The following is a 57114-nucleotide window of genomic DNA, read 5'->3' as shown; positions in this document are numbered from 1 at the left end:
CCCTGGCCGGCGTCGACGAAGCCGGCCGGATTGCCCTCCACCACCAGCTTGTCCAGGGCCGGGTCGTTGGCGTCGGCCAGGCGCAATCGGGCCAGGTCGGCGTAGGCCGGCGTGTGCTCGAACACCTGGCGCACGGCGCGGCGTTTCTCCTTGGCCGTATGGCCAGCATCCAGCGGCCGGTTGACGGCCTCGGCGAGTCGGCCGATGCCGCTGGCGGCGTCGAAGCGGTGGCTGACCCGCAGCATGGCGATGGCCTGGTCCAGCGGCTTGCCTTGGTCGTCGCGGTAATCCGCCGGCAGCGGGGCGCCGGTGACCGCCTCCAGCCACTCGGCGGTCTGGGGCGTGTAGTGGCCGCCTTCGGCACGCTGGCAGAGGTCGCCGAGCACGGCGCCGGCCTCCACCGAGGCGAGCTGGTCCTTGTCGCCGAGCAGCACCAGCCGGGCGCGGGGCGGCAGGGCGGTGAGCACCGCCGCCATCATCTCGATATCCACCATCGAGGCCTCGTCGATCACCAGCAGGTCCAGGGCCAGCGGGTTGCCGGCGTGGTGGCGGAAGTGGCGGGTATCCGGCCGCGAGCCGAGCAGGCGGTGCAGGGTGGTGACGTCGGTGGGAATGCTGTCGCGCAGGGTCGAGATATCCACACCCTGTTTCCCCACGGCGCCGGCCAGCTCCACCAGCGAGAGGCCCTTGACCTGCTTGGCGATGGAGTCGTTGAGGCGTGCCGCGGCCTTGCCGGTGGGCGCGGCGAGGCGGATGCGCAGGGCGTGGCGGTCTTCCCGGCCGAGCTGCAGGGCCTGGAGCAGGGCGAGCAGCTTGACCACGGTGGTGGTCTTGCCGGTGCCGGGGCCGCCGGTGATCACCGCGAAGGGCGAGCGGGCGGCGAGGGCGCAGGCGGCCTGCTGCCAGTCGAGTTCGGCGCCGGCCGGGAAGAGGGCGTCGAGGGCGGCGGCGAGGGTGGCGGTGTTGGTGGCGTGATCCGGGCGCCTGTCGGCGCCATCGCGCGGCGGAGCCGTGCTCCTACAGGCATCGTCGCTTGTGCCCAGTCTCGTCGAGATGTGGTGGCGGATATCCTGCTCGTACTGCCAGTAGCGGCGCAGGTAGAGCCGGGGGCTTTGGTGTTGATGACCAGGCGCGGTGGCGCCGCGCACCAGCGGGGTGTGGCCGGGGGCGCCGTGGTCGCCGTCGGCGACCAGGCCGGGGTGAGCGAGGGCTTGCTGCCAGGCGTCCAGGGTCAGGCCGTCGAGCACTTGGCTGGGCAGCGGCGGCGGGTCGCTGAGGTCGTCGCCCTCCGGCGGCAGCGAGAGCGCCAGGTCCGGCGCGGCCAGGGTGGCGGCGAGGTCGAGGCACACATGGCCGCGGCCGAGCTGGTGGCTGGCCAGCGCCGCGGCGAGCAGCAGCGGGGCGGGGGCATCGGGGACCTCGCGGTGCAGGAACACCACCAGGGCGCGGTCCAGGGCGCGCAGCCAGCCGCGTGCCACCCAGCGCTCGAGCAGAGCCACCAGCGCGGCGGTATCGCTCAGTGCCGGATGGGGCCGATCCGGCCGAGACGGCGGCTCGGGGGCATCGTCGAGGTCGTCGAACAGGTCTCTCATTGTGGCGCCTCCGCCTCCGCCTGCGGGGAGTGAGGGGTCGCTGCCGGGGCCTGGCCCTGGAACAGCGCGTCCAGGGTCTCGATCAGGGCCCGCGGTGGGCGTTCGGCGTGGACGCCGCGGCCCTCAGTGGCAGTGGCGGAGCCGACCCCGCGTAGGAAGACGGTCAGCGAGCCGCCGATATGGTGGTCGTAGTCATAGTCCGGCAGGCGCGCCTTGAGCAGCCGGTGCAACGCCAGCAGGTAGAGCGCGGCCTGCAGGTCGTAGCGCTTGTCGAGCATGGCGTCACGCATGGCCGTCGGAGTGTAGGCGTCGTCGTCCGGCCCCAGGTGGTTGGATTTCCAGTCGAGCACGTAGTAGCGCCCCCGGTGTTCGAAGACCAGGTCGATGAAGCCCTTGAGCATGCCGTTGAGGGTGTCGGCGTCGAGCGCCGGGCGTGGAGCACCACCGAGAGTGTGAGTGCTTACCGGGGCGTCCAGGACGCGGGTGTCGACGCGGCTGGCGGCGAACCAGAACTCCATCTCCACCTGGTAGACGCCGAGCTCGCTGAGCCGCACCCGGCCCGCCTCGGGCAGCGGCAGCGGGGTCTCCAGCAGGGCGGCCAGCCAGCCGTCGAGGGTGGCAAGCCAGGGCGTCCAGCCGCGCAGTTGGGTGCGCCGGGCGAGCATGTCCTCGCGTTGGGCGGCGTCCCGGCTGGCCCGGGCGAAGCCGTGCTGGCCGGCCCACTCCAGCAGGCCATGGAGAAAAGTGCCGGGGCCGGGGCCGCGGGGGAAGCGGTGCAGACTGGGCGTCAGCGGCTCGGCGGCGCTGTCGCGGGGCTCGTCGAGCACCTCGAAGGCGGTGGCCTCCAGCGGTGTGGTGGGCTCGGCCAGGGTCGCAGTGGCTGCCGTCGGCTCGGGGCTCTCGGGCGCTGTGGTCGGGGCGCTGTGGAGTGGGTGAGTGCTTACCGGGGCGGCGTCGGGGGTGGCCAGCGGCGTGGCGATCAGGCCGGAGGTACGCAGCGCCGAGTAACTGGCGATCCACCACTGCTCCCGGGCCGGGCGCTGCGGCGTCAGCGCCTCGCCCAGGGCGGCCTGTCGCTCGTCCGGGCGGAACAGCGTCGCGGTGGCGGGCGGCGCCGGTTCGATGGCGATGGCCGCCTCCTCGCCCTTGAGCGCCTCCAGGGCGGGGGCAAAGGCGGCCGGCTCCAGCGGTGCGCCGTCGGCCAGCAACTGGCCGATGGCGCTGCCCTCGCCGCTCTTGAGCGGCGCCATGCCCAGCCAGGTGGCGTGGCGGGCGCGGGTCAGCGCCACGTAGAGCTTGCGCAGGTCCTCGCCGAGGCGCTCGCGGTCGGCCAGCGCCAGGGTCGCCTCGTCGGCCTCGAGGCTGATACGCAGCCGGCCCTCGGCGTCGTGCCAGCGCAGCGGCGAGTCGTCGGCCCGGGTGGCGCGGTGCCCGCAGATGAAGGGCAGGAACACCAGCGGGTACTCCAGGCCCTTGGACTTGTGGATGGTGATCACCTGCACCAGGTCGGCGTCGCTCTCCAGGCGCAGCTTGTGGGCGTCGCCCTGGTCGTCGGGGTCGGCGATGGACTCGGCGAGAAAGCGGATCAGCGCGTGTTCGCCGTCGAGCTCCTGGCTGGCGTGCTGCAACAGCTCGCCCAGGTGGAGGAGGTCGGTGAGATGGCGCTCGCCGTCGCTGGCCGGGCCGCCGCCCAGCAGCCGGCCGGGCACCTCGAAGTCGTTCATCAGCCGCCGCACCAGCGGCAGCACGCCCTGGCGCTGCCACAGCCGGTGGTAGTCGCGGAACTGCAGCACCCGGGCTTCCCAGGCCAGCTCGTCCTGGTTCAAGCGGTCGAGCTCGGCCAGGCCGAGCCCCAGGGTGGGGGTGGCCAGGGCCGCGCGCAGCCGACGCTCGTGCTCGCTCGAGGACGAGGGGGACTCGGCGCAGGCGCGCAGCCAGGCGTCGAGTTCGCCGGCCATGGGCGAGGCGAAGACCTTGTCCTTGTCCGAGAGGTAGACGCTCTTCACCCCGCGCCGGGCCAGGGCCTGGCGGATGGCGCGGGCCTCGCCCAGGCCGTTGACCAGCACCGCCATATCCGAGGGCGCCAGGGGCCTCAGCGCGTCGCCGTCGTGGAAGCCCGCCTCGCCACGGCGGCCACGCTCCAGCAGCGCGACCATCTGCGAGGCGCAGCGCTCGGCCATCTCGCCGTGGTAGGCGGTCTTGGAGAGCGGCTCGTCGGCGTCGAGGCGCCACAGGGTCAGCGCCGGCTGGGGCTGGCCGTCGATGGTCAGGGCGTCTTTCCTGCCTTTCGCCTTGACCGGCACGAAGGGCACGGGGTTGCCGCTTTCGCCCGCCTGCTTGAACAGGAAGGCGCCGGGCGGGTGCGCCTCGGCGTAGGCGAAGCAGCGGTTGACCGCGGCGACCATGGCCGCGCTGGAGCGGTAGTTGGTGCCCAGGGTGACGTGGCGGCCAGCGGTGTCGCGGCGGGCCTGCAGGTAGGTGTGGATATCCGCGCCGCGGAAGGCGTAGATCGCCTGCTTGGGGTCGCCGATTAGGAAGACGCCCGTACTGTGGGGATCGCTGTGGGAATTGCCGCGGGCGTTGTCGGCCAGGCGGTAGACGCGGTCGAAGATGCGGTACTGCACCGGGTCGGTGTCCTGGAATTCGTCGACCAGCGCCACCGGGAACTGGCGGCGGATCTGCTCGGCCAGGGCCTCGCCGCTGGGGCCGGCCAGCGCCCGATCGAGGTGGGTCAGCAGGTCGTTGGGGCCCATCTCGGCGCGGCGCTGCTGCTCGCGCTCGAGGCGCGCGCGGCACCACTGCACGGCGTGGATCAACAGGTCGGCGCGCGGGTCGGGCAGCGCCTCCAGGGCCGCGGGAAGGTCCCGGAAGGCGTCCAGGGCGGGGTGGGTCGGTGGCTCGCCCTTCCATATCTCGGCGATGCCTTCTGGCGTCAGGCGCTTCCAGGCGGCGGCCTTCTTGTCGAGCTCGGGCCACAGCTGGTCGCTGTCTGCCCAGTCGCGGATCTTCTGCAGCCAGTTACCCCGATGATCCTTGCGCATTTTGCCGGCGTTGAAGGCCTTGGCCTGTTGCCCTTCATCGAAGAGTTGCCCCAGCTCATCGACCCACTGCATCCAGGGCGGCTTGAGCTCGGCCAGGCGGGCGTCGCGTTCGGCCCGGGTGGTGGCCAGGGTCTCGGCCGGCGGCGGGGCGTCGGGCGACAGGGCGTCGCATTCGGCCAGCAGGCGGCGCACCGCGCCGTGCAGCGACGCGCGGGTGTTGGTCGGCGCGTCCCAGTACCGGGTGATCTCGGCCAGCGCCTCGGCGCCCAGCGGGTAATAGAAGCTGCGCCAGTAGTCGCGCACCACCTCCTGCTCCAGCTCGCTCTGATCGGTCTCCAGCTCCAGCGAAAAGAGGCTGCCGCTGTCGAAGGCGTGCTCGCGCAGCATGCGGTAGCACCAGCTGTGGATGGTCGAGACCGCGGCCTCGTCCATCCACTCGGCGGCCAGCTGCAGGCGCCGGGCGCAGGCGGGCCAGCCGGCCGGGTCGTAGTCGTCGCGCAGGGCGACCAGCAGCGGGTCGGCCTTGGGGTCAGACCCCTCAGTGGACTTTGGGGTCTGACCCCAATGTTGACTTTGGAAGACCTCGGCGGCTTCGACCAGCCGGGCGCGGATGCGCTCGCGCAGCTCCTGGGTGGCGGCGTTGGTGAAGGTCACCACCAGGATCTCCGGCGGGGTGAGCGGGCGCGAAAAGGCCGCGTCGTCCTGCGCGGTCCTCGCACCCAGCACCAGGCGCACGTAGAGCAGGGCGATGGTGAAGGTCTTGCCGGTGCCGGCGCTGGCCTCGATCAGGCGGCTGCCGTGCAGGGGAAAGTCGAGCGGATTCAGCTCGGTGACTTCACTCATTTGTCATCTCCCTTCACCGCGAGAAAGAGCGGGGCCAGCAGCCGCTCGGCCAATGTCGCGAAGTGGCGCTCGCTGTCCGGCTCGGCGGCGAACAGCGTCGCGAAGTCGGGCCAGCGGTGGGCGAGGTAGGGGTTGCGGTCCACCTCGCCGGCGGTGAAGTCGTCGCCCTGGTAGGCCTTGCGGGCGGCGTGCCAGGCGTCGCTGCCGGGGCCGTTGTCGTCGGCACCGCTGGCCTGCTTGTCGACCTTGCCCAGCCAGGCGAAGGCCGCCTCGCAGGCCAGCGGCAGCGGCGCCTGCATGCCGGCCTGCCAGGTGGCGATCAGCTCGCGCAGCCGGCGCCGCGCGGTCTCGGGCTCCAGCGGCGGCAGGGTGACGTGGCCCGCCTTGGAGAGCAGCCGGGTGGTCATCGGTCGCTCGAGGTTGCCGGCCAGGTGCGCCACCCAGGGCCGCACCAGCTGGGTCCAGCGGTACTGGCCGCGGCCCCGCCCCTGGCTGATCAGGCTGCTGCTGGAGAGCAGCAGCCGGCAGCGCTCGCCGGCCTCGTCGAGGCGCAGGGCGTCGAGCCAGTCCTCCAGCGGCGGGGCGTCGGCGGCGCCCGCGTCGAACAGCGCCAGGCGCACCGGCTCGGGGTCCTCCACGGCGTGGGGCCATTGGTCGAGGGCCTCTCGGTAGGCCTCGAACAGCGCCTCCATGGGCTCGGCAAGCTGCTCGCGCATGCGGCTGCCGAAGGCGCCCATGGCCAGCACGCCCTGGCCCGCCAGGCGCTCCAGGGTGGCGTGCAGGGCCTCCACGCGGGGCTCCCCGGCGTCGATGGCGCGGCGCTGGGCCTGGATCAGGATGTCCTGCAGCTGCCAGTGGGTCAGGCCGTCGAGGGTGAAGGGCTCCTGGTCGAGGCTGGTGACGTCCTCGCGCTCGAGGAACACCCGCAGCCGGCTGGTGAAGAACGCCTTGGCCGGGTCGCGCAGGAAATTCCCGAGCTGGGCCAGGGTCAGCGGCGTTTCCTGCCTGAAGGCCCCGAGCTGGGTTTCCGGCGCGGCCGGCGTCGGCTCGCCGTGGATGTCGTGCCACTCATGGGCATAGGTGAAGAGCCGCTTGCCGGCGACGCTGCGCGCATCCCGCTCCTGGGGAGCGGGGAAATAGGCGCGGCTGAACGGCTGCAGCGGGTGCTCGGTGGTCAGGGCGGCGAGCAGGCTGTCACCCGAAGCCCCGTCGCCCGCGGCGCGCCAGCCGGCGGCCAGGTGGTCGCGCAGCTGGCCGACCAGCACCGAGGGCGGCTTCTCGGCGTTGTCGACGATGCTGCGGCCGACCCAGCTGATATACAGCTGCTCGCGGGCCGAGAGCAGCGCCTCGAGGAACAGGTAGCGGTCGTCCTCGCGGCGCGAGCGGTCGCCGGGGCGGTAGTCGCCGTTCATCAGGTCGAAGTCCAGCGGCGGGTGGTGGCGCGGGTAGTCGCCGTCGTTCATGCCCAGCAGGCAGACGCGCTTGAAGGGGATGGCGCGCATCGGCATCAGGGTGGCGAAGTTGACCGCGCCGGCCAGGAAGCGCTGGGACAGGCTGTGCTCGTCGATCTGGCCCAGCCAGTGCTCGCGGACGATGGTCAGCGGCAGCGCGCGCTCCAGCCCGGCCTCGCGGGTGCTCTCCTGGAAGTCCTGCAGGGCCTGTTCGAGGCGCGCCAGCATCAGGCTGTCGCTGGCCTCCTCGGCCGTGAAGCAGGCCTCGAGCAGCTCGCGCAGGCGGGTCACCCAGCCGTCGGCGTCGGTGGGCTGGCGCAGCCGCTGCCACTGGGTCTCCAGGGTCTCCAGCAGGTGGGCCAGGGGCCCGGCCAGGGCCGCCTCCAGGCCGCCGATGTCGTCGAAGGGCTCGATGCCCTGCCAGGCGCCGGCGGCGCTGCCCACGGTGTAGCCGAGCAGCAGGCGGCGCAGGCCGAAGGCCCAGGTGTTCTGCTCCAGGCCGTCGGGCAGGTCGAGGCTGCCGCGCTGGCGGCCGTGCAGGCCCCAGCGGATGCCGGCGCCCTCGATCCAGCGCGCCAGCGTCGGCAGGTCCTCCTCTTTGAGCCCGAAGCGGGCGCGCAGCGCCGGCACCTCGAGCAGGTCGAGCAGGTCGCTGACCGAGAAGCGCAGCTCCGGCAGGCGCAGCAGCTTCTCCAGGGCAATCAGCAGCGGCAGGCGGTGGCGGCTGGCCTGGTCGGAGAGGGTGTAGGGAATGTATCTAGGGTCGTCGGGAGGGACTTGACCGAAGACGGCCTGGATATGCGGCGCATAGTGGTCGATGTCCGGGACCATGACGATGATGTCCCGCGGGCGCAGCGTCGGGTCGGCGCTGAAGGCGGCGAGCAGCTGGTCGTGGAGGATCTCCACCTCGCGCTGGGGGCCGTGGGCGACGTGGAAGACGATGGAGTCGTCCCGGGCCGGGTCCACCGCCGACCAGGTCTCGCGGGTCTCGGCCAGCGGGCGCAGCTCGCGGATATCGTCCTGCAGCTGCTGCAGCAGCCGGCCGTCGCCCTCACTCACGCAGGGCTCGAACAGATCGATGCGCAGCGCCTCGCGCGCGAACAGCCCTTCGTACTGCTGGCTGTCGTCGTGTTCGTCAAGCAGGCGCAGGTAGTCGCGGCCCTGCTTGCCCCAGGCGGCCAGTAGTGGCTGGGCGTGCAGGTGCAGGGCGGAGTCGCCGTCACCATCGCCGAGCACGTCGAGGCGCTCGGGCATGCCGGCCTTGCGCTGCTGGCGCCGACGCTCCGCGCGAAGGAGGTCCTTGTGCTCGATGATATCGGCCCAGTAGTGCTGGCAGGGGTTGTGCACGCACAGCACCACCTGGCTGACCCGGGCGATGGCGGCCAGGGCCTCGAGCGCCTGGCGGGGCAGTGAGGAGATGCCGAACACCAGCACCCGGCGCGGCAGGCCGGGGGGGCGATCGTCGGCGTCGAGGCGCTCGGCGGCGTCGAGGAAGCGCCGGTGGACCCGGGCGCGGCTGGAGTCGATGCCGGCCTGGCCGTGGGCCGCGGCGACGTCGGCGCACAGCGCCCGCCACAACTCGGGCTGCCAGCGCTGGGTGGCCTCCAGCTCGCGCCGCTGGCCGCGGGCGTCGATCCGCACGTCCTCGCCGGCGGCCCAGGCCTCGAGCCAGTCGGCGCGGTAGACCTGGTACTGGTCGAACAGGTCGGCCAGGCGCTCGGCGAGCTGGTGGTGCTTGCGCAGGTCGTCGTCGCCGGCCAGGAAGCGCGCCAGGGGGGCGAAGTCGTCGCGCTCGAGCAGGCCGGGCAGCAGGCGCAGCAGCCGCCACACCAGGCGCGACTTGTCGAACGGCGAGGTGGCGGGCACCGCCTGGTCGCCGCCGGCGTCGTGCTGTTCTTGATGAGTCAGCACCGCCCGGTAGGCCTGCCACAGGAAGCGCGCCGGCAGGGTCACGTCGAGCGCGGCGGCGATGCCGGCGCCGCCGTTGGCCGGATCCTCGGCCAGCGCCAGCTTGAGCCACTGGCCAATGCCGTTGCTCTGCACCAGGATGGTCTCGTTCTCGAGCGGCCCGAGCGGGTGGCGCTTCATCCACTCCACCGCCAGGCCGCGCAGGTCCTCCAGGCGGTTGCCGTGGATCACCATGAAGCCGGGTTGGAGGGGGACGGCGGCGAACGGCATGGCGTGTCCTTGCTGCATGGGGTGAGCCTTGCCATGTTGCCATAAATGCAGCTTTACCGTTTTGCAGATATACGGACTTGCAGGTTTATGGGCATGGCGTCGCGGTGGGGTACGATGAGGTCCTCCCACGATTGCCACAAAGGTTGAACATGAGCGACTACCTGCTGGAGGAACACGGACTGAATCCGGGCAAGATCTACCGCCTGTTCACGGGCAGCATCTGCCCCCGGCCCATCGCCTGGGTCTCCACCCTGGACGCGGACGGCAACGCCAACCTGGCGCCCTTCTCCTTCTTCAACGTGGTCAGCGTCAACCCGCCGGTGCTGGGCTTCTCGCCGCTGCTGGATGGCGACGCCAACCCCAAGGACACCATCCGCAACCTCGAGGCGGTGGCGGAGTGCGTGGTGCATATCGGTGGGGAGGGGCTGGTCGGGGCGCTCAACGCCACCAGTGCCAGCGTGGCCCACGGCGAGGACGAGTTCGCCCTGGCGGGGCTGGAGAAGGCGGCGATGCCGGGGGTGTCGGTGCCGCGGGTGGCCGAGGCACCGGTGGCCTTCGGCTGCCGGCTGCGCGAGATCATCCACTTCGGCGACCAGCCGCTGGCCGGCAACCTGGTGCTGGCCGAGGTGGTGTCGATCCATATCGACGATGCGATCTGGAACGGCCGCCATGTCGATATCGCGGGGCTGCATCCCGTGGGGCGCATGGCGGGCAGCGACTATGCCAGGACCACCGACCGCTTCGCCCTGGAGCGGCCGGCCTGAACCGACCCCTCGGCTCAGAGCTTGCCGGTCAGGGCCTTCTCGACCAGCTCGAGGCGGTCCTGGCCCCAGAAGGGCTCGCTGTCGACGACATACCAGGGCGAGCCGAAGCAGCCCGCCGCCAGGGCCTTCTCGCAGGCCACGTCGAGGCGCTGCTGTCCCTGGTCGCTTTCCGACTCGCTCAGCAGCCGCTGGCCATCCAGGCCGCAGGCGTCGGCGACCTCGCGCAGGGTGTCCGGCTCGGCGATGTCGCGCTCCTCGACCCAGCAGGCCCGCATCAGGGCCAGCGACAGGCCGGCGATGTCATGCCCTTGAGCCTTCGCCGTCAGCGCCAGGCGAGCCGCCGGGCGGTCATCCGTCGGGAAGTGCTTCGGTTCCCTGTTGAGGGGGATGCCGAGCAGCTGTGGCCAGCGCTTGAGTTCGGCCATGCGATAGGCCTGCCGCTCCGGAGCGCGCTTGGGCAGGGGCAGCCCGCCGGTCTTGGGGAAGATCGCGCTGAGCGTGATCGGCACGTAGTCGATGGTGGCGCCGTGGCGCGCGGCAAGCTCGCCGAGTCGCGAGTGCCCCAGGTAGCTCCAGGGCGAGACGTGGGTGTAGTAGTAGGTGATGACCTTCGCCATGACGATGTCTCCTGCCGGGTGGTTCAATGACGCTGCGTGCGTGACTCGATACGACGGGGGCGCCGGGCATCCGCCGCGGCGACGCCGTCGTGTCAAGCCCGGTTTGCCGTGCCGCTTGCGTCGATTCAGCGATAGGTGTCCTGGTACTGCTGGCGCAGCTGGTTCTTCTGCACCTTGCCCATGGTGTTGCGCGGCAGGCTGTCGACGAAGAAGACCCGCTTGGGCTGCTTGTACTTCGCCAGCTTGCCCTGCAGGAAGTCGAGCACATCGGCCTCGTCCAGGCGGGCCTCCCGTTCCGGTACCACCACGGCGGTGACCCCCTCGCCGAAGTCCGGGTGAGGCAGGCCGATCACCGCCGATTCCATGACGCCGTCGAGTTGGTCGATCACCTGCTCGACCTCCTTGGGATAGACATTGTAGCCCCCCGAGATCACCAGATCCTTGTCGCGACCGACAATATGTACATAGCCGCGCTCGTCGACCATCGCCAGGTCACCGGTGACGAAGAAGCCGTCGTCCAGCAGCTCCTCGCGGGTCTTCTCGGGCATGCGCCAGTAGCCGATGAAGACATTGGGGCCGCGGATCTCGAGCATGCCGATCTCGCCCTGCGGCACGGGGTCGTGGGTCTCGAGGTCGGTGATGCGGTACTCCACGCCCGGCAGCGGCATGCCCACGGTACCGGCACGGCGCTCGCCGTCGTAGGGGTTGGAAAGGTTCATGTTGGTCTCGGTCATGCCATAGCGCTCGAGGATGGCATGGCCGGTCTTCTGCTCGAACTCCCGGTGGGTCTCGGCGGTCAGCGGGGCCGACCCGGAGACGAACAGGCGCATGTTGGCGGTGACCTCGCGGTTAAGGCGCGCGTCCTGCAGCAGTCGGGTGTAGAAGGTCGGCACGCCCATCAGTACGCTGCCGCGCGGCAGCTCCTCGAGGATCACATCGGGGTCGAACTTGGGCAGGAACAGCATGCTGGCCCCGGCCATCAGGGTGACGTTGCAGGCCACGAACAGGCCGTGGGTATGGAAGATCGGCAGGGCGTGGATCAGCCGGTCATCCGCAGTGAAGCGCCAGGCCTCGGCCAGGGTAGCGGCGTTGGAGCCCAGGTTGCGGTGGGTGAGCATGGCGCCCTTGGAGCGCCCGGTGGTGCCCGAGGTATAGAGGATCGCCGCCAGGTCGTTCTCGCCACGCGCGACGATGTCGTCGCGGGGCGTGGCCTTCTCGGCCGCCTCCATCAGGCTGCCGTCGGCGGCGGTGCCCAGGGTCTCCACCGCCGGACAGCCGCACTCGGTGGCGATTGTGCGGGCCTCCTCGGCGTTGGCCGGGCGGCAGACGAACAGCGCCGGCTCGGCATCGCCGAGGAAGTAGCGGATCTCGTCGCCAGTGTAACCGGTGTTGAGCGGCAGATAGACGCCGCCGATGCGCAGGCAGGCCAGGTAGAGCAGGATGGCCTCGGGGCTCTTGTCGACCTGCACGGCGACCCTGTCGCCGGGGGTCACACCCAGCGCGGTCAGGGCGCCGGCCAAGCGGGCACTGGCAGACTCGGCGGCGGTATAGGTATAGCCGCGGCCTTCACGGGTGGTGATGAAATCGGCGTCGCCGCGCTCTTGCATGCGCTGGGCGAAGGTGGCGAAAAGGTTGTGGTTCATTTGGTCGTCTCTCCCTTGGCCAGCTTCCTGGCCTTGCGGACGAGGTCCTTGACCTCGCTCGAACGGGCCACGGTGGCGTTGGCGGTATAGTTCTCGTGATTGCGCTCGATGTCGTCGAGCACGTAGAGGTAATTGACCATCAGCCCGGCGGCCTGCTCGAGGCCCTTGGCCGAGACGTCGCCCAACCAGTTGATGCGGTGCAGCTCGGCGCCGTTGCCGAGGTGGAAACGGGCCACGGCGTTGAGCGGCAGGCCCCTGGCGTTCTTCTCCTCGACCAGGTAGCGGGCGGCCAGGGGCTTGATCACCGTCTCGAGGCGCTCGGCGAGCCTGGCATCCCGATGCCAGCCGGGGGTATCGAGCGCGGCCAGGGTGTTGCGCAGTTCGGCCGGCAGCGTCTCGTCCTCGCGGCAGCCGGCCAGCCACCTGCCGAAGCCGGGCACCGGCGAGAGCGTCACGAAGTGGCGCAGCTGGGGCAGCTCCTGCTTGAGCTCCTGGACCACCTGCTTGATCAGGAAGTTGCCGAAGGAGATCCCGCGCAGGCCGGTCTGGCAGTTGCTGATGCCGAAGAAGGCGGCGGTGTCGGCCGCCTCGGGGTCGTCGATCTCGCTTTGCTCGCCCGAAAGGATCGGCTGGATCCGCTCCGGCAGGCCCTTGTGCAGGGCCACCTCCACGAAGATCAGCGGCTCGTCGCCGATGGCCGGGTGAAAGAAGGCGAAGCAGCGGCGATCGCGGGCATCCAGGCGGCGGCGCAGGTCGTTCCAGTCCTGGATCTCGTGCACGGCCTCGTAGCGGATGATCTTCTCTAGAATCGAGGCCGGGGTGTTCCAGTCGATGCGCTTGAGCATCAGGAAGCCACGGTTGAACCAGGAGCCGAACAGGTGAGCGAAATCGGCATCGATGGCGCCCAGGTGGGGCCGGTCGCGCAGCCACCCCAGCAGATCCTCACGCATGCGGACCAGCTCGTAGGTGCCGTCACTGGCCAGGTTGAGGCGTCTGAACAGCTCCTGGCGCTGCGGCTCGCAGGCTTCGAAGAGCGCCTGCAGGGTGGCGTTGTCGCGGGCCTGGCGATAGGCCTCGTAGGCCGCGTCGATGGCCGACGGCTCGGCGGCGAACTCCGTCGCCAGGCCCTCGAAGAAGTGCTGCTTCTCCGTCTCGTCCAGCCGGCGGTACATGGCCAGCGCCCGGCTGGCCAGGGCGATGCTCGAGGCCTCGCCGTCGCTCTCCAGCAGGGCGCGGCAGGCCGCCATCAGCTGGGTATGGTCGGGCGTGGTTGCATCGCCCTGGCGGCGCCTGCGCAGGGCGTCCCGCTGGGTGATGTTGTTGAACAGTTCCTGCAGAAACGTCATGTTCACGTTCGAGAATCCTCCGTCAACCCATGAGCAGATCGGGTAGCCAGGTGGCCAGTCCCGGGAAGAAGCACAGCAGCAAAATCCCCAGCACCATGCATAGCGCATAGGGCAGGCTGCCCATCAGCACGTCGCGCAGCGAGATGTCCGGCGCAATGCTGTTGATGATGAACAGGTTGAGCCCCACCGGGGGGGTGATCAGGCCAATCTCCAGGTTGATGGTCAGGACCACCGCGAACCAGTAGGGATCGAAGTTGGCCGCCAGGATGATCGGCAGCAGGATCGGGGCGGTCATCACGATCACCGCCACCGGGGGCAGGAAGAAGCCGGCCACCAGCAGGAAGACGTTGATCACGCCCATCAGTACCCAGCGGTTGACCTCCAGATCGGCGATGGCACCGGCCACGGTCTGGGTGATGAACAGCGACGACAGGGCATAGGCGAACACCTCGGCGGCGGCGATGATCAGCATGATCATCACACTCTCGCGCAGCGCATCGCGCATGATCAGCGCGAGGGGCTTGACCTGCCACATGCGGTAGATGATAACGGCCAGCGCTATACAGAAGAAGGCACCGACGCCAGCGGCTTCGGAGGGGGTGGCCACCCCGCCGTAGAGGGCGAAGAGGATACCGAGCACCACGGCCAGGAAGGGCAGCACCCTGATCAGGGCCTTGATGTTGGCATCGACATTCTGGCGGACGGTCTGCTTGATGCTCTCGGTGGCCGTGACCATGGGAGTGCCGTAGCCGCCGGCCAGTTTGCAGGCGATCAGCGTCCAGACCATGAACAGCCCGGCGAGCATGAAGCCGGGCACGATGCCGGCGATGAACAGGCGGCCGATGGAGGTCTCGGTGGCGATGCCGTAGATGATCATGGTCACCGAAGGCGGAATCAGGATGCCCAGGGTGCCCCCGGCGGCGATGCAGCCCGCGGCCACGCCATCGGGATAGCCCCGGCTGCGCATCTCGGGAATGCCCATCTTGCCGATGGCCGCGCAGGTAGCGGGTGACGAGCCGGAGAGGGCGGCGAAGATCGAGCAGGCGCCGATATTGGAGATCGCCAGGCCACCGGGTAGCCTGCCCAACCAGAGGTCCAGCGAGCGGTAGAGGTCGCGTCCGGTGGGCGACGAGGCCACGGCGGCGCCCATCAGGATGAACATGGGGATGGCGACGAAACCAAATTCCGCAATGCGGTCGAAGAAGGTCTCGCCGAAATAGGTCAGCTCCGCCATTCCGCGGTCGGCGACCAGGGCGATCAAGGAAATGGCGCCCAGGGCGAAGGCGATGGGCGTGCCGATGGCCATCAGCACGATCAAGCCGATGGCGACGAGAATGCCGGCGGTAACGGGATCCATGTTCAGCCCTCCCCGCGCAGGATTTCGGCGACGTACTGCAACGTCAGCAGGCTGATGCCCACTGCCATGGGCAGCAAGGCCGGCCACAGGACCGGGTTCCATACGGAGCCGGTGGTCCAGCCGCCGTGCCAGGCTTCGGCGACATAGATCCAGGAGGCGTAGGCCAGGGCGAGACAGAAGCCCAGGCCGAACAGGGCCGCGATGAGCCGCATCAGCTTGCCGATCACGCCACCGATCGCATCCGGCAGCAGGGTGATGGCGACGTGGCCGCCGGTCATCAGCACATAGGGGCTACCGAGCAGCATGGCGGCGGTGACCGAGAAGACCGTAAACTCGGTCTGCCAGCTGGTGCTCTCGCCGAGGATATAGCGCACGAACACCATCTGGCAGACCACCACCACGCCGGCGATGAAGAAGGCGGCGGCGAGAAAGGCGGTAGCACGCGAGAGTTGATCCATCAGGCGGATATAGCCGCCGACGAACCTGCCGGGCGTCGTGGCGTCAGTAGTGCGGGAGTGTTCCATGAGGCCCTCCGATATGACGGGATGGCCGCCCTCGCAGGGGCGGCCGGTCGGGTCCGAGTGGATCGCAGCGTTGGCGTCATTCCACCGCGAGGGCGGCGTCGATCAGGGCCTGGCCGTTGGGAACGCGCTCGGCGAAGTTCTTGTAGGAGCTCTGCTTGGCGATCTCCAGCCAGGCGTCGTAGTCCTCCTTGCTCATGCTGACCACCTCGACGCCGTTCTCCTCGAACACCTCGACCATCTGCTGGTCGATGGCGGCGGCCTCGGCGGCGAAGAACGCCTCGGCCTCATCGGCTGCGGCCGTCAGGGCCTGTTGCTGCGCCTCGTCGAGCCCTTGCCAGACCTGCTCGGAGATCAGGATCGGCTCGTACATGAACCACAGGGCGTGCTCGCCGGGTTCGGTCAAGCAGTCCACCTGCTCGTAGAGACGGTAGGAGATGAAGGACATGGAGGAGGTGTTGGCGGCGTCCAGCACCCCGGTCTGCATGGCGGTGTAGATCTCCGAGGAAGGCATGGAGGCGATCGAGGCCCCGGCGGCCTCCAGCATCTCCTCGAAGGCGGGCCCGGCGGCGCGGAAGTTCTGTCCTTCCACGGTCTCCGGCGAGGTGATGCAGTTCTGGCTGGACGCGAAGGCCCCCGAGAGCCAGGCATCGGCCAGCACCCGGGCGCCGCCTTCCTGGATGACCGCCTTGATCATGTCCATGAACTCGGAGTCGTTGAGGCGCTGGGCGTGCTCGTGGTTGCGAACCAGGCCGGGCATCAGGGTGGCCGAGAACTCGGGATGGCGACCGCTGGCGTAGTCCAGCGGCAGGGCGGTGATGTCCAGGCGTCCGCGAACCAGAGCGCCCCACTGCTCGTCGGCCTTGAACAGCGACTGGCCGGGATAGACCTGGATCTCGAGGCCGACATCGGCCTCGGCGACCTTGTCGGCCATCATCTGCACCATCTCGTCGCGCACGTCTCCCTGTCCCCCGGGGAACTGGTGGGAGGCGCGCAGCACGGTCTGGGCGGAAGCGACGGAGCTTGCGGCGAGGGCGGCCAGGGCCAGGCCCGCCACGATGGGAGTGAGTGAGGGTTTCATGGCATCTCCAGAGACGTTGTTGTTGTGGGTTGATATGTCCATCAGCACGGCTGATGTATACTTCTATAGCTCTTTGGATATACTAATGTCAATGTTCGACGGTTAGACAAAGGTGGCGGCTGCGCTGGTGCGGATGCGCGGCGAACGCCGGGAAGAGGGAGGAGAGCGGCATGAAACGATCCAATGCCCAGCGGCTCCGGGATGCCCTGGAGGACGACATCATCAATGGCCGCCGGTCGCCCGGCGAGCGCCTCGACCCCGAGACCCTGTGCCGGGACTTCGAGGTATCGCGCACCCCGGTGCGCGAGGCCATCCAGCAGCTGGTGGCCAGCGGCCTGGTGACGGTGTCACCGAAGAAGGGCACCTTCGTGGCCCGGGTCGGTCTCGACCAGCTGGTCGAGATGTTCGAGGTGATGGCCGAGCTGGAGGGCATGTGCGGGCGCCTGGCGGCGCGGCGCATCACGGAGGAGGAGCTCGCCGCCCTGCGCGAGGCGCTGGCGCGTTGCGAGGCCGCCGCCGGGGCGGGCGATACCGACGAGTACTACTACGAGAACGAGGGCTTCCACGACTGTATCTATGCCGCCAGCCACAACACCTTCCTGGCGGAAGAGGCGCGTCAGCTCAAGCAGCGACTCAAGCCCTACCGGCGTCTGCAACTGCAGGTCCGTCAGCGCATGGGGGGCTCCCTCCACGAACACCGCGAGATCGTCGCCGCGATCGAGAAGGGGGAGGCGTCCACCGCCGAGCAGGCCCTGCGCGAGCACGTGCTGATCCAGGGGGAACGCTTCAGTGACTTCGTGGCCAGCGTCCGGCAGCTCGGCAACCCTCTCTCCGGCACCGGCTGAGCTCTGGCTGTCGCCACCCGCGGCCCGGGTCACAGGAAGACATACACCGTGACCACGAAGAAGGCCCCGTGCAGCAGCGGCCAGAACAGCAGCTTGGGGATGAGGTTGTCGCGGTAGTGGAAGAAGCGGTTGTCGTTGAGCGCCGTGAGCATGAAGGCGTTGATGGAGATGGCGACGATGGTGAAGTAGGTGATGAAGTAGAAGTACTCCAGGTACATGATCTCTTCGACGGCGTAGCGGCGGCGGACGTCGATATGCGCGAGCAGGATGATGAAGAAGATGGCCGCCGCCGTCGCCAGTACCGTGGCGGTGGTGAAGCCGTACAGGGAGGCACGGTCCTTCTCCCGGGTGTCGATCATCAGCATCGCGAACAGCATGATGGCGGCGACGAACAGCGGGATCTGGTTGGAGATGAAGGCGTCGGTGATGTTGCGCAGCAGGGTGAGGTGGTAGGTCAGCTCGGGAAACTCGCCCACCCTGGCGCTCCCGCGTATTCCGAGGTCGCTGCGGTAGTCGTGGAAGCGAAAGGCGAAGAAGCTGCGCTGCAGCTGCCAGCCCGGCAGGCGAAAGCCGGGCTCCATCCCCGGCAGTGCCGTGGGGTGGATCAGCCGGTAGGCCTCCAGTTCCGGCACCAGCACGACATGGTGCGCCACATCCGGATGCCAGAGGCGCAGCCGCAGGGTCTTGATGTCGATCGGGAAGCGGGAGTAGTCGAAGGGTTGATGCAGGGTGGTCTTGAAGTACCAGCCGACCACCTCGCTGTCGCCTTCGCGGAAGCGGAACAGCTCCTCGCGGATGTCCTCATGGGGGATGGCGTCGGGGAAGAAGATCCCGCGCTGCAGGTCATCGTGGTCCGGCACCGTATAGCGCTGCCAGACGTAGCCGGTGACGACGAAATCGTGCGCCGTCTGGAAGCGGATCGCCTGGATGAACACCCCGGTCGGCAGCTCGATCGGGTCGTCGAAGCGCTGCAGGCGGGCCTCCTCGGCGTAGCCGGCGAGGTAGCTCTGGATGCCGGCACGGTCGACCAGCATGACCGCCTCCGGCGGATCGCGGCCGGCCTCGGCAAACTCCAGGGTCCAGAGGTGGGCCACGCCGACCAGGAACAGCAGGGCCACGGTGAGACTCCCGCTCCACAGCACCGCGCTGGAGTCCAGCCGGTAGGCGACGAGCAGGACGACCAGGCCGGTCGCGCCGGTGATCAGGGCGATGGTGATCAGGATCTGCCGGCGCTTGTGGTCGCTGAGGTCGAGCGGCACCTCGGCGGTGAAGGCCACCACCGCCAGGGACCAGTCCGGTGCCGTGATGGGGCCATAGAAGATCCGGGAGTCCTGGCCGGTGAGCTCGTTGGAGTGGGCGAGCGCGCCGCTGCGCAGGTCGGTGGCCCGCTGGGCCAGGCGCCGCAGCACCGGGTCGCCCAGTCGCTCGGCGATGTCGTACAGGGTCAGGCCCTGGCGCACGTAGTCCCGCCGCGGGTGCGACACGAAGGTGCCCTGGTCGGTGATGACGAAGGCATAGCCGGTCTCGCCCAGGTCCAGGGCGCCGACCAGAGCCCAGACATCCTCGATCGAGTAGTCGATGCAGACGGTGCCGGCGGTCTCGCCAGCCTCGTCCCCGGGGAGTCGGAAGGGGGTGCAATAGAGGGCGAGCATCGCCTGGCTGGCCTGGCCGAAGAAGGGCTCGAGCCAGCCCGGGCGCGCGGTCCCCTGGTGATACCAGTCGTGCTCGGGCCGGGTGTAGTCGTAGACGTCGCCCACCCACACCATCCGATGGACACCGTTGCGCTTGACGATATAGGGCGCATACAGCCGCCGGTCCGGGGCGTAGGCATAGGGGCGAAATATCACCCCGACCCCGAACACGTAGGGATGGTGCTCCACCAGGGCCTCGAGCCGGGCCTCTACCCGGGTGAGCGGCAACTCGCCGCTTTCCAGGTCGGCGGCGATCTCGTCGGCGAGGCCGGAGAGGTGGCGCAGGTCGGCGTCCAGCGACTCGGCGGCCGCCGCGGCTTCCTGCTGGATGCGCTCCAGCCAGTTCCCGGTCGTCTGCAACCGCGCGCCGCGATCCACCCAGGCCAGGCCGGCGGCAACGGCGAAGGCGATCACCGCCACGACCAGGGCCGTGGTGAAGACGCGGCGTGCCGGACCGGCTGGGGGCAACATCCTGCACCTTGGGGACGAACAGGGGTCTCTTGTGTATGGCACCGAGTGGCGGGGATTGCAAAGTCGACGGCACCGGAATGTTGACGGGCACCTCTTGTCTCATCAGTGTGTCCTTTCCTGTCTTCCCGACACTCAGCCGCCATCCGGAGCCGCCATGTTTCCCGAGTTCACCCTTCGCTATGCCCGCCTGCCGGAGCGCTTCTACGAGCGCTTCGACCCCGTGCCGGTGGAGGCGCCGCGGCTGGTCGCCTTCAACCGGTCGCTGGCAGAGGAGTTGGGCTTCGACCTCGACGCCTTCGATGAGCGCCAGGCCACCGCGTGGTTCGCCGGCAACGCCGTGCCGCCGGGGGCCGAGCCGCTGGCCCAGGCCTATGCCGGCCACCAGTTCGGCACCTTCGTGCCGCGGCTGGGCGATGGCCGGGCGGTGCTGCTCGGCGAGCTGACCGACCGCCATGGCCGGCTGCGCGACATCCAGCTCAAGGGGGCCGGCTGTACGCCCTTCTCCCGTGGCGCCGACGGTCGTGCGCCGCTGGGGCCGGTGCTGCGCGAGTACCTGGTCAGCGAGGCGATGCATGCGCTGGGCATTCCCACCACCCGGGCGCTCGCCGCGGTGACCACCGGCGAGCGGGTCTTCCGTGGCCTTCCCGAGCCCGGTGCGGTGCTGACCCGCGTCGCCGCCAGCCACCTGCGCGTGGGCACCTTCCAGTACTTCGCCGTCCGCGGCGACGTCGAGGCGGTGCGCGAGCTGGCCGACCAGGCGATCGAGCGCCACTATCCCGAGCTGGCGGATGTGGACGAGGCCGGGCGCTATCTGGCGCTGGTCGAGGCGGTGCAGGCGCGCCAGGCGGCGCTGGTGGCGAAGTGGATGGGCGTCGGCTTCATCCACGGGGTGATGAACACCGACAACGCGGCGATCTCCGGCGAGACCATCGACTACGGCCCCTGTGCCTTCATGGAGGCCTATGATCCGCGCACCGTGTTCAGCTCCGTCGACGAGGGGGGCCGTTACGCCTACGCCAACCAGCCGTGGATCGCCCAGTGGAACCTGGCTCGACTGGCCGAGACCCTGCTGCCGCTGATCGATGCCGACCAGGAGCGTGCGGTGGAACGGGCCACTGCGCTGATCCAGGCCTACCCGGAGCAGTACGAGGCCGAGTGGCTCGCGGTGATGCGCGCCAAGCTGGGCCTGGCCACGGAGGAGGCCGGGGATCGCGAGCTGGCCGAGGACCTGCTCGAGGCGATGCAGGCCGGTCGTGCCGACTTCACCCTGACCTTCCGTCGGCTCTGCGATGCTGCCGAATCGGCCGAGGCGGACGCGGCGCTGGTCGAGCGCTTCGCGCCTTCCGAGGCCATCAAGGCGTGGCTGCCGCGCTGGCGCGAGCGGCTGGCGCGGGAGCCGGGCGACCCCGAGGCCATCGCCGTGCGGATGCGAGGCGTCAATCCCGCCTATATTCCCCGCAACCACAAGGTCGAGGAGGCCCTGGCCGCGGCGGCCGAGCACGACGACTTCGGTCCCTTCGAGGCACTGCGCGAGGTGCTGGCCAGCCCCTTCGCGGAGCAGCCCGGCCGCGAGGCCTACACGCGGCCGGCCGAGCCGAACGAGCGGGTCCTGCGCACCTTCTGCGGGACCTGAGGAGCAACACGCCACGCTCGTCCACCCAGGTAGCTGGATGAGTATCTGGTAGGCGCGGACAGGGGCGCCTGCTTGTGGGCTACTGTAGCGGGGCTTGGGTGGTTTGCTTCAGGGTCTCGGAAGGCAGCTCACCGAAGCGCGCCCGGTACTCCTGGGAGAAGCGCCCCAACTGCTGGAAGCCGCAGTCCATGGCGATGCTGGAGACGCTCTCGTGGGGAGCGGCCTGCTCCAACTGCTGGCGCACGTGGTCGAAGCGCAACTGGCGGAAGTAAGCGATGGGGGAGATCCCGTACTGGTTGTGGAAGTCGCGGTAGAGGCGCTCCCGGGAGACGCCAGCGACGCGTTCCAGGTCGGCCAGGCCCAGCGGGTGGTCCAGGGAGTCCCGGAACAGGGTCTCGAGACGGGCGAGGTAGGCCGGCCGACCCTGCTGGCGGTCCAGCAATTCGCTCGAGTAGTTGTGGGGCTGGGTGTAGAGCAGACTGGTGATCAGCGAATTCTCGAAGTTGCTCCACACCTCGGGCAGATCGCACAGCGAGCCGTCTGCGTCCAACATATCCTGGAGATTCGCGACCATCCGCCACCACTCCTGCACCGTGCCGCTCAGCGGCATGCGTGGATCGAAGATGACCGGGCGGGACAGTTCACGGCTGAGCAGCTGAGAGAGCTTGCGTTCGATGGCCTGGCGCGACAGCCGTACCAGGCGCTTCCGGCAGCTCTCGTCCATGCTCAGCTGCAGCGGCTGGCTGGGCGAGATGATGGCGGCCACACCGGTGTCGGAGCCGAAGGCGTTGCCCCGGAGCTCGAAGTTCTGGGTACCGTGCAAGGGCAGGCTGATGCTGTAGCTATGGGTCAGGTCGGCGATATCGATATGGACGGGAGTCGAGTATTCGATGATGCCAATGGAGACGTTGCCCAGGCTGGTGCCCTGGTGACGAAAGCTGAGCTCTCGGGGGCGCGGCACCTCGAGGCGATGAGGGCCGTTGATGCCACTCATCCAGCGGCAGGCCGAGTCGGGGTTCTGGAACTCGGCAGCGATCTGCTGCCGCGTCGGGGCAGGGGATACGATCATGGTTCCTCCTTGCCTCGCCGTCGGGTGTGGTTGTCATCGGGCCATCGGCGATGGCCGTGGAGAGACGGTCGAGGCCTGCGTTCGCATATCGTTCTTGGGTACGCACTGCGAACTGGTGGGCTCATTCTGCCACCCTGATCAAGCAATGACCAGTTCCATGGAAGATACCGCCAATCGGCGTTGAGACAAAGCCGCTTCCTGTCGCCGCCCTTGTCAGCTCCTCGGGGCGGGCGGCGATTCACCGTGAATCATCTGGGCAAAGACCAGGGTCCGGGAGGCGTGAGGCCGCCGGCATGGGCATCCTGCCTGGCGGAAAAAGTGAATAGCCTTCCTCCAATAACCGCATAGTGGCCCCAGGGGGGGATGCCTAAGGTAGGTCGTACCACGACAAGCAACAAGACGGTAACGACCGATGACAGCACAACGCTCTATCCCCGAGTGGCAGCAATTCGTCGAGAACTGTCTCGATTTCCGTCCCGATGAAGGCGTCTACCAGATGGCCCGGGAGATGTTCACCGACGAGGCACTGTTCGATCTGGAGATGGAACTGATCTTCGAGAAGCAGTGGATCTTCGCTTGCCACGAGAGCCAGATTCCCGCCCCCAACGACTTCATCACCATGCAGGCCGGTCGCCAGCCGATGATCATCGCCCGCGACGCCAAGGGCCAGCTGCGGGCCCTGGCCAACACCTGTCAGCATCGTGGCGCGACCCTGGTGCGCACCGAGTGCGGCAACCAGTCCACCTACACCTGCCCCTTCCACGCCTGGTGCTACAAGTCCGACGGCCGCCTGGTCAAGGTCAAGGCGCCCGGCGAGTACCCGGCGGACTTCGACAAGTCGAGCCGCGGCCTCAAGCAGGCACGCATCGAGAGCTATCGGGGCTTCGTCTTCATCAGCCTCGACGCCGAGGGCACCGAGAGCCTCGAGGACTTCCTCGGTGATACCCGGCTGTTCTTCGACATGATGGTCGAGCAGGCCGAGGACGGTGAGCTGGAGGTGCTACCGGGCAAGTCCACCTACACCTTCAACGGCAACTGGAAGCTGCAGAACGAGAACGGCCTGGACGGCTATCACGTCAGCACCGTGCACTACAACTACGTCTCCACCGTGCAGCACCGCCGCGAGCTCGAGGCGCAGAAGAGCGGCGGCGGGGACACCCTCGACTACAGCAAGCTGGGCGCCGGCGACAAGGATACCGACGACGGCTGGTTCTCCTTCGCCAACGGCCACAGCCTGTTGTTCAGCGACATGCCCAACCCCCAGGTGCGTCCCGGCTACGCCACCGTGATGCCGCGCATCCTCGAGAAGCATCCCCAGGAGCGCGCCGAGTGGACCATGCACCGCCTGCGCAACCTGAACATCTACCCGAGCCTGTTCTTCATGGACCAGATCAGCTCCCAGCTGCGCATCGTGCGTCCGGTGGCCTGGAACAAGACGGAGGTCATCAGCCTCTGCCTGGGCGTGAAGGGCGAGTCCGACGCCGACCGCGAGAACCGCATCCGCCAGTTCGAGGACTTCTTCAACGTCTCCGGCATGGGCACCCCCGACGACCTGGTGGAGTTCCGCGAGCAGCAGCGCGGCTTCCAGGCGCGCGCCTCCCGCTGGAGCGACATCTCCCGGGGTCACCAGGACTGGCAGTACGGCGAGACCCACAACAGCCAGGTGCTCGGCATCCAGCCAGTGATCACCGGCACCGAGTTCACCCACGAAGGCCTCTACGTCAACCAGCACGGGACCTGGCAGCGGCTGCTGCTCGAGGGCCTCGAAAAGAAAGCACTCAAGCTCCAGGAGGTTTGAGCCATGAATCTTCAGCAATCCATCGAGCAGTTCATGTACCGCCTGGCCGAGCTCTGCGATGACCGTGACTGGGACGGCTACCTGGACCAGTTCGCCCCGGAGTGTGAGTTCCACATCCCGCAGTGGAAGAACGAGGACGAGGTGACCTCGGATCCCAAGCGCGAGATGTCGCTGATGTACTACGCCGACCGCACCGGCCTCGAGGACCGCGTCTTCCGCCTGCGCACCGGCAAGTCCGCGGCCTCGACCCCGCTGCCGCGGACCCTGCACCTGATTGACAACGTGCGCTGCGAGGAACAGGGCGACGGCATCGTCCAGGTCAGGGTCAACTGGGTGACCCACTTCCATCGCTTCGGCGAGAGCAGCCACTTCTTCGGCACCGCCGACTACACCCTGCGTGGCGAGGGCGACGGCTGGAAGGTCCTGCGCAAGCACACCGTGCTGCTCAACGACAAGATCGATTCCGTGCTGGATTTCTACCACGTCTGAGTTTCGCTGGAGGGCGAGTCATGCATAACACAGCCGCCATCGTCTTTCGGGACGGCATCACGCGCTTCGTCAAGGTCGACAAGGACGAGCTGTTGATGGACGCCGCCCAGCGCCACGGGGTCAACCTGCCGGTGGACTGCCGGGAGGGGGTCTGCGGGACCTGCCGCTGCCTGCGCGAGGCCGGCGAGGTCGACGTCGAATACATCGACGAGGAAGCGCTGACCGAGGAGGAGATCGCCGAGGGCCACGTGCTGGCCTGCCAGACTCGCCTGCTCTCCAACCACGGCTCCTTCTACTTCGACGTGGACTCCAGCGTGTGCAGCGTGGCCACCGAGGTGCACGACGCCACCGTGAGCGACGTGAAGCAGGTCTCAGACGCCGCCGCCATCCTCGAGATCACCCTCGACGACCCCGCCCAGGCGCTGCAGTACCTGCCCGGGCAGTACGCGCGCCTCGAGGTGCCGGGCACCGACGAATGGCGGGCCTACTCCTTCGCCACCTCCGCGGTGAAGGAGGGCAAGCTGCGCTTCCTGATCCGCCTGCTGCCCAGCGGGGTGATGAGCGACTACCTGCGCGAGCGTGCCGTCGTCGGCGATGCGATCTCCCTGGAGGCCCCGCTGGGCGCCTTCTACCTGCGCGGGGTGCAGAACCCCCTGCTGATGGTGGCGGGCGGCACCGGGCTCTCGGCCTTCCTCGGCATGCTCGAGCAACTCGAGGAGGCGGGCGACTGCGCCCAGCCGATCCGCCTGTGTTACGGCGTGACCCAGGAGACCGACCTCAGCGAGCTCGACCGTCTGGATCGCTTCACCGACACGCTGCCGGACTTCGCCTACGAGACCGTCGTGATGAACCCCACGGCGGCCTGGCAGGGCAAGAAGGGCGTGGTCTGCGACCTCTTCGATCTCGACTTCCTGGCCCGGCCCTTCGACGCCTACCTGTGCGGGCCGCCGCCGATGATCGAGGCCTCGAAGAACTGGCTCGAGGCGCGCGACGTCGGCGAGCACCGGCTGTTCTTCGAGAAATTCGTCTCGAGCTGATCGATCCCCGGCCGGTGGCGACACGCCGCCGGCCGGAGCCCACCCGACCATCACCCCGTTAGCGGTGGCCCTTGGCGAGCCGCCTGGAGACTCCCATGTCCGACATCCTGATTCACGAGGTCGAGACCCTGCTGGTCGACCTGCCGACCATCCGGCCGCACAAGCTGTCGATGACCACCATGGCCTGCCAGACGCTGGTCATCATCCGCCTGCGCTTGTCCGACGGCACCGAGGGCCTGGGCGAGGCCACCACCATCGGTGGCCTGAGCTACGGCCCGGAGAGCCCCGAGGGCATCAAGCAGACCATCGACACCTACCTGGCGCCGCTGCTGGTCGGCCAGCCGGCCCACAACCTCAACGCCCTGCGGGCGCGCCTGAACCGCCATGCACGCGGCAACAGCTTCGCCAAGTCGGGGCTCGAGACCGCGCTGCTCGACGCCGAGGGCAAGCGCCGCGGCCTGTCGGTGGCGGAACTGCTGGGCGGGGCCCAGTGCGATCACCTGCCGGTGCTCTGGACGCTCGCCAGCGGCGACACCCGGAAGGACATCGACGAGGCCTTCCAGCGCCTCGAGGAGCGCCGTCACTGCGACTTCAAGCTGAAGATCGGCGCCAACCCGGTGGACCAGGACGTGCGTCACGTCGGCGCCATCAAGGCGGCACTGGGGGACCGGGCGAGCGTGCGGGTCGACGTCAACCAGGCCTGGGACGAGGCCACCGCGGCCCGCGGCATCGACGCCCTGGAGGCCGCCGGCATCGACCTCATCGAGCAGCCGATCCCGGCCCGGGAGTTCGCCGGCCTGGCGCGGCTGGCAAGCCGCTTCGTGGTGCCGATGCTGGCCGACGAGGCGGTCCACGACGCCCGCGACGGCTTCACCCTCGCCGCCTGCGGCTTCGGCGATGCCTTCGCCCTGAAGATCGCCAAGGCCGGCGGGCCGCGCAGCGTACTGGAGCTGGCCCACGTGGCCCGGGCCGCCGGCGTCAGCCTCTATGGCGGCACCATGCTCGAGGGCACCATCGGCACCGCCGCCTCCCTGCATGCCTGGGCGACCCTCGGCGAGCTGACCTGGGGCACCGAGATGTTCGGTCCCCTGCTGCTCAAGGACGACATCGTCGCCGAGCCGCTGCACTACCACGAGTTCGGGGTCGACCTGCCGGCCGGTCCCGGGCTCGGCATCACCCTCGACGAGGACAAGCTCAACCACTATCGGCGCCGCGACTGAGCCGCGCCCTGCATCCCAAGGAGACGCCCATGCTCTTCCAGGTGGAAATGACCGTGAAGCTGCCGCCGGACATGCCGGCCGAGCAGGCCGCCGAGATCAAGGCGACCGAGAAGGCCTACGCCCAGGACCTGCAGCGCACCGGCAAGTGGCGGCACCTGTGGCGGGTCGCCGGCAGCTACGCCAACGTCAGCATCTTCGACGTCGAGGACAACGCCGAACTGCAGGAGCTGATCGGCAACCTGCCGCTGTTCCCCTACATGGAGATCCGCGTCACGCCGCTGTGCCGTCACCCGTCCTCGATCCGCGAGGACGATTCCTGAATCACGGAGGACGCCGGCCATCGTCGCCGGCCGTCGAACAGACGACAACAACCGAGGAAACGACCATGACCGTGAAGATCTTCGATACTCCCGAGGTGCTGGACTTCCTGAAGACCGTCAGTGGCTTCGACCAGGACGGCGGCAGCGAGCGCGCCAAGCGGATCCTGCATCGCCTGCTGTCCGATCTCTACCGCCTGATCGACGATTTCGACGTCAGCCTCGAGGAGTTCTGGGGCGCCGTCAGCCAGCTCAATGCCCTGGGCAAGGACACCCAGTTCGGCCTGCTGGCCCCGGGGCTCGGCTTCGACCACTACCTGGACATGCGCATGGACGCCGCCGATGAGCAGGCCGGCCTGACCGGCGGTACCCCGCGCACCATCGAGGGCCCGCTCTACGTGGCCGGCGCCCCCGAGGCCGAGGGCTTCGCGCGGATGGACGATGGCAGCGACACCGAGGCCGAGGTGATGTGGCTGACCGGCCAGGTCCGTGACGTGAACGGCGACCCCGTCCCCGGCGCCAAGGTCGAGATCTGGCACGCCGACACCAAGGGCAACTACTCCTTCTTCGATCCGACCCAGAGCGAGTATCACCTGCGCCGCACTATCCATGCCGACGCCGAGGGCCGCTACAGCGCCCGCAGCATCATCCCGTCCGGCTACGGCTGTCCGCCGGACAGCCCGACCCAGCAGGTGCTCGACCTGCTCGGCCGCCATGGCCAGCGTCCGGCGCACATCCACTTCTTCATCTCGGCGCCGGGTCACAAGCACCTGACCACCCAGATCAACCTGGCCGGCGACCCCTACACCTACGACGACTTCGCCTTCGCCACCCGCGAGGAACTGGTGATCGACGCCAACCGCCTCGAGGACGCCGCCGAGGCCGAGAAGCGTGGCCTGGAAGGGCCCTTCACCGAGGTGGTGTTCGACGTCGAGCTGGCCAGGACCGACGCCGCCGAGCTGCAGAGCCGTCACAAGCGCCCGCGGGCCCTGGAAGACGCCTGATGGGTGGCCCGGCCCCCCGTGGCCGGGGCATTCGTTCTCGATGACATAACAAGAGAGACCTCCCCATGACTCCCATCAAGACCCTGATCACCGCCACCGTGGCGGCGTCGCTCACCGTCACCGCCTTCACCGCCCAGGCCCGGGACTTCCGGCTCGGCCTGATCACCCCCCAGCCGCATATCTGGACCCAGGAGGCCGAGGGTTTCGCCGAGACCCTGGCCGAGCGCTCCGGCGGCGAGCATAGCGTCAGCATCTTCCCCGCCCAGCAGCTGGGCAACGAGGCGCAGATGGTCCAGCAGCTCCAGGCCGGTTCCCTGGACATGGCCTTCCTGACCCTCGCCGAGATCTCCAACCGTATTCCCGACTTCGGCGCCCTCTATGCGCCCTTCCTGGTGGAAGATATCGATCAAGCCGCCGCCCTGCTGCGCTCCGAGGCGGCCACCGACCTGCTGGAGGCGATGCCGGCCCAGGCTGGCCTGGTGGGTGTGGGCTACGGCATGGCCGGCATGCGCCAGATCCTCAGCCGCGCGCCCATCGACAGCGCCGATGACCTGAGCGGCCTCAAGGTGCGTATCACCCCTTTCGATCCGATCCGCGACTTCTATGTGGCCACCGGCGCCGCTCCCACGCCGCTGCCGCTGCCCGCGGTCTATGACGCCCTGGCCAATGGTCAGGTGGACGCCATCGACATGGATTACGACTCCATCCGACTGCTCAAATTCTACGAGCAGGCCGACAACCTGGTGATCGCCAATCACATGATGTTCCCGATGGTGGCGGTGGTGTCCGGGCGCGTCTGGGCGCAGCTCGATGGCGAGGATCGCGAACTGATCCGCAGCGCCATGGCCGAGCATGCCGACAACGTCATGACCCACTTCCAGGAGCACCATGAGGCCTGGGGCGAGGAGCTGCGCCAGCAGGACATTACCGTCACCGAGGTCGGGCCCGACTTCTTCGCCGATGCCATCGCGGACTGGGAGGCGATCTGGGCCCCCAAGGCGCCGTCGCTGACGCGCCTGCGCGAGACGGCCGCCGAGCTGGCCGACTAAGAGCTTCTTTCACGACCTTGCAGATGGGATGGGCTTTCCCGGCGCCCTTCACCGCTTGGTGCCTGGTAAAGGAGCTCCAAGGCGCCACGGCTCCTCGTCACTGCTCATCATCCCGGCCTGTGGCCGGGTCCCCGGAGGATGTCATGCTCAAACGACTCTCGTCCGGCATCGCCCGGTGTGAGGGGGTAATCGCCGCAGGGCTGGCGGCGATGATCAGCCTGCTGATCCTGCTCAATATCGCCACCCGCGCCCTGGGCCATGCCCTCTACTGGACCGACGAACTGGCCATCCATGCCATGATCTGGATGACCTTCTTCACCACCTCGGTGGTGCTCAAGCGTCGCGAGGGCGTCGCCGTGACCCTGCTGGTCGATGCCCTGCCGAACGGCATGCGGCAAGGGCTGCATCTGTTCGTCGACGCCATGGTGCTGTTCTTCGCGCTCTTCCTGGCCGTGCTGTGCTGGCGCTGGTACGACCCGGCGACCCTGTGGGCTACCGGTTTCGATATCCAGGCCTTCCAGGGGGAGACCTTCAATTTCATGTATTCCGAAACCTCGCGCACGCTGGGCATTCCCAAGTTCTGGGCCTGGCTGTGCCTGCCGATCTTCGCCGTCTCGCTGAGCCTGCATGCCGTCGTCAACCTGATCGACGGCCTGAAGGGCCTGGCGGGTGCGGAAAGGAGGCTCGCATGACTCTCGTCGTCTTCGCCGTGCTGCTGCTGGGCGCGGTGCCCATCGCCCTGGTGCTGGCGCTCACCGCCGCCTGGTACATTGCCGATTCGGGCAACACCCTGCTGTTTGCCTCCTATCCCCAGCAGCTTTATGGGGCCATCGAGAACTACGGCCTGCTGGCCATCCCCCTGTTCATGCTCGCCGGCGAGCTGATGAACGAGGGCGGCCTGACCCGGCGGCTGATCGACCTGGCGCGTATCCTGGTCGGCGGCTTCCGCGGCGGGCTGGTCTATATCAACCTGGTGGCCAATATGATGATGGCGGCCATCGTCGGCTCGGCGGCCTCGCAGATCGCCATCATGTCCCGGGCCATGGTCCCGGCCATGGAGAAGGACGGCTACGACAAGTCCTTCGCCGCGGCCATCACCGCCGCCGGCGGCCTGCTGTCGCCGATCATCCCACCGTCGATGCTCTTCGTGCTCTACGGGGTGATGGCCCAGGTGCCCATCGCCGACATGTTTATCGCCGGCATCATCCCGGGGCTGCTGATGGGCGGACTGTTCTTCCTGGCCATCGCCGCGGTGGGCCTGGTGCAGCAGTATCCCCGGGGCCAGTGGCCGACCCGCGCGCAGGCCAAGCGCTTCCTGCTGATGGGGCTGCCGGCCATGAGCATCCCGCTGATCATCATCGGCGGCATCCTCGCCGGCCTGGCCACGCCCACCGAGTCGGCGGCCCTGGCGTCCCTGGCGGCGCTGCTGGTCGGCCGCTATGTCTACCGCGACCTGACCTTCGCCCGACTGCCGGAGATCCTCAGGCGCACCGCCTTCAATGCCGGCCTGGTGATCATGCTGATCGGTGCCGCCGGGGTGTTCGGCTGGGTGGTGGTCTACGAGCAGCTGCCACAGATGGCCGCGGCCTGGATCGCCGAGGTGACCGAGAGCCCCTTCGCCTTCCTGATGCTGGTGGTGGGGATCCTGCTGCTGGTGGGGATGATCGTCGACGGCATCGCCGCCCTGATCCTGGTGGTGCCGATCCTGCTGCCCATTGCCCAGAACCAGTTCGATATCACCGCCTTCCAGTTCGGCGTGGTGGTTTGCCTGACCCTGGTGCTGGGGCTGCTGACGCCGCCGGTGGGGGCGGGGCTTTTCATCAGCTCGTCCATGACCGGGGTGCCGCCGATGCGCATCTTCCGGGCGCTGCTGCCCTTCCTGCTGATGAGCCTGCTGGCCCTGGTGCTGCTGGCCTGGCAGCCCTGGCTGACCCTGGCGCTGCTGTGACGCGGACGGCTCGTGATGTCCGGGTGGCGAACTAGCGCCCCGCGCTGTGCGGCAGCTCTGCGCGACCGAGAGTGCGTTGAGCCGAGGATCATGGCATGACGACCGGGCTTCGCGCACCATGGAGGTGACTCGGAACCGGGGAGGTCAAGCGATGGCCAAGCAGGACGAGAAGAGGAGGGCTGGGACGACGGTGGACCTGGACGGCGAGAATGTCCATTGGGATCAGGCCATGAGCTACGGCCAGTACCTGAACCTGGAGGCTATATTGCCCAGAACCTGTGCCGCTTCGCCGGCCTGGAGCACCGGGTGCTGCCGGAGGGCGCCGAGCTAGCCGACCACCTCGATGATGGGGTGGCGGCGGTGGGCGGCCTGACCGCGCCCCCTACACACTGCCGACCACCTCGATGATGGGGTGGCGGCGGTGGGCGGCCTGACCGCGCCCCCTACACACTGCCGGCCGCACCGAACGAGCGGGTCCTGCGCACCTTCTGCGGGACGTGAAACCGGTAACTGGCGCTAGGCCAGGTTTGTATATCCCTTTGAGATATGCCAATGGGTGCGCTACTCTTGGAATATACGAGTGGTATATCCCGGCAGCGTAAAGAGGACTTCGGCGTGGAACAGGCATCCGTTTTCAAGAGCAATCGCAGTCAGGCGATCCGTCTCCCCAAGGCAGTGGCACTACCCGATGACGTGAAGAGAGTCGACGTGATTGCGATAGGCCGTACCCGGATCATCACGCCGGCGGGTGAGGCATGGGATAGCTGGTTTGATGGAAGCGCCGTCACGGGCGACTTCATGGACGAGCGTGAACAGCCGTTGGATCAGCACCGCGAGGGCTTCTGAGTGCTCAAGTACATGCTCGATACCAATATCTGTATCTTCACGATCAAGAACAGACCGGCTCAAGTCAGGCAAGCCTTCAAGCAGCATCACTCCCAACTCTGCATCAGCACCATCACGCTGATGGAGCTGATCTATGGTGCCGAAAAGTCGGCGGCGCCTGAAAGGAATCTGGAAGTGGTGGAAGGCTTCGCCGCCAGACTGGAGGTGTTGAGCTATGACAACGAGGCAGCGGCTCACAGCGGCCAGTTGAGAGCAGAGCTGGCGAAAAGCGGAAACCCCATAGGCCCCTACGACCAGATGATCGCGGGCCATGCCAGGTCACGGGGCCTGGTACTGGTCACCAACAACCTGCGCGAGTTCACCAGGGTGCCAGGCCTGAGGGTCGAAGACTGGACCCTCCCGTTGTCGGAATAGGGCATGAAGGGGCGCTGGGATGGCCTCTCATTCCCCCGGTATCAGTAGCTCCCTGGCCTCGCCCATCAGGAAGGCACGGTTGGCCTGCGGGGCCTCCCACAGTAAATCCCACGGGAGGCGCTGGAACTCATGGCCAGGCTGTTCCGGGATCTGGGCGAGCAGGGACACGTCATACTCGAAGTGCGAAACTGGGAGATGACACGCTGATGCGCCGGGTGTGCAGTCGTGAGGAGACCCAGCTGGTGCTGAAGTCGAAGCTCTACGGCTGACCCGATAACCATCATGCTGTGCAGAAAGTGCAACCGCCATTTGTTGCCGATTGCTGCCAGGTTCGACAATCCGGGAGATCAAGCGATGCGCAAGAAGCAAACGTCCCCGACGACGGTGGACCTGGACGGCGAGGGCGTCCACTGGGATCAGGAGATGAGCTATGGCCAGTACCTGAAACTGGAGCCGCTGCTGGCCTGTCAGCAGCCCCAGTCCGATGAGCATGACGAGATGCTGTTCATCGTCATCCACCAGGTCTCCGAGCTATGGCTCAAGCAGTGCCTCCACGAGGCCCATGCCGCCGCCGCGCATATCGCCGAGGACCGGCTCCGGCCCGCCTTCAAGATGCTCTCGCGGGTGGCCCGCATCCAGGAGCAGATGATCAAGGCCTGGGAGGTGCTGGTCACCATGACCCCGGCGGACTATGTCAGCTTCCGCGACAGCCTGGGGCAGAGCTCCGGCTTCCAGTCCTACCAGTATCGTGAGCTGGAGTTCCTGCTCGGCAACAAGAATGCCGCCATGGTCGAGGTGCACCGCGGTCATCCACGGCACTACGAGCGGCTGACCGCGGTACTTCAGGCCCCGAGCATCTACGACATCAGCCTGCAGCTGCTGGCCCGGCACGGCTTCGCGATTCCCGCCACTACCCTGCAACGCGACTGGTCGCTGCCTTATCGGGCCAGCAGCGAGGTAGAGCGGGCCTGGGCCCATATCTATCGCCATACCGACGAGCACTGGGAGCTCTATGAGCTGGCGGAAAAGCTGGTCGACCTGGAGTACAACTTCCACAAGTGGCGCTTCATCCACATGAAGACCGTGGAGCGGATCATCGGCCACAAGCGCGGCACCGGCGGCACCGCGGGGGTCTCCTACCTGGCCAGGGCGCTGGAGCTGCAGTTCTTCCCCGAACTCTGGTCGGTCAGAACGGCGATGTAGCCCGATCCCTCGACCCGGGCCTTCAGGGGACCACCTTCAGCGGGCCATTGACCTTGAGGGTATCCATGGCCACCTGGGTGGCGATATCGCGGATGCCCGCCATGGGGCTGATGGTGGTGGAGAGGAAGCGGGAGAGCTCGGCGAGATCCGCCACCACCACCCGCAGGATGAAGTCGTGGCTGCCGGTGACGGTATGGCAGTCGATCACCTCGTCCCGGGCCAGCAGCTCGGCGACCGCCTCCCGGGGCGCGGCCATGCGCCCCTTGTCCACCGAGAGAAAGATGAAGGCGGTGACCTTGAGCCCCAGGGCCTCGGGGTTCAGGCGCAGGGCATGGCCCTCGATGATGCCCTCCTTCTCGAGCCGGGCGATGCGCCGGGAGCACTGGCTGGGGGAGAGGCTGACGGCCTCCGCCAGGGCGCCCAGGGTCAGGCGTGCGTCCCGCTGCAGGGCCTGCAGGATCCTGCTGTCGAAGCGGTCGATGTTGAACATTTGCACGAATCCTGGTGATTTCGCAATTATCTTGCACCATTGGCCGGAATCCTGCCAGACAACGCAACCCCATCCCGCGCCGGGCCTCCTAGAATCATGGTCATGCAGTCGCTGCCCATCTTCTCCGGAGGTACTCCATGCCCGTGACCCTCGACACCGTGCGTGAACTCGATCGCCGTGATCCCCTGGCGCCGTTCAAGGCCCGCTTCGCCCTGCCCGAGGGCCTGTTCTACCTGGACGGCAACTCCCTCGGGGCCCAGCCCCTGGCCGCCCGGGAGGCGCTGGCCACCACCCGCGACCAGTGGCGGGACGAGTTGATCAAGGGCTGGAACCAGGGCTGGTTCGATGCCCCCGAGCGCCTGGGCAACCTGCTGGCGCCACTGATCGGGGCGGGGCCGGGGGAGGTGATCGTCACCGACAACATCACCCTCAATCTCTTCAAGCTGTTGGGCTATATCACCGAGTCCCGGGGCCGGGGGCGCCCGGTGATCCTCAGCGAGGGCGGCAACTTCCCCACCGATGGCTATATCGCCCAGGGCTTCTGCCGGTTCGGTGACTACGAGCATCGCTTCCTGCCCGAGGGGGCCGACCTGGCCGAGCACCTGGACGGCGTGGCCGTGGTAGTGCTCAGCGAGGTCCACTACCGCACCGGCCGTCGCCGCGACATGACCGCCACCACCCGCCTGGTGCACAAGCATGGCGCCGAGGTCATCTGGGACCTGGCCCACTCCGCCGGCGCCCTGCCGGTGGACCTGCATGACAGTGGTGCCCGCTATGCGGTGGGCTGCACCTACAAGTACCTCAACGGCGGCCCCGGGGCCCCGGCCTTCCTGTACGTCCATCGTGACCACCAGGGGGGCGGCTGGCAGCCGCTCTCCGGCTGGCACGGCCATGCCGCGCCCTTCGCCTTCGATGCCGACTATGCTCCGGCGCCGGACATCACCCGCTTCCGCACCGGCACCCACTCGGCGCTGATCTATGCCCCCCTGGAGGCCTCCCTCGAACTGTGGCAGGAGGTGGACATGGCGGCGCTGCGCGACAAGAGCCTGGCGCTGAGCGAGCTGTTCCGCGACTGCCTGGCCGATGTGGTCGAGGCTCACGGCATCGATGACATCACCCCGGCGGTGGAGGAGCGCGGCAGCCAGGTGGCGCTGATCGAGCGCGAGCACGGCTATGCCATCGTCCAGGCGCTGATCGCCCGCGGCGTGATCGGCGACTATCGGGAGCCGGGCCTGATGCGCTTCGGCTTCACGCCGCTCTACCTGAGCTACGAGGACGTCTGGCAGGCGGCCCGCCACTTCCGCGAGGTGGTAGAAAACCGCGAGTACCTGGAGGCTCGCTTCCAGGTGCGTTCGGAGGTCACCTGATGGGGCCCTTCGGGGATCGGGCCGAACGCGAGCACGCCTTTTCGCCGAGCCGCTGGGCCCGGGACTTCGAGGCCAGCCTGGCCCGCCAGGCCGAGCTGGGGCGGCGATTGAGAGAACGCCTTCCACCGCGACGCCTTGGCTATGGGCCGGGCGAGCGGGAGGGCGTGAACCTCTTCCTGCCCGAGAGCCCCGGCCCCTGGCCGCTGATGGCCTTCCTGCACGGCGGCTACTGGCAGCAGCTGGATGCCGCGGCCACCGATTTCCTGGCCGCTCCCTGGCTCGAGCGGGGCTGGGCCTTCGCCTCCCTGGACTACCCCTTGGCGCCGGGGGCTTCCATCGAGGCCATGGTGGCGGCCTGTCGGCGCGGGGTCATGACGCTGCGGGGAGCGGCCGCGAGCCTGTGCCTGGAGGGCCGGATCCGCCTGGGCGGCCATAGCGCCGGGGCCCAGCTGGCGCTGATGGCCTGCCTCGGCGAGGAGCGCCTGGCCGGCGTCGAGGCGCTCTGGCTGATCAGTGGCATCTACGACCTGCGCCCCCTGGTGGGCACCTATATCGATGCGCCCCTGGGGCTGGATAACGAGCGGGCCGAGCGGCTCAGTCCCCTGTGCCAGTCCTTGAGGGGCCTGCCACCGCTGACCCTGGTGCATGGCGAGTTCGACCCGCCGGCCTTTCGGGAACAGGGCGAGGCGCTGCACGCCCGGGCCCGGGCGGCCGGGGTCTCGGCCGACCTCCGGTCGCTTCCCGATTGCGACCACTTCGACATTCTCGAACGACTCGGCGAGCCGACCGACTGAGTCCTCCATCCACAGCACGACCTGGTGAGTACACTCCAATGACAATATCGCAAGCCAAGAGCGCCTCAGGCGAGGCAATCCCTGCGGGCAAGGCGCCCGGACGCGCCCAGTTCTCCAGCCGTTTCGGCTTCCTGATGGCCGCCGCCGGCGCGGCGGTGGGCCTGGGCAATGTGTGGAGCTTTCCCTCCATGGCCGCCAACAACGGCGGCGGGGCCTTCCTGCTGGTCTATGTGGTGATGGCCTTTATCCTCGCCTATCCGGCGCTCATGGCGGAGCTGACCCTGGGGCGTTATGCCCAGAGCGGCATCATCAATGCCATGGGGCAGGTGGGCGGGCGTGGCCTGCCGCGGTGCCTCGGCCAGGGCGTGGGGGGCGTGGCGCTCGCGGCCGCCTGCCTGGGACAGGCCTTCTACGCCATCGTCACCGGCTGGCTGGTGGGCTATGCCCTGTTGGCCCTGGCCCGGCTGCTGGGCCTCGATGGGGCCGCAGCCTGGCTCGCCGAGGGGAGCTTCTGGCGCGACTGGAGCCTGACCCTGGTGGCCATGGTGATCACCGCGGCGGTGGTGCTGGCCGGGGTGAACCAGGGCATCGAGCGCTGGACCAAGCGGCTGATGCCGCTGCTGCTGGTGATGATGCTGGTGCTGATCGCGGTGATGCTGAGCTTCCCCGGCGCCGGCGAGGGGGTGAAGACCTACCTGGTACCCGACCTGTCGCGGATCGATGGGCAGCTGGTGCTGGACGCCATGGGCCAGGCCTTCTTCTCGCTCTCCATCGGCGTCGGCGCCATGGTGGTCTACGGCTCCTACCTGAGCCGCGAGGCCAACCTGCCCAGGGCCGGCGCCCAGGTGATGCTGATCGATATGGGCGTGGCCTTCGTCGCCGGCCTGCTGATCATTCCGGCCATGTTCGTGGCCCATGGCCTGGGGGTGGAGGTGTTCAACGAGGCCGGCGAGCTGCAGAGCTCGGCGACCCTGCTGTTCATGGTGATGCCCGCCCTGTTCGAGGCCATGGGGTCGCTGGGGCTGGGCCTGGAGCTGATCTTCTTCGTGCTGCTGGCTATCGCCGCCCTGACCTCCATGTTCCCGGTGCTGGAGGTGCCCGTCTCCACCCTGGAGGAGACCGGCATGATCCGCCGGCGCCCGGCCACCTGGCTGATGGCGGGGGTGACCTTCGCCATCGCCAGCCTGATCCTGGCCTACTTCGAGCCGCTGTTCGACTGGGCCATCACCCTGACCATCAGCTACAGCATGCCGCTGGTGGGGGCCCTGGTCTGCCTCTATGTGGGCTGGCTGCTGTCCCGCAACGCCAAGCTCCGGGAGCTGCGCCAGGGGGCGCCGGAGATCGAGCACACCCTGTTCTGGAAGATCTGGCCCTGGTATATCCGCGTGGTCTGCCCGCTGCTGGTCCTGGTGGTGATGCTGCGCGCCTGAGCCGACAAGAAAGCCGCGCCCGAAGGGGCGCGGCTTTATTTCCAGGGGGAGGGCGCCGTGGCATCCGACTGACCTTAGGCCAGATCGAAGCGGTCGGCGTTCATCACCTTGGTCCAGGCCGCCACGAAGTCCTTGACGAACTTCTCCTTGGCGTCGTCCTGGGCATAGACCTCGGCCAGGGCGCGCAGCTGGGAGTTGGCCCCGAAGATCAGGTCCACCCGGGTACCGGTCCACTTCACCTCGCCGGTCTTGCTGTCGCGGCCCTCGAACAGGTCCTCATCGGCCGCGGTCGGCGTCCACTCGGTGTTCATGTCGACCAGATTGACGAAGAAGTCATTGGTGAGGGTGCCGGGCTTGTCGGTGAACACGCCGTGCTGCGACTGGCCGTGGTTGGCGTCCAGCGCACGCATGCCGCCGACGAGCACCGTCATCTCGGGCGCGCTCAGCTTGAGAAGCTGTGCCCGATCCAGCAGCAGTTCCTCGGCCGAGACGGTGTAGCGCTGCTTGAGGTAGTTGCGGAAGCCATCGGCGAGCGGCTCGAGGTACTCGAAGGATTCCGCATCGGTCTGCTCTTCCGTGGCGTCGGTGCGGCCCGGATGGAAGGGCACCTCGATGTCGTGTCCGGCCTGCTTCGCGGCCTGTTCGATGGCGGCATTGCCACCGAGCACGATCAGGTCTGCGAGTGACACCCGCTTGTTGCCGGACTGGGCATCGTTGAAGGCCTTGTGGATCTTCTCCAGGGTGTCGAGCACCTTCTTCAGCTGGCCCGGCTCGTTCGCTTCCCAGTCCTTCTGCGGGGCCAGGCGGATGCGCGCGCCATTGGCGCCGCCGCGCTTGTCCGAGTCGCGGAAGATGGAGGCGGAGCCCCAGGCGGTCTTGACCAGCTCCGAGGTGGACAGGCCGGAGTCCAGGATCTGCTGCTTGAGCGCGGCGATGTCCTTGTCGTCGATCAGCTCATGATCGACGGGCGGAACCGGGTCCTGCCAGATCAGGTCTTCCTTCGGCACCTCGGGGCCGAGGTAACGGGCCTTGGGTCCCATGTCGCGATGCAGCAGCTTGAACCAGGCGCGGGCAAAGGCGTCCGCGAACTCCTCCGGGTTCTTGTGGAAGTGCTCGGTGATCTTGCGGTAGTCCGGGTCCAGCTTCAGGGAGAGGTCCGTGGTAAGCATCATCGGCTCGACCTTCTTCGACGGGTCGTGCGCCATGGGCACCTTGTCTTCTTCCCTGACGTCCCTGGGCCGCCACTGGTTCTTGCCGCCCGGGCCCTTGGTGAGCTCCCAGTCATAGCGGAACAGGAGGTCCAGATAGCCCATGTCCCACCGCGTGGGGTTGGGGGTCCAGGCGCCTTCCAGGCCACTGGTGCTGGCGTCGTCGCCCATGCCGGTGCCGTGGGTGCCCTTCCACCCCAGGCCCATCCGTTCGAGCGGCGCGGCCTCGGGCTCCGGGCCGAGGGTGCTGTCGGGAGCGGCGCCGTGGGTCTTGCCGAAGGTGTGGCCGCCGGCGATCAGCGCCACCGTCTCGTAGTCGCTCATCGCCATGCGCGAAAAGGTCGCGCGTATGTCCTTGACGGCCTTGATCGGGTCGGGCTCGCCATCCGGGCCTTCCGGGTTCACGTAGATGAGGCCCATCTGGACGTTGGCGAAGGGCTGGTCGAGCTCGCGATCTCCGTGATAGCGCTCACTCGCCAGCCACTCCTTCTCGGCGCCCCAGTAGATGTCCTCTTCGGGTTCCCAGATGTCCTCGCGGCCGCCGCCGAAGCCGAAGGTCTTGAAGCCCATGGACTCCATGGCGACGTTGCCGGCCAGGATGATCAGGTCGGCCCAGGACAGCTTGTTGCCGTACTTCTGCTTGATCGGCCACAGCAGGCGACGGGCCTTGTCCAGGTTGGCGTTGTCCGGCCAGCTGTTGATCGGGGCGAAGCGCTGGTTGCCGGTGCCGCCACCGCCACGGCCGTCGGCGGCCCGGTAGGTGCCGGCGGCGTGCCAGGTCATGCGGATGAAGAGCCCGCCGTAGTGGCCGTAGTCCGCCGGCCACCACTCCTGGGAGTCGGTCATCAGGTCGGTCAGGTCCTTCTTGACCGCCGCCAGGTCGAGTTTCTTGAACGCTTCGGCGTAGTCGAAATCGGCCCCCATGGGGTCAGCCTTGGGACTGTGCTGGTGAAGAATGCTAAGGTTCAGCTGATTGGGCCACCAGTCCTTGTTCATGGGGCCATGGCCACCCATTCTGGTATTGGACCCGTGCATCACCGGGCACTTGCCTGCAGTGTTGCTGTGTTGCTCGCCCATATCACTCTCCAATCGTTGCTGCGTTGCTGGATCTGCTCCATAGGAATAGACGAAAGATGCCCTCCTGAACAATGCGGGTCTTCAACCCTGGCCGACGGCAGGTGGGCAGAAACAGCGGGGCTCCTTTTCTATCTACTACCTACAACGTAGCGTGCCCTGCCTCATGGGCTCCAAGTGCCTTTTCTGACCATGTCGATAGTTATTTCTCATCGTGCATGCCTGCTGCGTCGCGCCCGGGGCTGAGCCTCAGGCCTCGATAGCCGGCACCATCAGCTCCCTGGCCTCGCCCATCAGGAAGGCGCGGTTGGCCTCCAGCGCCTCGCGCAGGAAATCCCACAGCAGCCGCACCCGGGCCAGGCGGCGCTGCTCCTGGCGGGCGGTGATCCAGAACTGGCGCATCACCTCGACCTCGTCGTCCAGCACCTTGACCAGCGACTCGCTGGTCTCCGCCATGAAGCAGGGCAGCACGGCCAGCCCTGCCCCATGCAGGGTGGCGGCGTGCTGGGTGGTCACGCTGGTGCTGCGCATGGCGAAGTGGGGTCCCGGGTGGCCGACCACCGCGGGGTCGAGCAGCGGTTCCAGGTAGCTGAGTTGCTCGCTGAAGATCAGGTCGTCGACATAGCCGATCAAGCGGTGCCGAGCCAGTTCGGGCAGATGCTGCGGGGTGCCGTGGCGGGCCAGGTAGTCGCGGCTGCCGTAGAGCCGCAGGCGGTAGTCGCAGAGCCGCGAGATCACCAGCCCCGGGCTCACCGGGCGCTCCACGGTGATCGCCAGGTCCGCCTCGTGGCGGCTGAGGTTGACCACCCGGGGGAGGGCGAGCAGGTCGAGGGTCACCCCGGGGTGGCGTGCGCAGAACGCCGAGAGCAGCGGGGCGATCACCCAGGTACCGAAGCCCTCGGTCACCCCCAGGCGGATCTGCCCGCCGATCTGGTGGTTCTTGTCGGTGAGGCTCTCGCCGGCCTCGATGGCGTGGCGGGCCATCTCCTCGGCGTGGGCGAGCAGCTGCTGACCGGCCTCGGTCAGGTAGTAGCCGTGGGTGCTGCGCTCGAAGAGTTGGGTATTGAGCTTCTGCTCGAAGCGGCGGGTGCGCCGCGACAGCGTGGAGTGGTCCAGCCCCAGGCGCCGGGCGGCGTCGGTGAGGCGCTGGCTGCGCGCCACCTCCAGGAAGATCTGGATATCCTGCCAGTCCAGCATCGGTGCCTCCCTGATCGGCCTGCTTGTGCATGGATGCACAAGAAATGTGCCAGAGTGCTCGTTGTCATGCCATCGAGCGTCTGGATAGACTCGATGACATCACATTCCGTGCTGACATGCACATAAAGTCGAATGTCGACTTCCAGTGTCGAACAACAAGACAACGCAAGAGAGGAGCACGCCACCATGTCCATTCGCGAGATCCCCATGTACATCGACGGCCAGGCCGTCCCGTCCCAGAGCCAGGAGTGGCGCGACGTGGTCAACCCGGCCACCCAGGAAGTGGTCGCGCGGGTGCCGTTCTGCAGCGCCGAGGAAGTCGACCGCGCCGTGGCCAGCGCCAAGGAGGCCTTCAAGACCTGGCGCAAGGTGCCGCTGGGCAAGCGCATGCGCATCATGCTCAAGCTCCAGGCGCTGATCCGCGAGCACACCGGTGAGCTCGCCGCGCTGATCACCGAGGAGCACGGCAAGACCCTGCCCGACGCCGAGGGCGAGGTGGGCCGCGGCCTGGAAGTGGTCGAGCACGCCTGCTCGATCACCTCGCTGCAGCTGGGCGAACTGGCCGAGAACGCCGCCAACGAGGTCGACGTCTACACCCTGAACCAGCCGCTGGGCGTGGGCGCCGGCATCACCGCCTTCAACTTCCCGGTCATGCTGCCCTGCTTCATGTTCCCGCTGGCCATCGCCACCGGCAACACCTTCGTGCTCAAGCCCTCCGAGCAGGACCCCAGCTCCACCATGCGGCTGGTCGAGCTGGCCCACGAGGCCGGCGTGCCGGCGGGCGTGCTCAACGTGGTGCACGGCGGCCCGGACGTGGCCAACCAGATCGCCGACCACCCGGACATCAAGGCGCTCTCCTTCATCGGCTCGACCCATGTCGGCACGCAGCTCTACCGTCGTGCCAGCGAGGCCGGCAAGCGCATGCAGTCGATGATGGGCGCCAAGAACCACTGCGTGGTGATGCCCGACGCCAACCGCAGCCAGGCCATCAACAACCTGCTGGGCTCCGCCTTCGGTGCCGCCGGCCAGCGCTGCATGGCCAACTCCGTGGTGGTGCTGGTGGGCGAGGCTCAGGCGTGGCTCGAGGACATCGTCGAGGGCGCGCGGGCCATGAAGGTCGGCCCGGGCACCCAGCGCGATGCCGACCTCGGCCCGCTGGTCTCTTCGGCCGCCCGCGATCGCGTGGTACGCCTGATCGGCGTTGGCGAGCAGGAGGGCGCCAAGCTGCTGGTCGACGGCCGCGGCTGCCAGGTGGAGGGCTACCCGGACGGCAACTTCGTCGGCCCCACCGTCTTCGCCGACGTCAAGGCCGACATGACCATCTACCGCGAGGAGGTCTTCGGCCCCGTGCTGTGTGTGGTCAGCGTCGACACCCTGGATGAGGCGATCGAGTTCATCAACGCCAACCCCAACGGCAATGGCACCTCGATCTTCACCAACTCCGGCTGGGTGGCGCGGCGCTTCGAGACCGAGATCGACGTCGGCCAGGTGGGTATCAACGTGCCGATCCCGGTGCCGGTAGCCTACTTCAGCTTCACCGGCTCGCGCGGCTCCAAGCTGGGTGACCTGGGCCCCAACGGCAAGCAGGCGATCCAGTTCTGGACCCAGACCAAGACCGTCACCGCGCGCTGGTTCGAGCCCGAGAACGTCTCCAGCGGCATCAACAGCACCATCTCGCTGCACTGATACCGGCAAGGGCGTGAAACGCGGCCCCGTCTCGTGAGAGGCGGGGCCGTTTTTTATCTCAAGGGATGGCGCTAAGGGAAGCGCTCGGGCACCCCGAGGGTGGCGAACAGCTCCGCGAGCTCCGGAGCCTCCCGTCTGGCCCGCAGGATCATGGGGTCCACCACCGAGAAGCGGCCTGCCGAGGCTTGCAGGTACACCTTTCCGGTCGCGTCGTCGACAAAGCGGACCTCCGGCACCTTGGCGATGCACCGCTTGAGGAAGGCACAGTTCCTGCCGATCGACAGAGTGTCATCGTCGGGATAGACCTCCGCCGGGCATGTCGCCAGGGTGTTGATCTTCTTGTAGCGGTCGATGTTGACCAGGCCCAGGGGGGCCAGGATGTGAAGGACTTCGCGGGTGCCATGGGCGATGGTCGTCGGCGGGGTGTGCTTGGGGACGCTATTGTCCAGGAAGACGTACTCGAGCCGGGGATGCCGGCTGTCCAGCCACTTGAAGAGCAGCCTGGGCATCCCGTCATAGGCCTCCACGCAGTGCCCCAGGAAGTCCTCCACCGCCTTGTAACGCCCCCGCGTCAAGCCGCGCTCCCAGCCGCGCTCCACCGTCGCCTCCGGCGGGGTGACGACGAAATAGAAGTACATGGTGGCGACATGTTTCGCATAGGTGGCATCCAGGAGCCGCGGTACCCTGTCCATGGAGAAGCTGTCGAAGCGAAACCGGTCGATCAGCAGGTTCGGGATGGAGCGGTCGCGCTGGGCCTTGTCGCGGATGTAGCGGTCCAGCTTGGCATCGATGAGCTTGACCTCCTTGCCGGCCAGGCGACCGGCATACTTGTAGGCCTCGCCGAGGTCCTCATAGTCGAGGAGCAGGCGGCGCCAGATGTCGGGGGAGATGGTGCCGTACTGGTCGGGCTGGATGCCCAGGTCCCGCAAGGTGTCCTTCAGGAAGGGGCGCAGGGAGCTCTTGCCGGCTGCCGAGGCCCCCTTGAGGCTAATCAGGATCGGCTCTCTGGCGCAGGGGAGCCGGCCGTAGCCCTCGACTTTCATGGCTCGTTCGACATGGGGCGCTATCTTCTGGCCGAGGTGGCGGCTGCCGAAGTCGTTGCACACATGCTGGGTGATCAACCTCGCCAGCAGCTCCCGGTCCACCCCGATATGGCCCTGGGTGCCACCGATCGAATTCAGGACACGGTAAGTGCTCTTGTGGACGGCCCTCTCCAGTTCGGCTCGAGCGGCCAGTCCCTTGTCCTTGATGCCCCTGATCACGTCATGATGACGTTCCTCGATGGACCGGTGGTCCGTCTGCTGGGGCGGGGTACGGCGTTTGCCAAACCATCTGGACAGGAAGGAGTCTGGCTCGGGATCGACCACCGTTGGTTCGGGAGCGAAGGCCGCGGCGAGGATGTTGCCCACCCTGCCGTGTATCTCGTCATACAATCGGTCATACTCCTGCTGAAACGCCGGCAGATGGGGAGTCAGGTAGTCGGACAAGATCTTGAGCGTGATGCGGCGAAAGTGCTGCCCCAGCAGCTCCTCCTCTTCACCTTCGAGGACCACGACATCGGCCGTCACCTGCACGATCAGCTCGTGCAGCACCAGGCGTTCCGCCCGGAACGCGACCAACTCCTCTTCCGGGAGCCCGGTGAGGGCTCGCAGCTCCGGGATGTCGGACAGGTGAGAATAGACGTTGGCCGGTCGATGAATCGTCTCCAGGGGCTTGTAGCGCCTGGGCAGGTCGGCCTCGAGGCCGGGATTCCACGCCGAAAACTCGGCACCATCTCGATCAGCCATACCGGGAGTCCATGCATGCTGCGTCGTGTCGGGGCTTGACGAGGGCCTCGTCGGGCACCGCTTCGTGAGCCTAGCAGCCTGTCGGACTTAACGCTGATCTACTGCGAAACCCGGGCTTTCGGCCAATTTCATTCGATCTGATTCGTTAAATAGCGCGCTATTCGCCTCATCAGATCGATAAACTTGACTCGAAATCCGTCTTTCTCGCGACGATCGGTCAAATCCGACAGGCTGCTAGCCGCCTCCCAGGTCGAGAAGGACGGCCGGCCCCCATGGAGCGATAGTGGCCGACCTTGCATCGTGGGGCAATCCCCGCGGGAGGTTGGTCGCCGGGGAAGGGAGGCGGGCCGCTTCATATGCGACTGGACAAGATGCTTGACGTTGACGTTAGCTGTAGGTTACGCCTGATCACAAGACCCACAACCCCAGGAGCGCCCCGTGGTGACCCAGCCCATCAGCCGATTTCCCGTTCCCGAGTCGATCCACGACCTGCCCGATGACATCCGCGACGCCATGCTGGCGGTGCAGGAGAAGGCCGGCTTCGTGCCCAATGTCTTCCTGATGCTGGCCCATCGCCCGGCCGAATTCCGCGCCTTCTTCGCCTATCACGACGCCCTGATGGAGCGCGAGTCGGACACCCTGACCCAGGCCGAGAAGGAGATGATCGTGGTGGCCACCAGTGGGCGCAACCGCTGCCTCTACTGCGTGGTGGCCCACGGCGCCCTGGTGCGCATCTACAGCAAGGACCCGCTGCTCGCCGACCAGGTCGCCGTCAACCACCGCGTCGCCGACCTGAGCGAGCGCCACCGGGTGATGCTCGACTTCGCCTTCCACACGGGCCTGGAGGTGGGCGAGCTCACCGACGCGTGGCAGGCCCGCCTGCTCGAGGCTGGCTTCACCCTGGACGACATCTGGGACATCGGCGCCATCGCCGCCTTCTTCGGCATGTCCAACCGCCTGGTCACCCTCGCCGGCACCCCGCCCAACGAGGAATTCTACCTGATGGGCCGGGTGCCGAGGGAGAAGTGAGCAGACTGGCTTCTCCAAAGGTCCCGACGTAGGCTCGAGGCAGGGACGTTGAGGGGAAGTCATGACAACGGAAAGAAAGGCATGGACGGATCAAGACCGGCTACAGGTGTTGTCACTCTACTGCCGACTGACGTTTGGGCAGTTACACCGGGGACGGCCTGAAGTCATCCAGTTGGCCGAGTATCTGAGCCGCTCGGCCAATTCGGTTGCTATGAAGCTCTCCAATTACGCTAGTCTCGATCCCGAGGTGCTGGCGCTGGGCAAGAAGGGGCTCTCAGGTGCATCCCAACAGGACCGCCTGCTTTGGCAACGCTTTATCGCAGAACCGGAAACCGTGGCACGTGAGTGCGAGGAGGCCTGGTTGTCGCTCCATGGAGAGATGGAGCAAGGTGAGGGCAAACGGGAGCCTGACTATACGGGCAAGGACTCCGTGGGACTGCAGAAGCGGCGCGTGGGGCAGCCGCTCTTCCGCAAGGCAGTGATGATCCGCTATGACACTCGCTGTGTGATCACCGGGCTGTGCCATGAGGACCTGCTAATCGCTAGCCATATCGTCCCCTGGGAGGAACGTCCCGAATCACGCCTCGACCCGGCCAACGGGCTCTGTCTCAACGCCTTGCATGATCGCGCCTTCGACAAGGGTTTGTTGGCGATCGATGCTCGGGGGCGCATTTGCGTCTCTCACGAACTGGCTGAGGGTCACCACAATGGCCGGCTGAAAGGCCAGTTGATGGATCTCGACGGACAGCCTCTCGATCTGCCCCCAGCGACCTATCCCAATCGCGAGTACCTGGCTTGGCACTTCCGTGAGTGCTTTCGCCAGTAGCGAATCAGCTGAAGGGTCGGCACTCCTCCAGCAACTGCAGCACCGGCTTGAGCTGGCTCTCGTGCAGCAGCAGCACGCTGTCGCCGGCCTCTCCCTCGGCGGGGGCGATCACGGCGAACTCGCCTTCCTCTAGGTGGAACTCGTGGATCTCGCGGGGGCCGTCGGGCGTCTCGCAGTGGATGGCGCGGTAGGCGTCGTCCTCGCCATAGGTGAGGCGGTGGTAGACCTTGAAGAAGGTATAGAGGGTGAGGCCGTGCTCGAAGGCGGGCCAGCGGGCGGGGCTGGTGCGGGTCTCGTCGTCGAGGGACTGGCCGGCGGCCTCGGCGGCGGCGATGGCGGCGGCCAGCGGCCCGGCCAGCAGCGAGGCGTCGTCGCGGGGCAGGGGCGCCTGGGCCTCGAAGGCCCGGTGATAGCGGGTGGCAATATCGCGCAGGTCGTCCAGCGAACCGATCCGGTGGTCGCTGTGCTTGAGGTCGCCGGGTTCGAAGTAGCCGTTTTCCCAGCCATGGATCACGCGCAGGAGCAGCCGGCCATCGGCCATGGGCTGGCCGACCAGCGCCTCGACGGCCACGCGCAGGTGCAGGTGGCGCTCGGGCACCAGGTTGTCGAAGGCGGAGTAAGGGGCGGCGAAGATGGCATGCAGGCGCCCGGGGGCGTGTTCCTTGGCTTCGGTAAACGGCATGAGCGGGTTCCCAGCGAGGATGGTCGTTCGAAATCCGGCGTTGTTGTGTCATGCTATCGGATCGAACGTTATGTCGGCCCCTGTGGCCGTAACTTGAGGTTCGTTCACAATATTACATCCACTGTCGCCAGGGGAGTCCCGCCGCACCTTGCCGCGCGGGCTGAGAGGGCCACGAGCGCCGACCCTGGAACCTGACCCGGTTCACACCGGCGGAGGAAGCGCGACATGCCCTACCTGACGTCTGCCGTGCTCGGCGCGGCGCTGCTCTGTTTTGCCGTTCTCGGCCTCAGGGCCCGCCGTGCAGGCGGCCCCCTCGACGACTATGTCACCGCCCGCAACTCCCAGACCGCCTCGACCCTGGGGCTGTCGTTCCTGGCCTCGAGCATGGGGGCCTGGATTCTCTTCGCACCGCCGGAGATCGGTGCCTTCGTCGGCCCGGTGGCGCTGGCCGGCTACGCCATCGGCTCGTCGTTGCCGTTCCTCGTGCTGGGGCTCTACGGCCCGGCGATCCGCCGTCACCTTCCGGAAGGGCGCAGCATCGGCGAGTTTGCCGAGGCCTGCTACGGACCCGGGGTGCGCCGTTGGGTATCGCTGGTCTCGATCCTCTACATGGCCTGCTTCCTGGCGGCGGAACTGACCGCCATCGGCGCCATCGCCGCGCTGCTCTCCGAGGTGCCGCCGGCGCTGGTGGTGATGGGCGTGGCGGTGGTCACCCTGGTCTATACGGTGCTGGGGGGGCTGCGCGCCAGCCTGGCCACCGACCGCTGGCAGGCGTGGCTGCTGCTGGCCCTGCTGGCACTGGTCGGTGGGGTGGCGGTATGGCGGCTGCCGGAGATGCCGGTGGGGGCGGTGATGCCCTCGATTCCGGTGGGCAGTGCCCTGAGCGTGGCGCTGACGCTGGTGATCGCGGTGACCGCGGCCAACCTCTTCCATCAGGGTTACTGGCAGCGCATCTGGGCGGCCGAGAATGATCGGGCGCTGGGTCGTGGCGCCCTGCTGGGCGGGGTCAGCACCCTGTTGGTGATCCTGGCGATCGGTGCCCTGGGCATGCTGGCGGCCATGAGCGGGCTGCCGCTGGGCGAGCCGCCGATTCCCTTCTTCGCGCTGCTGTCCGCCGCGCCGGCGTGGCTGGGCCTGCCGGCACTGGTGCTGGCGGTGACCCTGGTGGCCTCCAGCGTGGATACCCTGCAGAACGCCATCGCCTCGCTGGCGGTGGCCAGCGCCGGTCGGCGCGGGCTCTCCGTCGGGGCGGCGCGTCTGGCCACGGTGGTGCTGATGGTCCCGGTGGTGTGGGTGGCGCTGCAGGGGCTCTCGGTGCTGCGCCTGTTCCTGATCGCCGACCTGCTGTGTGCCGCCATCGTGGTGCCGGTGCTGCTGGGCCTGTGGCGGCGCATGAGCCCGCTGGCGGCGGTGGCCGGCGGCGTGGCGGGTCTGCTCGGCGCCATCCTGCCCGGCTGGGTGGCCCAGGGCAGCCTGGCGGGCGGAGTGCTGGTGGCCAGCTTCCCGGACAGCATCCCGACCCTGCCGCCGTTCCTCGGCGCCCTGCTGGCGTCGACCCTGGTCAGCCTGTTGATCGCCTGGCGCCGGCCGGCTTCCCGATTCCCCCTGGCACGCGAAGGAGACGCCCGATGACCACCCGCTCGACCTGGAACGCCTGGGCCGCCGGCCGCGAATCGGCACGCATCACTGACTGGCTGCGTGAGATCAGCGAGCCCGACTGGTCGGCCACGGTGAACCATCCGCTGTTCGATGCCCTGGCCGAGGGGCGGCTCTCCGGCGAGGCCTTCGCCGCCTACATGGTGCAGGACTACGGCTTCGTCGACCCCTTCACCGCGCTGATCGGCCATGCCATCGGCCATGCACCGTGCATGGCCGACCGCGTGGTGCTGGGCCAGTTCATGGGCATGCTGACCAGCGACGAGAACAGCGTCTTCCAGCGCACCTTCGAGGCCTTCGGGGTGCCGGAGCAGGCCCGCGTGGCGCCCGACTACCTGGCGCCGACTCGAGACTTCCGCGGCCTGCTGCACGACACCGGCATGCACGGCAGCTATGCCGAGATGCTGGCGGTGCTGGTGGTCACGGAGTGGCTCTACCTGGAATGGGCCCGGCGGGTCACCCGCGCCGAAGGGCTGCCCCCCCTGATGGGGGAGTGGATCGACCTGCACGACAACCCGGCCTTCCAGGACTTCGTCGCCTGGCTGCGCCGGCGCCTGGACGAGGAGGCGGCCAGGCTGGATGACGCGGCCTTCGCGCGCATGGCCGAGCGCTTCCGCGAGACGGTGGCCAAGGAGCGGGCCTTCCACGACGCCGTGCATTCCCGCTGAGGCCATCGCCGACAGGGCAGCAGGGGCGGGGCCGTCGCCCCAGGCGGGTTGCCAGGCCGGCCTGCGCCAGCCACCCTCTGAAGGTCAATCCCAATCGACCAGGAGTCCGCCCCATGAGCGATACACCACAGGATCCCCGCCGACGCCACTCCGCCCCGGTGGTGGATGGCCCCGGCAAGGCCGCCAGCCGTGCCATGCTGCGGGCGGTGGGCTTCACCGACGAAGATTTCGTGAAGCCCCAGGTGGGCATCGCCTCGACCTGGAGCAACCTCACCCCCTGCAACAGCCATATCGACGAGCTGGCCGAACGCGCCAGTGCCGGTGCCGACGGTGCCGGGGGCAAGGGCGTGATCTTCAACACCATCACCATCTCCGACGGCATCGCCAACGGCACCGAGGGCATGAAGTACTCGCTGGTGTCGCGGGAGGTGATCGCCGACTCCATCGAGACGGTGGCGGGCTGCGAGGGCTTCGACGGCCTGGTGGCGATCGGCGGCTGCGACAAGAACATGCCGGGCTGCCTGATGGGCCTGGCGCGGCTGAACCGGCCCAGCGTCTTCGTCTACGGTGGCACCATCCTGCCTGGTGCCGGGCACACCGATATCGTCTCGGTGTTCGAGGCCATGGGCGCCTACAGCCGCGGCGATCTCGACCTGATCGAGGTGAAGCAGATCGAGGAGACGGCAATCCCCGGCCCAGGCTCCTGCGGCGGCATGTACACCGCCAACACCATGGCCTCGGCCATCGAGGCGCTGGGCATGAGCCTGCCGGGCAGCTCGGCCCAGAACGCGGTATCGCAGGCGAAACGCGACGACTGCGAAGCCGCTGGTGCGGCGGTGCTCGAACTGCTCGAGCGCGACATCAAGCCGTCGGACATCATGACCCGCGAGGCCTTCGAGAACGCCATCACCGTGGTGATCGCCCTGGGCGGCTCGACCAATGCGGTGCTGCACTTGATCGCCATGGCCCGCACCATGGGGGTCGAGCTCTCCCTCGAGGACTTCACCGCCCTCGGCAAGCGGGTGCCGGTGCTCGCCGACCTGCGCCCCAGCGGCCACTACATGATGAGCGAGCTGGTCGAGATCGGCGGCATCCAGCCGCTGATGAAGACGCTGCTCGACGCCGGGCTGCTGCACGGCGACTGCCTGACGGCCACCTGCCGGACGCTCGCCGAAAACCTGGCGGACGTGGCGCCCTATCCCGAGGGGCAGGCGATCATCGCCCCGCTGGAGGCGCCGCTCAAGGCCGAGAGCCACCTGCGGATCCTCTACGGCAACCTGGCGCCGGAAGGGGCGGTGGCCAAGATCACCGGCAAGGAGGGCACCCGGTTCTCGGGCACGGCCCGGGTCTTCGGCTCCGAGGAGGAGGCCCAGGCGCGCATCAACGACGGCAGCGTGGTGGCCGGCGACGTGGTGGTGATCCGCTACGAGGGGCCGAAGGGCGGGCCGGGCATGCGCGAGATGCTCACCCCGACCTCGGCGATCATGGGCCGGGGGCTCGGCAACGATGTGGCGCTGATCACCGACGGGCGCTTCTCCGGCGGCAGCCACGGCTTCGTGGTCGGCCATGTGACACCCGAGGCCTTCGACGGGGGGCCGCTGGCGCTGGTGGAGGACGGTGACACCATCACCATCGACGCCGAGGCCGACACCATCGAGGTGGGGCTTTCCGACGATGAGCTGATGCGCCGTCGCGCCGCCTGGCGGCAGCCGGCACCGCGCTACACCCGCGGCGTGCTGGCCAAGTACGCCAGGGCGGTGAGTTCCGCCTCCACCGGTGCGGTGACCGATCTGCCGGACTGACCCTGTCCCGAGTCCCATATAGAAACGCCCCTGCCGGCAGGGGCGTTCGTCTCTCGGGGCGGCAGGCCTGTCACGGCTCGCTCTGGGCGGTGTGGCTCAGGCGCAGGCGGGCGCGCAGCCGGCGGGCGAGAATATCCACGCCGATGTTGAGCAGGGCGGTGATCACGATGAGCACCATGGCGCGGTCGAAGCGCAGCTCCTGGATGGCGCTGTCGACGTGGAAGCCCAGGGTGGCGATGCCGAGAATGCCCAGTATCGCCGTCTCGCGCATGATGATCTCCCAGCGGTAGAAGAGCAGCGCCAGGAAGGGGCCGTAGACGCGCGGCGCCACCTCGTAGGCGTAGCGGTTCATGCCACCGGGGGCGTCCTGGCGCAGCTGGATCTCGTTGCTGCGGCGCCCGATCAGGTGGCCGATGATGCCGCCGTTGTGCAGCGCCAGGGCGACCACCGCCGGCAGCATCGAGGGTCCCCACAGCTGCAGCAGGATGAAGGCCAGCAGGTACTCCGGGGTGGAGCGCATCACCACCAATACCCCATGCCCCAGGGCGCCGCGCACCCGGCCAGTGAAATGCCGCCCCGTGAAATGATGAGAGATCAGCGGGAACAGCGTCATCGCCAGCGCGCCGGTGAGCACCATGGCGATCTGGGTCAGCAGCAGCGTATTCCAGATGCCGGGCAGGGCCTGGTGGGCGAGGAGGTCACCCAGCCAGGGCAGGAGGCCGCCGAGCCCCTCGCCGTTGCGCAGCGGGGCGGGCACGATGTCCTCGGTGAAGAAGCGCGCGACGTTGCTCCACATGATCGGCAGCCCGGTGCCCAGCAGGAAGGGGGAGGCCAGCAGGTAGAGGGGCAGCAGCCGTGGCCGTGCCCACAGCCGCAGGGAGGCGATGAGGGCGTAGAACAGCAGCAGCAGTGCACCGACGGTAGCGTAGTGACCCTGGGCGAAAGCGCCCGCGAGGTGAAAGCCCAGGGTCGGCATGCCGACGAAGCCGATCACCGCGCTGGAGCGCAGGCCGCACTCGAGCCGGTAGGCCGTATAGCTGACCAGGTGCGGCCAGGCCTGACTGATGCGGGTGTAGACCAGCGCCGAGAGTCGCCCGGCGCGCCGCGGCAGGGTGCGTTCCGGCTGCGGGTCGCACTCGTCGAGGATCTCGGCATAGACCTTGGCGAAGGTGCCGGCGTAGGGGATGGCAATGGCCAGTACCCCGGTGATCGGGTGCAGGCCGAAGCTCTGCAGGAAGATCAGCGCCCAGAACAGCTCATGGATGGCGCGGATGAAGGCGCAGAAGGTGCGCACCCAGACATGCCCGAAGAGCAGGGCCAGCAGCATGCCCGCCGCCGCGCCGAGCCCCACGCCGGTGAAGGCGAAGGCCACCGTCCGCAGCAGGGCCTCGCCGAGGAAGTCGACGCGGGAGAAGTCGGGCTGGATCAGCCCCATGAACAGGCGGCCCAGCGCCTGCCAGGGGGCGTGGGTACTGATCTCGAAGTCGCCGAACAGCAGGCACACCCCGGCCAGCAGGATCAGTCCCAGGGTGACGCGACGGGTGGCGGTCAGCGGCATGATCAGTAGAGCGGCAGGAGGTCGGTGGCGGCCAGCCGCTGGCTGGGCTGGTCGATGGCGATGGCGCCATCCCGGATACCGATCACCCGGGTGCAGTAGCGCAGCGCCAGTTCCACGTCGTGCATGGCCAGCACCGCGGTCGGATAGGCATCGGTCAGGGCGGTCAGGGTCACCTCGGACAGGGGGCCATCCAGCGCCGAGACCGGCTCGTCGGCGAGCAGCATCCCGCCGCCCTGATGGACGACCCGCGCCACGGCGACGCGCTGGCGTTGCCCGCCGGAGAGTTCGCCGCAGGGGGTCCAGAGCCTGTCGTCGAGGCCGAGCCGGGTGAGCAGGGCGCCGATCTCCGCCACGTCACCCGGCCGCGGGCGCACCAGGGTCAGCAGGTTGCGCCACCAGGGGTGCCGGTCGAGCCGGCCCATGTAGACGTTGTGGAATACCGAGAGCGTGGCCACCAGGCCGAGGTCCTGGGGCATCAGGGCGGCCCCCTGGTCGCGCCAGCGGTCATACATCACCGACAGCAGCGTCGACTTGCCGGCACCGCTCCTGCCGACCAGCGCCACGCGCTCGCCACGCGTCAGCGTCAGGCTCAGCGGGCCTAGCACGCGGATCTCGCCATAGGCGGCGACGGCGTCATGCAGCGCCAGCATGGTCATTCGTCGATCAGCCCCAGGGACTGCGCGACCTCGAGGATTTCCCGGTAGTCGTCGTTCTCGGCCGGGATGAAGCCCGAGCGCGGGAAGCTGGCCAGCAGGTTGGGGTCATCCATGTCGAGCAGCGCCTGTTGCAGGCGCTCGGTGAAGCCATCGCCGAAGCGCTCGTCGACATCGCCGCGGACCGTCCACTGGTAGTCGGGATAGGGCGGCGATTCCCAGATCACCTGGACGCGCTCGGCATCGACGCTGCCGCTTGCCACCTCGTTCTCCCAGGCCTTGTAGCTGACCACCCCGGCCTGGTAGGCACCGGACTGCACCACCGCGATGGTGCGGCTGTGGTTGCCGCTGAAGCCGACCCGGTCGAACAGCTCGTCGGGCGACGCGCCGAGGTCCCGGCGCAGGTAGTGCTCCGGCATCAGGCGCCCGGAGGTCGAGCTCCGGGAGCCGAAGCTGAAGGTCAGGCCGCGCAGCCCCTCGGGGGCGCTGTCACCGTCGTGGGGCGCGAGGCCGATGGCCCGGTTGGCGATGAAGTAGCTGCGGTATTCGGGGTCCTCCACGCCCTGGGCGATGGCCCGGGAGCCCGGCACCAGCTGGCGTGCCTGCACGCCGGTGAAGCCGCCGAACCAGGCCAGCTGCACCTGGTTGTTGCGAAAGGCGGTGACCGAGGCGGCGTAGGAAGTGACCGGGATGAAGCGCACCTCGACATCGAGCGCCTCGGCGAGGTAGTCGGCCACGGCCTGGAAGCGTTGCTGCAGGCGCGTCTCGTCCTCGTCGGGAATGGCGGTGAAGACCAGGGGCTGGCCAGCGGCCAGGGCCGGGGTGGAGAGAGTGACGAGCAGGAGGGCCAGGGCAAGGGGCAGGCATCTGAGCATGGAGAGCAACCCTTATGGGACGTTGTAAGTAGCAAGTGGGCAGTGGAACCAGGGTCAGCGGAAAGGCCATGATACCGAAAATTGCCGAGGCATCCCGTCTCAGAGGGCGCAGGTGCGAAAGCCGGCCAGGATGTCGTTACGGTCCGGGGTGAAGAAGTTGCGGTAGCCGTTGTGGATCAGCCGTGCCCGCGTGGCCCAGGCGCCGCCGCGCAGCACGTAGCGGCCCTCCTGGAACCAGGGCGCCGAATAGTCGCGGTAGAGCTCGGGGCGGAACCCCGGGAAGGGGCCGAAGGGCGAGGCCGTCCATTCCCAGACGTTGCCCAGCATCTGTCGGCAGCCGAAGGCGCTGTCGCCGTCGGGAAGCGCCGCCACATCGAGGCGTCCCAGGCGCCAGCCATCCAGGTTGGCCAGGCCGGCATCCGGCGGCGTATCGCCCCAGGGGTGGCGGCGCTTGCCCGGTGCCAGGGAGCGACCGTCGGAGCTCGGCTCCCGGCTGGCGGCGACCTCCCATTCGGCCTCGCTGGGCAAGCGGCGGCCGGCCCAGCGGCACCAGGCCTCGGCCTCGTACCAGCTGACGTGCACGACCGGCTGATGGGGGGGCAGCGGCAGCCATTGATCGAAGGCGCGCTCCTCCCAGCCTCGGTTGGCACCCTGGCGCCAGTAGACGGGCGCCTGCAGGTCCTGCTGCTGGCGCCATTGCCAGCCGGCCTCGCTCCACAGCTCGCGTCGCCGATAGCCCCCGTCGTCGACGAAGGCGGCGAAGTCGGCGTTGGTGACCGGCGCCCGGGCGATCGAGAAGGGCGTCACCTCGACCTCCATGGGCGGCTTCTCGTTGTCGAAGCGGAAGGGCTGGGTCTCGTCGGAACCCAGGAGATGGCGCCCGCCCGGGATGTCGACATCCCCGGGCAGCGCACCGGCGGGGAGCTCGGCGGCGGACGCAGTGGTGGGATAGCCCCGGGGTGGCGTGCCCAGTGCGGGGGGCGGGTCGCCCAGGGTCTGGCGCGTATAGAGGAAGGCCTCGCCGTGCATGTCCTCGTGCAGGGTGGTGAGCTGGTAGACATAGCTCTGGGCGGCACTGGAGTCGCCGTCGGGCAGGCGCTCGAGCATGGCCTGCTGCACCCGTGACAGGTAGTCCAGGGTCTCCTCGCGAGACGGCAGCGGTAGCGACCAACGGTCATCATGGGCGATGCTGCTGGAATCGAACAGCCGGTCGGCATCGGCGAGCCGGTAGTCGGGCAGACCATAGAGGCCGCGTAGGGCGAAATGGTCGTGGAAGTAGCCCAGGTGGCCGAGCTCCCACAGCGGGGGATTGACGATCGCCAGCCGCGGGCCGAGTTCGCGGGCCTCGAGGATGTCCCGCATCAGCGCCAGGCTGCGCTCGCGGGCATCGGTGAGCATCGCCGCCAGCGCGTCAGCGGGTTGCGGGGGTGTCGAAGGCGTCTGGATCATGCCGACCTCGTCGAGGGGTGGGGCGGTGAGGGAGTGTGAATAGTGTTGAAGGTAGCCCTGATCACACCGGCGCGTCGAGGGTCTCGCGCCGGCAACCGGGCCACGGCGACCCGCTGGGCGGGGCTGCTGCACGAACTGGGCTGCCGGGTGCGCATCGCGGGATCCGAAGAGGGTGCTGAGGGCTGCCGCCTGGCCGGCCAGCCACCGGAGCTGGTGCTGGCGCTGCATGCCACGCGAAGCCACGCCGCCATTCGCGCCTGTCGCGCCGCCTTTCCGGGGTGTCCGATGGTGGTGGTGCTGACGGGGACCGACGTCTACCGCTTCCAGCACAGCCACCCCGAGGCGTTTCTCGACAGCCTCGCCGCCAGCGATGCCCTGATCGGCCTGCATGATTGCCTGGCCGAGGATCTCCCGCCGCGCTTCCTGTCGCGTCTGCATGTCGTCCACCAGTCGGCGCGGCCCCTGCCGCCCCAGGCGCCTCGACCTGTCCGACGCTGGTTCGAGGTGCTGGTCGCCGGCCATCTGCGCGAGGAGAAGGACTCGTTGCGCGCGGCCCTGGCGATGCGCGAGCTGCCGTCGACGTCGCGGTTGCGCGTGGTACAGCTCGGCGGCGCCCACAGCCCGGAGTGGGCCGACGCCGCCCGCGACGAGATGGCACGCAACGGGCGTTACCGCTGGCTCGGCGACCTGCCCCGCTGGCGGGTGCGCCAGTGGATGGCCCGGGCACGGCTGATGGTGATCAGCTCGCGCATGGAAGGGGGCGCCAATGTGGTCAGCGAGGCCTGCGTGGCCGGGCTGCCGGTACTGGCCTCGGCGATACCCGGCAATCGCGGCCTGCTGGGCGATGACTACGCTGGCTATTTCCCGGTGGCCGACACCGCGGCCCTGAGGGACCTGCTGCGCCGTGTCGAGGCGGAGCCGGCCTTCGTCGACCGGCTCCGCCGGCAGGTGCTGGCGCGCGCGCCGCTGTTTCGCCCCGAGGCCGAACGGGAGGGGCTGGCACGGGTGATCGACGCCTGCGGACTGACACCCTGACACCGCCTCAGCCCTTTAGGTGGATGGGCTCCAGCGCTTCGCCGGGTTCGAGGACGCGGCCGATAACGGCGGCCCGGGCGTAGCCCAGCGCATGCAGGGCCTCCAGGCAGGCCGCCGCGTGCTCGGCGGGCACGCTGGCCAGCAGGCCGCCGGCGGTCTGGGGATCGAACAGCAGCGGGTAGCGGGGGTGCTCGATCCAGGCCGCCTGGTCGCGGATGGCTCGGCGCAGGCGCACGTTGGCGGGCTGCAGCGAACTCAGGATCCCGGCGGCGACGGTCTCCTCGGCGCCCTCGAGCAGCGGCAGTGCTGCCAGGTCGAGCTCGGCATCCACCTCCGAGGGACGCGTCATCTCGACCAGGTGGCCCAGCAGGCCGAAGCCG

At 68.3% G+C, this 57114-nt stretch carries 47 protein-coding genes (2 of these 47 only partly in view); 25 read left to right on the top strand and 22 right to left on the bottom strand.

Annotated features, from left to right (window positions below):
• The 3 genes in view from recD to recC are tightly spaced (each overlapping or abutting the next) and all read right to left on the bottom strand, a layout consistent with a single transcriptional unit that may run on beyond the window.
• On the bottom strand, nt 1–1592 hold the 5' portion of the coding sequence (gene recD / locus CR157_RS05630) for an exodeoxyribonuclease V subunit alpha (RefSeq protein WP_110282510.1). It extends 712 nt beyond the left edge of the window; the window shows 1592 of its 2304 coding nt (coding positions 1–1592); the start codon lies at nt 1590–1592; its stop codon lies off the left edge, out of view.
• Nucleotides 1589–5476 (bottom strand): exodeoxyribonuclease V subunit beta, encoded by a 3888-nt coding sequence (recB, locus tag CR157_RS05625; RefSeq protein ID WP_110282509.1) that lies wholly within the window; start codon nt 5474–5476, stop codon nt 1589–1591. The genes recD and recB overlap by 4 nt, the downstream gene beginning before the upstream one ends.
• A complete protein-coding gene (gene recC / locus CR157_RS05620) occupies nt 5473–9105 on the bottom strand; it encodes an exodeoxyribonuclease V subunit gamma (RefSeq protein WP_110282508.1) in 3633 nt (1210 codons plus the stop codon). Before recC ends, recB begins: the two co-directional genes overlap by 4 nt.
• 149 nt (nt 9106–9254) lie before the next feature.
• Here recC and CR157_RS05615 point away from each other — a divergent pair, with 149 nt between their 5' ends.
• Nucleotides 9255–9869 (top strand): flavin reductase family protein, encoded by a 615-nt coding sequence (locus CR157_RS05615; RefSeq protein ID WP_110282507.1) that lies wholly within the window; start codon nt 9255–9257, stop codon nt 9867–9869.
• A 14-nt stretch (nt 9870–9883) separates the two neighbouring features.
• Here the strand turns inward: CR157_RS05615 and CR157_RS05610 are convergent, their stop codons facing one another.
• The 6 genes from CR157_RS05610 to dctP all read right to left on the bottom strand — a co-directional run bounded on the left by CR157_RS05610 (nt 9884) and on the right by dctP (nt 16434).
• Nucleotides 9884–10486: a 2-hydroxychromene-2-carboxylate isomerase gene (locus CR157_RS05610; protein WP_110282506.1), complete on the bottom strand. Its 603-nt coding sequence runs from the start codon at nt 10484–10486 to the stop codon at nt 9884–9886.
• 125 nt (nt 10487–10611) lie between these two features.
• Nucleotides 10612–12129, bottom strand: coding sequence for a malonate--CoA ligase (locus CR157_RS05605; RefSeq protein ID WP_110282505.1), 1518 nt, complete (start codon nt 12127–12129; stop codon nt 10612–10614).
• The gene (locus CR157_RS05600) at nt 12126–13481 is read right to left on the bottom strand and encodes a malonyl-CoA decarboxylase (protein WP_110282504.1); all 1356 of its coding nucleotides are present in this window, start codon (nt 13479–13481) and stop codon (nt 12126–12128) included. Before CR157_RS05600 ends, CR157_RS05605 begins: the two co-directional genes overlap by 4 nt.
• Before the next feature lie 16 nt (nt 13482–13497).
• Nucleotides 13498–14832: a TRAP transporter large permease gene (locus CR157_RS05595; RefSeq protein WP_110282503.1), complete on the bottom strand. Its 1335-nt coding sequence runs from the start codon at nt 14830–14832 to the stop codon at nt 13498–13500.
• 2 nt (nt 14833–14834) lie between these two features.
• On the bottom strand, nt 14835–15356 hold the full coding sequence (locus tag CR157_RS05590; protein ID WP_219999880.1) for a TRAP transporter small permease subunit: 522 nt from the start codon (nt 15354–15356) through the stop codon (nt 14835–14837).
• Between the two features lie 76 nt (nt 15357–15432).
• Nucleotides 15433–16434: a TRAP transporter substrate-binding protein DctP gene (gene dctP, locus CR157_RS05585; protein WP_110282502.1), complete on the bottom strand. Its 1002-nt coding sequence runs from the start codon at nt 16432–16434 to the stop codon at nt 15433–15435.
• Between the two features lie 170 nt (nt 16435–16604).
• Here dctP and CR157_RS05580 point away from each other — a divergent pair, with 170 nt between their 5' ends.
• Nucleotides 16605–17279, top strand: coding sequence for a GntR family transcriptional regulator (locus CR157_RS05580; RefSeq protein WP_110282501.1), 675 nt, complete (start codon nt 16605–16607; stop codon nt 17277–17279).
• Between the two features lie 29 nt (nt 17280–17308).
• Here CR157_RS05580 and CR157_RS05575 read toward each other — a convergent pair whose 3' ends face one another.
• On the bottom strand, nt 17309–19441 hold the full coding sequence (locus tag CR157_RS05575) for a cache domain-containing protein (protein WP_110282500.1): 2133 nt from the start codon (nt 19439–19441) through the stop codon (nt 17309–17311).
• A 154-nt stretch (nt 19442–19595) separates the two neighbouring features.
• Here CR157_RS05575 and CR157_RS05570 point away from each other — a divergent pair, with 154 nt between their 5' ends.
• Nucleotides 19596–21074 carry a protein adenylyltransferase SelO gene (locus CR157_RS05570; RefSeq protein ID WP_110282499.1) on the top strand — a complete coding sequence of 493 codons (1479 nt, stop codon included), beginning with the start codon at nt 19596–19598 and terminating at the stop codon, nt 21072–21074.
• 79 nt (nt 21075–21153) lie between these two features.
• On the opposite strand, the gene CR157_RS05565 is transcribed toward CR157_RS05570, so the two are convergent.
• A complete protein-coding gene (locus CR157_RS05565; RefSeq protein ID WP_110282498.1) occupies nt 21154–22143 on the bottom strand; it encodes an AraC family transcriptional regulator in 990 nt (329 codons plus the stop codon).
• Between the two features lie 412 nt (nt 22144–22555).
• Between CR157_RS05565 and antA the strand changes: the two genes are divergently transcribed.
• The 11 genes from antA (at nt 22556) to vapC (ending at nt 32265) form a co-directional block, all read left to right on the top strand.
• Nucleotides 22556–23941, top strand: coding sequence for an anthranilate 1,2-dioxygenase large subunit (antA, locus tag CR157_RS05560; RefSeq protein ID WP_110282497.1), 1386 nt, complete (start codon nt 22556–22558; stop codon nt 23939–23941).
• A gap of 3 nt (nt 23942–23944) precedes the next feature.
• Complete coding sequence (antB, locus tag CR157_RS05555) at nt 23945–24430, top strand: anthranilate 1,2-dioxygenase small subunit (protein WP_110282496.1); 486 nt, start codon at nt 23945–23947, stop codon at nt 24428–24430.
• Nucleotides 24431–24450: 20 nt separating this feature from the next.
• Nucleotides 24451–25467: an anthranilate 1,2-dioxygenase electron transfer component AntC gene (gene antC, locus CR157_RS05550; protein ID WP_110282495.1), complete on the top strand. Its 1017-nt coding sequence runs from the start codon at nt 24451–24453 to the stop codon at nt 25465–25467.
• A 95-nt stretch (nt 25468–25562) separates the two neighbouring features.
• Nucleotides 25563–26687 (top strand): muconate/chloromuconate family cycloisomerase, encoded by a 1125-nt coding sequence (locus tag CR157_RS05545; RefSeq protein WP_110282494.1) that lies wholly within the window; start codon nt 25563–25565, stop codon nt 26685–26687.
• 29 nt (nt 26688–26716) lie between these two features.
• A complete protein-coding gene (gene catC / locus CR157_RS05540; RefSeq protein ID WP_110282493.1) occupies nt 26717–27007 on the top strand; it encodes a muconolactone Delta-isomerase in 291 nt (96 codons plus the stop codon).
• 65 nt (nt 27008–27072) lie between these two features.
• A complete protein-coding gene (gene catA, locus CR157_RS05535) occupies nt 27073–28008 on the top strand; it encodes a catechol 1,2-dioxygenase (RefSeq protein WP_110282492.1) in 936 nt (311 codons plus the stop codon).
• A gap of 65 nt (nt 28009–28073) precedes the next feature.
• Entirely contained in the window at nt 28074–29057 is a 984-nt protein-coding gene (locus CR157_RS05530; protein ID WP_110282491.1) for a TRAP transporter substrate-binding protein, read from the top strand.
• 143 nt (nt 29058–29200) lie between these two features.
• Nucleotides 29201–29749, top strand: a complete 549-nt coding sequence (locus CR157_RS05525) for a TRAP transporter small permease (protein ID WP_110282490.1) — start codon at nt 29201–29203, stop codon at nt 29747–29749.
• Nucleotides 29746–31005, top strand: coding sequence for a TRAP transporter large permease (locus tag CR157_RS05520; RefSeq protein WP_110282489.1), 1260 nt, complete (start codon nt 29746–29748; stop codon nt 31003–31005). Before CR157_RS05525 ends, CR157_RS05520 begins: the two co-directional genes overlap by 4 nt.
• A gap of 615 nt (nt 31006–31620) precedes the next feature.
• Complete coding sequence (vapB, locus tag CR157_RS05510) at nt 31621–31851, top strand: type II toxin-antitoxin system VapB family antitoxin (RefSeq protein ID WP_110282846.1); 231 nt, start codon at nt 31621–31623, stop codon at nt 31849–31851.
• Nucleotides 31852–32265, top strand: coding sequence for a type II toxin-antitoxin system tRNA(fMet)-specific endonuclease VapC (gene vapC, locus CR157_RS05505; RefSeq protein ID WP_110282488.1), 414 nt, complete (start codon nt 31852–31854; stop codon nt 32263–32265).
• Between the two features lie 27 nt (nt 32266–32292).
• Here vapC and CR157_RS22515 read toward each other — a convergent pair whose 3' ends face one another.
• A complete protein-coding gene (locus CR157_RS22515; protein ID WP_181421969.1) occupies nt 32293–32433 on the bottom strand; it encodes a hypothetical protein in 141 nt (46 codons plus the stop codon).
• 186 nt (nt 32434–32619) lie between these two features.
• Between CR157_RS22515 and kynA the strand changes: the two genes are divergently transcribed.
• Nucleotides 32620–33468 carry a tryptophan 2,3-dioxygenase gene (gene kynA / locus CR157_RS05500; protein WP_110282487.1) on the top strand — a complete coding sequence of 283 codons (849 nt, stop codon included), beginning with the start codon at nt 32620–32622 and terminating at the stop codon, nt 33466–33468.
• A gap of 22 nt (nt 33469–33490) precedes the next feature.
• On the opposite strand, the gene CR157_RS05495 is transcribed toward kynA, so the two are convergent.
• Entirely contained in the window at nt 33491–33958 is a 468-nt protein-coding gene (locus tag CR157_RS05495; protein ID WP_110282486.1) for an Lrp/AsnC family transcriptional regulator, read from the bottom strand.
• A 137-nt stretch (nt 33959–34095) separates the two neighbouring features.
• Between CR157_RS05495 and kynU the strand changes: the two genes are divergently transcribed.
• Genes kynU through CR157_RS05480 form a run of 3 tightly spaced genes read left to right on the top strand, consistent with a single transcriptional unit; the run spans nt 34096 to nt 37549 of the window.
• On the top strand, nt 34096–35325 hold the full coding sequence (gene kynU, locus CR157_RS05490) for a kynureninase (protein ID WP_110282485.1): 1230 nt from the start codon (nt 34096–34098) through the stop codon (nt 35323–35325).
• Complete coding sequence (locus tag CR157_RS05485) at nt 35325–36119, top strand: alpha/beta hydrolase (RefSeq protein WP_110282484.1); 795 nt, start codon at nt 35325–35327, stop codon at nt 36117–36119. Before kynU ends, CR157_RS05485 begins: the two co-directional genes overlap by 1 nt.
• Nucleotides 36120–36157: 38 nt before the next feature.
• Complete coding sequence (locus CR157_RS05480) at nt 36158–37549, top strand: sodium-dependent transporter (RefSeq protein WP_110282483.1); 1392 nt, start codon at nt 36158–36160, stop codon at nt 37547–37549.
• Between the two features lie 74 nt (nt 37550–37623).
• Here the strand turns inward: CR157_RS05480 and katG are convergent, their stop codons facing one another.
• Entirely contained in the window at nt 37624–39834 is a 2211-nt protein-coding gene (katG, locus tag CR157_RS05475; RefSeq protein ID WP_110282482.1) for a catalase/peroxidase HPI, read from the bottom strand.
• Nucleotides 39835–40080: 246 nt separating this feature from the next.
• A complete protein-coding gene (locus CR157_RS05470) occupies nt 40081–41028 on the bottom strand; it encodes a LysR family transcriptional regulator (protein ID WP_110282481.1) in 948 nt (315 codons plus the stop codon).
• Between the two features lie 186 nt (nt 41029–41214).
• Here CR157_RS05470 and CR157_RS05465 point away from each other — a divergent pair, with 186 nt between their 5' ends.
• Nucleotides 41215–42714 (top strand): CoA-acylating methylmalonate-semialdehyde dehydrogenase, encoded by a 1500-nt coding sequence (locus CR157_RS05465; protein ID WP_110282480.1) that lies wholly within the window; start codon nt 41215–41217, stop codon nt 42712–42714.
• A gap of 71 nt (nt 42715–42785) precedes the next feature.
• On the opposite strand, the gene CR157_RS05460 is transcribed toward CR157_RS05465, so the two are convergent.
• Complete coding sequence (locus CR157_RS05460) at nt 42786–44501, bottom strand: hypothetical protein (protein ID WP_110282479.1); 1716 nt, start codon at nt 44499–44501, stop codon at nt 42786–42788.
• Between the two features lie 441 nt (nt 44502–44942).
• Here CR157_RS05460 and CR157_RS05455 point away from each other — a divergent pair, with 441 nt between their 5' ends.
• The gene (locus CR157_RS05455) at nt 44943–45530 is read left to right on the top strand and encodes a peroxidase-related enzyme (RefSeq protein ID WP_110282845.1); all 588 of its coding nucleotides are present in this window, start codon (nt 44943–44945) and stop codon (nt 45528–45530) included.
• A 61-nt stretch (nt 45531–45591) separates the two neighbouring features.
• Nucleotides 45592–46356, top strand: coding sequence for an HNH endonuclease (locus CR157_RS05450; RefSeq protein WP_110282478.1), 765 nt, complete (start codon nt 45592–45594; stop codon nt 46354–46356).
• A gap of 4 nt (nt 46357–46360) precedes the next feature.
• Here the strand turns inward: CR157_RS05450 and CR157_RS05445 are convergent, their stop codons facing one another.
• Complete coding sequence (locus tag CR157_RS05445; RefSeq protein ID WP_110282477.1) at nt 46361–47038, bottom strand: hypothetical protein; 678 nt, start codon at nt 47036–47038, stop codon at nt 46361–46363.
• A gap of 225 nt (nt 47039–47263) precedes the next feature.
• Between CR157_RS05445 and CR157_RS05440 the strand changes: the two genes are divergently transcribed.
• The 3 genes from CR157_RS05440 to ilvD all read left to right on the top strand — a co-directional run bounded on the left by CR157_RS05440 (nt 47264) and on the right by ilvD (nt 51164).
• Nucleotides 47264–48670, top strand: coding sequence for a sodium:solute symporter family transporter (locus CR157_RS05440; protein ID WP_110282476.1), 1407 nt, complete (start codon nt 47264–47266; stop codon nt 48668–48670).
• Complete coding sequence (locus CR157_RS05435) at nt 48667–49362, top strand: TenA family protein (RefSeq protein WP_110282475.1); 696 nt, start codon at nt 48667–48669, stop codon at nt 49360–49362. Before CR157_RS05440 ends, CR157_RS05435 begins: the two co-directional genes overlap by 4 nt.
• Before the next feature lie 113 nt (nt 49363–49475).
• Nucleotides 49476–51164: a dihydroxy-acid dehydratase gene (ilvD, locus tag CR157_RS05430; protein WP_110282474.1), complete on the top strand. Its 1689-nt coding sequence runs from the start codon at nt 49476–49478 to the stop codon at nt 51162–51164.
• Between the two features lie 70 nt (nt 51165–51234).
• On the opposite strand, the gene CR157_RS05425 is transcribed toward ilvD, so the two are convergent.
• From CR157_RS05425 to senA, 4 genes are all read right to left on the bottom strand, one after another.
• Nucleotides 51235–52722 (bottom strand): PhnE/PtxC family ABC transporter permease, encoded by a 1488-nt coding sequence (locus tag CR157_RS05425; protein WP_110282473.1) that lies wholly within the window; start codon nt 52720–52722, stop codon nt 51235–51237.
• A 2-nt stretch (nt 52723–52724) separates the two neighbouring features.
• A complete protein-coding gene (locus CR157_RS05420; RefSeq protein WP_240567024.1) occupies nt 52725–53372 on the bottom strand; it encodes an ATP-binding cassette domain-containing protein in 648 nt (215 codons plus the stop codon).
• 2 nt (nt 53373–53374) lie between these two features.
• A complete protein-coding gene (locus tag CR157_RS05415) occupies nt 53375–54250 on the bottom strand; it encodes a putative selenate ABC transporter substrate-binding protein (protein ID WP_110282471.1) in 876 nt (291 codons plus the stop codon).
• Nucleotides 54251–54349: 99 nt separating this feature from the next.
• Nucleotides 54350–55699 (bottom strand): selenoneine synthase SenA, encoded by a 1350-nt coding sequence (senA, locus tag CR157_RS05410; RefSeq protein WP_110282470.1) that lies wholly within the window; start codon nt 55697–55699, stop codon nt 54350–54352.
• Nucleotides 55700–55741: 42 nt separating this feature from the next.
• On the opposite strand from senA, the gene senB reads away from it, so the two are divergent.
• Nucleotides 55742–56734, top strand: coding sequence for a selenoneine biosynthesis selenosugar synthase SenB (senB, locus tag CR157_RS05405; RefSeq protein ID WP_219999879.1), 993 nt, complete (start codon nt 55742–55744; stop codon nt 56732–56734).
• A gap of 7 nt (nt 56735–56741) precedes the next feature.
• Here senB and selD read toward each other — a convergent pair whose 3' ends face one another.
• On the bottom strand, nt 56742–57114 hold the final stretch of the coding sequence (gene selD, locus CR157_RS05400; protein WP_110282469.1) for a selenide, water dikinase SelD. The gene runs 1925 nt beyond the window's last position; the window shows 373 of its 2298 coding nt (coding positions 1926–2298); its start codon lies beyond the right edge, outside the window — the gene reads right to left on this strand; the stop codon is at nt 56742–56744.

It is taken from the genome of Halomonas sp. LBP4, from assembly GCF_003202205.1.
GTDB lineage: Bacteria > Pseudomonadota > Gammaproteobacteria > Pseudomonadales > Halomonadaceae > Halomonas > Halomonas flagellata.
The sequence above is the reverse complement of the archived record's forward strand: the minus strand, read 5'-3'. Positions and strand labels throughout refer to the sequence as shown.

Excerpts from the sequence above, each read along its gene's own strand:
- recB (WP_110282509.1), bottom strand. The coding sequence starts at position 5,476 with ATGAGTGAAGTCACCGAGCTGAATCCGCTCGACTTTCCCCTGCACGGC.
- recC (WP_110282508.1), bottom strand. The coding sequence starts at position 9,105 with ATGCCGTTCGCCGCCGTCCCCCTCCAACCCGGCTTCATGGTGATCCAC.
- CR157_RS05615 (WP_110282507.1), top strand. The coding sequence starts at position 9,255 with ATGAGCGACTACCTGCTGGAGGAACACGGACTGAATCCGGGCAAGATC.
- CR157_RS05610 (WP_110282506.1), bottom strand. The coding sequence starts at position 10,486 with ATGGCGAAGGTCATCACCTACTACTACACCCACGTCTCGCCCTGGAGC.
- CR157_RS05605 (WP_110282505.1), bottom strand. The coding sequence starts at position 12,129 with ATGAACCACAACCTTTTCGCCACCTTCGCCCAGCGCATGCAAGAGCGC.
- CR157_RS05595 (WP_110282503.1), bottom strand. The coding sequence starts at position 14,832 with ATGGATCCCGTTACCGCCGGCATTCTCGTCGCCATCGGCTTGATCGTG.
- CR157_RS05590 (WP_219999880.1), bottom strand. The coding sequence starts at position 15,356 with ATGGAACACTCCCGCACTACTGACGCCACGACGCCCGGCAGGTTCGTC.
- dctP (WP_110282502.1), bottom strand. The coding sequence starts at position 16,434 with ATGAAACCCTCACTCACTCCCATCGTGGCGGGCCTGGCCCTGGCCGCC.
- CR157_RS05580 (WP_110282501.1), top strand. The coding sequence starts at position 16,605 with ATGAAACGATCCAATGCCCAGCGGCTCCGGGATGCCCTGGAGGACGAC.
- CR157_RS05575 (WP_110282500.1), bottom strand. The coding sequence starts at position 19,441 with ATGTTGCCCCCAGCCGGTCCGGCACGCCGCGTCTTCACCACGGCCCTG.
- CR157_RS05570 (WP_110282499.1), top strand. The coding sequence starts at position 19,596 with ATGTTTCCCGAGTTCACCCTTCGCTATGCCCGCCTGCCGGAGCGCTTC.
- CR157_RS05565 (WP_110282498.1), bottom strand. The coding sequence starts at position 22,143 with ATGATCGTATCCCCTGCCCCGACGCGGCAGCAGATCGCTGCCGAGTTC.
- antA (WP_110282497.1), top strand. The coding sequence starts at position 22,556 with ATGACAGCACAACGCTCTATCCCCGAGTGGCAGCAATTCGTCGAGAAC.
- antB (WP_110282496.1), top strand. The coding sequence starts at position 23,945 with ATGAATCTTCAGCAATCCATCGAGCAGTTCATGTACCGCCTGGCCGAG.
- antC (WP_110282495.1), top strand. The coding sequence starts at position 24,451 with ATGCATAACACAGCCGCCATCGTCTTTCGGGACGGCATCACGCGCTTC.
- CR157_RS05545 (WP_110282494.1), top strand. The coding sequence starts at position 25,563 with ATGTCCGACATCCTGATTCACGAGGTCGAGACCCTGCTGGTCGACCTG.
- catC (WP_110282493.1), top strand. The coding sequence starts at position 26,717 with ATGCTCTTCCAGGTGGAAATGACCGTGAAGCTGCCGCCGGACATGCCG.
- catA (WP_110282492.1), top strand. The coding sequence starts at position 27,073 with ATGACCGTGAAGATCTTCGATACTCCCGAGGTGCTGGACTTCCTGAAG.
- CR157_RS05530 (WP_110282491.1), top strand. The coding sequence starts at position 28,074 with ATGACTCCCATCAAGACCCTGATCACCGCCACCGTGGCGGCGTCGCTC.
- CR157_RS05525 (WP_110282490.1), top strand. The coding sequence starts at position 29,201 with ATGCTCAAACGACTCTCGTCCGGCATCGCCCGGTGTGAGGGGGTAATC.
- CR157_RS05520 (WP_110282489.1), top strand. The coding sequence starts at position 29,746 with ATGACTCTCGTCGTCTTCGCCGTGCTGCTGCTGGGCGCGGTGCCCATC.
- kynA (WP_110282487.1), top strand. The coding sequence starts at position 32,620 with ATGCGCAAGAAGCAAACGTCCCCGACGACGGTGGACCTGGACGGCGAG.
- CR157_RS05495 (WP_110282486.1), bottom strand. The coding sequence starts at position 33,958 with ATGTTCAACATCGACCGCTTCGACAGCAGGATCCTGCAGGCCCTGCAG.
- kynU (WP_110282485.1), top strand. The coding sequence starts at position 34,096 with ATGCCCGTGACCCTCGACACCGTGCGTGAACTCGATCGCCGTGATCCC.
- CR157_RS05485 (WP_110282484.1), top strand. The coding sequence starts at position 35,325 with ATGGGGCCCTTCGGGGATCGGGCCGAACGCGAGCACGCCTTTTCGCCG.
- CR157_RS05480 (WP_110282483.1), top strand. The coding sequence starts at position 36,158 with ATGACAATATCGCAAGCCAAGAGCGCCTCAGGCGAGGCAATCCCTGCG.
- katG (WP_110282482.1), bottom strand. The coding sequence starts at position 39,834 with ATGGGCGAGCAACACAGCAACACTGCAGGCAAGTGCCCGGTGATGCAC.
- CR157_RS05470 (WP_110282481.1), bottom strand. The coding sequence starts at position 41,028 with ATGCTGGACTGGCAGGATATCCAGATCTTCCTGGAGGTGGCGCGCAGC.
- CR157_RS05465 (WP_110282480.1), top strand. The coding sequence starts at position 41,215 with ATGTCCATTCGCGAGATCCCCATGTACATCGACGGCCAGGCCGTCCCG.
- CR157_RS05460 (WP_110282479.1), bottom strand. The coding sequence starts at position 44,501 with ATGGCTGATCGAGATGGTGCCGAGTTTTCGGCGTGGAATCCCGGCCTC.
- CR157_RS05450 (WP_110282478.1), top strand. The coding sequence starts at position 45,592 with ATGACAACGGAAAGAAAGGCATGGACGGATCAAGACCGGCTACAGGTG.
- CR157_RS05445 (WP_110282477.1), bottom strand. The coding sequence starts at position 47,038 with ATGCCGTTTACCGAAGCCAAGGAACACGCCCCCGGGCGCCTGCATGCC.
- CR157_RS05440 (WP_110282476.1), top strand. The coding sequence starts at position 47,264 with ATGCCCTACCTGACGTCTGCCGTGCTCGGCGCGGCGCTGCTCTGTTTT.
- CR157_RS05435 (WP_110282475.1), top strand. The coding sequence starts at position 48,667 with ATGACCACCCGCTCGACCTGGAACGCCTGGGCCGCCGGCCGCGAATCG.
- ilvD (WP_110282474.1), top strand. The coding sequence starts at position 49,476 with ATGAGCGATACACCACAGGATCCCCGCCGACGCCACTCCGCCCCGGTG.
- CR157_RS05425 (WP_110282473.1), bottom strand. The coding sequence starts at position 52,722 with ATGCCGCTGACCGCCACCCGTCGCGTCACCCTGGGACTGATCCTGCTG.
- CR157_RS05420 (WP_240567024.1), bottom strand. The coding sequence starts at position 53,372 with ATGCTGGCGCTGCATGACGCCGTCGCCGCCTATGGCGAGATCCGCGTG.
- CR157_RS05415 (WP_110282471.1), bottom strand. The coding sequence starts at position 54,250 with ATGCTCAGATGCCTGCCCCTTGCCCTGGCCCTCCTGCTCGTCACTCTC.
- senA (WP_110282470.1), bottom strand. The coding sequence starts at position 55,699 with ATGATCCAGACGCCTTCGACACCCCCGCAACCCGCTGACGCGCTGGCG.